This is a genomic window from uncultured Dechloromonas sp. (assembly GCF_945957265.1).
In the GTDB taxonomy this organism is placed as follows: domain Bacteria; phylum Pseudomonadota; class Gammaproteobacteria; order Burkholderiales; family Rhodocyclaceae; genus Azonexus.
Genome location: NZ_CAMFKO010000004.1, coordinates 111,155 through 155,223 on the forward strand (window position 1 = coordinate 111,155; position 44,069 = coordinate 155,223).

Below are 44,069 nucleotides of genomic sequence, written 5' to 3' on the forward strand. Positions count from 1 at the left end.
CTGAAGTACCGCTGTTTATTGTCTGGCCTGTACGGTATTGATGACGCAGCGAAGGGTTGGGGAGTTGTATGTGTAAGCTGGCACATACTCGTCATTTAGATCTTGCGTTAAAGGGATCGGGACTTTTGTTTTTCGCCAAATACTCGTCCCGAGAATTTGACCATTCCAAATAGACCAGCTTCGTATCACCTTTTCCTTGCCCGACACTGAGCCTAAGGGATCAATCTTGCTGGCCGTTTCATAGGCATCTTCGGCATACCAGTCGTTCGTCCACTCCCATGTCATATACGCCATATCGTAAAGACCCAATGGATTGGGAGGGTACAAAGCGATTGGATAACGTCTATCCGCTGTTTGGGCATAGCTTTCAGAAATTGCCTTTGATTGAATGTCATGCGGTGAATTGCGCCCGTAGTCCAGATTCCCATCATCCGTCGCTGTCGCAAAGAACTGCCCGCGACTCCGCGCCGCGTATTCCCACTGCGCTTCGGTCGGTAGATCAAAGGGGTAGCCGGTAACCTGCCCCAGCCACAGACAATAGTCCTTGGCTTCCTGCCAGTAGGCACCGGCGGGAATCAACAGATGGCGGCCTTTTCCTTTACGTTCTGTACCTGTTCGCTGCCTCCCCGTCGCATCCGTAAACACATCGAACTCGGCATAGGTGATCTTGTATTTGCCCATCCAGAAATTGCTCAGCGTGATTTCCTTGACCACCTTGTCATCCATGCTGGCGGTCAGCGCCGCACCAATGCCGGCGATCTTGGCGAAATCGCCGCGCATGAAGGAACCGCCACGCACATAAACCAGATCGGCAATGGCCTTTTTCTTCAGCTTGGCAACCCGTTCCTCGATGCTGCCCTTTTCCAGATCGAGCAAGGCGGCGGTCAGTTTCTCCGGCTGTTTGGGAATCGGCAATTTCTCGACCTGTGCATCTGGCATGTGTTCATTGAACACCTTGGGATTGGCCGGCGGCTTGACCAGCTTCAGGTTCGGCGACTCGGTACGCGGCAGGGCCGAGAAATCGGGTGTTGCGCCGGCTGGCATGGCAGTGGCCACCAGTGCCGTCAAGATCAAGAGGCGGAACGAAATATGTGAAGTAAGCATGGGTTTCCGAATAACCAAACTGAATAACCGGGGATTGTACGCTTGCACGATTACGCCATCGACGAATAGAACCCGCCCTCCGCCGAGGCAAATAACGGATGATCTCGATCCCTATCCCGTTGCAGTGCGTATTCCATCGAGTTGTTCGCCACCGCCACATAACCCCGCGTCGACTCTTCCTTGAGCGTACCGGTCACCGTGTCGTACCAGCCCGCGAAATCGCCATTCATCGCGATCTGGTCGACCTCGCCGCCCGCCGATTGTCGTGCCGCCGAAAGTTGCCGGCCGGCTAAACCCGCACGTTTCAAGATGTCCTGAAGTTCGCCCTCCTGCGTCGTCTTGCCAGGGAAATCCAATCCGCCCGGACCTTCCACGCTGAAGAACTCTTTCAGTTTCTCCAGATTGGCGCTGAAACTCCCCTTGGCACCCTTTGGCCCAATATGCTGGATCACGTTCTCGATGTCGGCCTTCAACTGCGTCTGACGCAGGATGGCAAGCACGGCGCCCTTTTGCGTGCGCAGATAGCCGCTGCCCAGGCCCGGCTCGACGGCGAAACTCTCCTTACCGTGGCGAGTGAGCTGATAGATCAGGATGCCCTTGCTTTCCGGCGGGCTGAAACGGGTTTGATTCGGGTTGGTGAGAATGCGTTTGCCGAGATCGTGGGAGGCTTGGGCGTGTTCATAGCGTTCTTCGGCCTTGTCGAACAGATCCTTCAAACGCTCTGTTGTCTTCAGGAAATACTCCTCCACCTTCTTCCCCTGGCAAACCAGCAAATAAGTGAGGTGCTGAAACGCCTCAAACCCACGCCTGGAAATGATCACCAAATTCCTGAACCCCACATTGAGCAGGTTGTAGTACAGCCAGTAGATGAAGCTCGCCAGTTGTTTGACGTTGACCGCGAAGCTGACCGTGCCTTCGGCCCCGACGCCAAAGCAGATGCCGGCATGGGCTGTGACCCGGAAGACGCCGTCCACGTAGTCGACCATCAGTTTGGCTGAGGCGCCGATGCCAGCCTGACCTTGTATTTCCGGGGCGATGCTGGCCATCGCCTCGAACGCCTTCTTTTCGTTGTGCGGGTTGCGCCATTGCAGGCTGCCCTTGAGTTCGAGCCCGCCCTTGGCGCCAGCAAAGAGATTCACTTCGGCGGCGACGCCTGCCGTGTTCTTCCAGTCATCGCCCTGCCCGCCGACATCGATCTTGCGGGCGCGTTTGGCCTTGTTGCGCTTGCCGGTCAGGCGGGCTGCTTCCGGGACACTCTTGTCGTGCATTGCCAACTCACGGGCGATCGCTTCGAGGCGGGCGTCGCAAACAGCGAGGACTTCGTTGGCGAGTAGCTGTTCGTGGATCAGCCGGTTCCATCTGTCGAACTCGTTGTTGAGCGCCGTCGCGTCGCTGGACGGAACGCCGATCACTTCGCCGGTGTCGAGGCGAAGGTAGGCGTTGGGTTCGGGCGCTATGCAAGCCTGTTCCTGGCTACCTTGGCAGGTATTGGCAGTTCCGCTTTTGAGTTCCGGTGCGCTAGCTCCGTAGGACATGATTTTTTCTCGGTCGATGTTTGATTGGCGGTGTACGGCTTATTTGCCCCACAGCAATTTGAGCTTTTCTGCCTTGCCGAAAGTCAGGCGGGCAGTTTGGCCTTTCTCGTCGGCCACACCCTGGAATAGCACCTTGCCCGCACCATCAACGATCCGGTAGGGAGCCCCGGCAATGGATTCCTGGGTTTTTTCATCGCGGATGACGAACTGTTCGTCGTAGAGGTCTTTCGATTTCGGGAAACTAACTCCCTCCGCCGAGGCGCTGGCCGGCCCCGCCCAATCCTTCTTGCTCGCCTTGAACTCCACCTTCCCCGGCGCATGCAGTTCGATATTCCCGCCCTCGATCTTTAGGTAAGCCCCTTGCGCAGTAGCGAGGATTTTCTGCTTGGCGCTGGCTGTGAGTTTGCCGGTGGTACTGGCTATGGTCACTTTCCTGTCCGCCGCTGCCATCGTCTTGCCGCCCTGGCTTTGCACGCTGACCGCGCCGCTGGCGGCGTGCAGATGGATGCCGGTTTCCTGGTTGGGTTTTTGTGGGTCGCTGGCCTTGCCGACGGTGAAGAGTGCCAGACCGTCCTTGACGGCAAGGCTGTGGTGGCCCTGGGCGATGAGGTTGGTGTCGTGCCCGGTGGCGATGGTGAGATGCTTGCCGGCGGCGAGAATCTGGTGTTCGGGGGTGACCAGGGCGATGCCGGCAGGGGCGGCGAACTGGAGCCGGGGTTGGGACCAGGCGGGGACGCTGCCCGTGCCGCCCAGGGTGGCCTTGATGCCGTCGCCCTGCCCTGCGTTGTTGGCACCATGGGTGGCGATGGCGCTCATCGTCGCTTCGGCCTGTTTCTGGCTGTCGATGGCGGGAAGCTTGTCGGCCTGCGGGTCGGCCTTCAGGCCGGCGTTCTGCTTGTGAGCGACATCGGCCAGGCTGCGGCTGAGGCTGTGTGCAGCCTGGATCTGGGCGATGGGTTCGCGGCTGTCGAGGTGGGCGCCTGAGGCGTTGGCTCTTGCATCGGCGCTGAGCAGGAGGCCGTGGCCGGCGCGTAGCGCCAGGCTGGCCTGTGTGTTGAGTTCACCACCGTGACCGCGGTTGGCTAGTCTGGCGTTGTCGGTTTGCTGCTTGAGGTGACCCAGTTGCAGGCTGCTTTTGTATTGGGTGGTGCCGAGTTCGATACGGGATTCGCCCGGGGTGTCGTCGAAGACGAGCTGGTTGTAACCGCCCTGCCCGGTTTTGCTGGTCGAGAGTTGCTGGCTCTTGATGCCCGATAGGCTGGCCTGATGGGTGTGGGCGCTGTCTTCCTTGCCGGCGAAGAAGGCCGGGGCGTTGGCGCTGGTTTGCTGGGCGCCGCCGGCGATCCGGTTGCCCGGGGCGTCGGGATTGCCGCTGCCGTTGTAGGCGGTGCCGACGATGATGGGGCGGTCAATGTTGCCGTTCTGGAAAGCGACGAGGACTTCCTGCCCGGGCCGGGGGACGAGATGGCCGCCCCAGTTGGCACCGGCGACCGGGGTCATGACGCGCAGCCAGACGCCGAGGCTGGCATTGGCCGGAGCATTGTTGCTCCCAGTCGGGTGGTCGTGCCGGCTACTGGCGTCGGCACCACGTTGCCAGGAAAACTGGACGCGGACGCGACCGTCGCGGTCGGTGTGGGTGGGGTTGCCCCCCCCGACGACAATGGCGGTGAGGGTCCCGCTGGCGGTGGGGCGGGGATGGATGGCGCGACCGTGGCTGTCGTTCATCAGCGGCTTCCAGGGGATGCCGGCGCGGATGGCGGTGAGGGCGTTGCGGTAGTAGTCGACCTTGGGGCTGCCCTGCTCTGCCGCGCCCTGGGCGTTCCCGATCGTCTTGAGCGCGGCACGGGCTTCATGGGTGACGGCGGTGATCAGGAAGTGGCGTTGTTCCGGATCGTCCCGGTCGTGTTCGGGGTGGTCGGCGAGCGTGAAGGTGGTACCGGGTGCCGCGCTGCGCACGGTGCCCTGGCCGTCGAATTGTTTCAGCCGGGCATCGATGGCCTGACGCTGGTTGAGCAACATGCGTTCGCCGTGGGCGTTGTTTTGCCAGGCGTATTGGCCGGGGTCGTGCCAGGCGGCGGTCTTGAGGGTCGGGCCGCTGTCGATTGCGCTGAGGGCGCTTTGCGGTCGGGCGGAGAGGCTGCGGTAATCCCAACTGGCGGCGTGGGTTTCCGTGGTATCGAGTTGGCGCAGGCCGTGCCAGCGATCCAGGGAGTCTTCGGCGAGCGCGGCGCCGGCCTGGGTGAAACGGATGCGAGGTTGCGGGTTCGAGGTAAAGGCGCTGTTGGCATCGGCGATGACCAGGGTGTGGCTGCCCAGGGTTTCGCCCATGTCGGCGCGATGTTCGAACCAGCAGAACAGGCCTTCTTCGGCGAGCAGGCGCTTGAGGAAGGCGAGATCGCTTTCGCGATACTGCACGGTCATGCCGCGCTTGGGGTAGGCAGCCGGGTCGGCGAGTTGCCAGCGCCAGGCGGGAACGAGCTTGCCCTGCTCTTTCCAGTCGGAAAAGAGCTCGTCGACGATGTCGATGACGCTCTTGTCCTGGAAGAGGTAGTTGTCCCGGGTGTGGCCGAGGAAGGCAAGCCAGGGTTCGATGACCAGGCGGTAGCGGGCGAAGCCACCGTCCGAGCCGTCGCGGGTGATGCGCGTGATGTGGCCGTGGAAAGGTCGGGGCAGCGTGCGCGAGGCGGCGGTTTGCAGGTCGAGGCGGGCGGCTTGGCCGAGCAAGGCGGTCAGCGAGAGGTGGGCGTTGGACGAAAGGGCCGTCAGTTCGATGCGGTAGCCGGCGTGTTCGCTCACCGGGCCGAGGGCTTCGTCGATGCGAATGTTTTCGGCCAGCAGCGCATCGGGACCGGCCGGGGTGCTCAGGGTCAGCAGCCGGTCGGTCTGCTGCCAGCCGGCGCCGCCAGAGAGGAAAGCGAGAGGCGTATTCATGGTCTTGTCTGCCTTTGGCGGGAGACGCGGTGGGTGAAACCGGTATGGCTCATCTTGAACATGTGACCTCCCTGCCCTGTTTATTTGATGCTGTACTTGAATTCGCCACCCTTGCCGGCGCTGACCCTGATGCGTTCGACCGCTGCGCCTTCGGCCATGCGGGCAAGCACGGTTTCGGCTATCTCCGGCAGCAGGGTTCCGTTGAGGATGTGGTCGACGTTGCGGGCACCGGAATCGACTTCGGTGCACCGGCCAAGCACGGCGTCGACCAGCTTGTCGTCCCAAGCGAAATCGGCCTTGTGATTGGCGGCAATGCGCGCACGGATGCGACCGAGCTTGAGCTCGATGATGCTGACCAGCACGTCATCGGAAATCGGGTAGTAGGGCACGACCTTCATGCGGCCGAGGAAGGCCGGCTTGAAGGACTTGAACAGAACCGGGCGCAGGGCGTCGGCGAGATCGTCCGCGGCCGGCATTTCCCCGTCCGGCCGGTTGAGGCAGGCTTGCATGATCTGACTCGAGCCGACATTGCTGGTGAGAATGATGAGGGTGTTGCGGAAATCGATTTCTCGCCCTTCGGCATCGTCGAGGACGCCCTTGTCGAAGACCTGGAAGAACAGTTCGAGAACGTCGGGATGCGCCTTTTCGACTTCGTCGAGCAGCACCACGCTGTAGGGATTGCGGCGTACGGCTTCGGTCAGCACGCCGCCCTCGCCGTAGCCGACGTAGCCCGGCGGCGAGCCCTTGAGGCCGGAAACGCTGTGCGCTTCCTGGTACTCGCTCATGTTGATGGTGACGAGCTTGCGTTCGCCGCCGTAGAGGATGTCGGCCAGCGCCAGCGCGGTCTCGGTCTTGCCGACACCGGAGGGACCGACGAAGAGGAAGACGCCCTTGGGCTTGTTCGGGTCCTCGAGATTGGCACGGGCGGTGCGCACCCGTTGGGCGACGGCTTCCAGCGCATGATCCTGGCCGATCACCCGCTCCTGAAGCAGCGGCTTGAGGTTGAGGACGGTGGCGATTTCGTTCTTGACCATCTTGCCGAGCGGAATGCCGGTCCATGCCGCAATGATCTCGGCGACAACCAGGCCGTCGACCTGCAGCGGCACCATCGGGGATTCGCCCTGCAGCTCGCGCAGTTGCGTCAGGGCCTTGTCGAGTTCCGGATTGCCGGTGCCGTTGCCGGCCGGCTTTTTGGCGGCCCTGGCCTTTGCTTTCGGGGCCGCCTCGGCCGCTTCGCCGCCTTCGAGCTGGCTGCGCAGTTCAAGAATGCGGCTGACCAGGGATTTTTCCTGATCGAAACGGCCCCTGAAAAGCGCAAGATCGGATTCGATGGCAGCAATCTGCGATTTCAGTTCCTTGATCCGCACGTCGTGCCAGGCGCCGCTGGCAGCCTCGCGTTCCAGTGCGGCGAGCTCGGCTGTTTCGCGCAGCAGGCGCTTGTCGGCCTCGTCGATCAGGGCGGGCGTTGCGCTTTGTCCGAGCGCGACCTTGGCGCAGGCGGTGTCGAGCACGCTGATCGCCTTGTCAGGCAGCTGGCGGCCGCTGATGTAGCGGTGCGACAGGCGGACGGCTTCGGTGATGGCTTCGTCGAGCACGCGGATGCCGAAGTGCTTTTCCATCAGCGGCACCATGCCGCGCAGCATGGCCGAGGCCAGGGTTTCGCTCGGCTCCTCGACCTTGACGACCTGGAAGCGGCGGGCCAGCGCGGCATCCTTCTCGAAATATTTCTTGTATTCGGCCCAGGTCGTCGCCGCGACGGTGCGCAGCTCGCCCCGGGCCAGGGCCGGCTTGAGCAGGTTGGCGGCATCGTTCTGGCCGGATTGCCCCCCTGCCCCGATCATGGTGTGCGCTTCGTCGATGAACAGGATGATCGGTTTCGGGCTTTTCTTGACCTCGTCGATGACGTTTTTCAGGCGGTTCTCGAACTCGCCCTTGACGCTCGCGCTGGCCTGCAGCAGCCCCATGTCCAGCGTGTGCAGCTCGACGCCGAGCAAGGGTGGTGGTACGTCATCCTGGGCGATGCGCAGGGCCAGCCCTTCGACCACGGCGGTCTTGCCGACGCCCGCTTCGCCGGTGAGGATGGGGTTGTTCTGGCGCCGCCGCATCAGGATGTCGATGACCTGGCGGATTTCGGCATCGCGGCCGATGACCGGATCGACCTTGCCGTCACGGGCACGCTGCGTCAGGTTGGTGGTGAATTGGTCGAGGGCCGGCGTCTTGCCGCCTTGAGGAGAAGCGGCGAGCAAGGGGTCGTCGCCCTCCCCGCCTTCCTGCGCGGCGCTCAGGCCGGCTACTTCGGCGGCCTCGGCGGAGCCTTCGGTGAGCTTGTCGAAATTGTGCTTGAGTTCGTCGAGTCGTACCTTGGCCAACAGCTTGGCGCCGCGGAAGGCCAGCTGCGACAGCTCCGGTTCGGTGAGCAGGGCCAGCAGCAGGTGGCCGGAACGGATGCGCGGCAGGCGTGCATCCAGCGAGGCGATCAGCCAGGCTTGTTCGAGCAGCTTGAGGATGTGCGTCGAAAACACCGGGGTCCGCGTGTTGCCGTTCTTGAAGCGAGCGATTTCCTGATCCAGCTCACGCTCCAGGCCGGTCGGGCTGATGCCGTTGCGTTGGGCGATGAGCAGCAGATCCGTACCCTGGTTTTCGAGTATCGCCAGCAGCAAATGTTCAAGATCGACCTCGTAGTTGCCCCGCGCCATGCACAGGCTGGCCGCACGCTCGGCAGCCTGGCGGCAGGTGGTGTTGAGTTTGCTGATCAGGGTCTTCAGGGAGGTGCTCATCGCGATGGTCTGTCTATTGAATGAAATGGGTGAGATAGGCGGTGTCGGCGCGGTCCTGTCCGGCCGGTCGGCTCAGCATGAAACTGTCGTAGCCCAGGCGGCAGCCGCCGCTGCCGCCCAGGGTCGCGGGTTTGACGTCTTCGGCGCGCAGGATGGGCCTGATTTCGTATTCGAACTGGCCGCCGGTCGCCAGCGAGAGAATCTTTTCGAGAGCCGCCGCCAGTTCGCCCTTGGGGAGAAAGTCCATGTAGCGGGCATGGCGCAGCGGTCCGATGTGGATGCGGACGCGCAAATTGCGCTGCCAGACGCGTTCGCCGACCAAGGCATTGCCGCCCAGCGTGGCGTTTCGGCTGCCCAGGCAACTACGCTGCTCGCCCGGCACGACATACCAGTGGCCGACGAACTGTTCGATCCGCACGGCTTCGCGGAAATACGCGCCGAGTACCCGCTGCAGGGCCTCGGCTGAAAGCGGCCGCTGGCGGAGCAAGCCGGTCAGCCAGGCAATCGACTCATCGTCGATGGCGCCCGGGGCTGCGCTCAGGCGTTCGCGCAGTGCGTCGAAGCCCAGGCCGCCGAGCGCCAGTACCAGCGGCAGAAAACGGTTCTGGCGATTGGTCTCGTACAGGATGGGCAGGCGGTATTTTTTCCAGGCACGGTAGAAATGACCGACCGCGCGGTTGGTGAACAGGTCGAGGAAGGCGCGGCCCGATTCATCCTTCTTGAAACGGGTGTGGCTGATGACCTGCTCGGTGTAGTGGATCGGCAAGGTGCCGTTGATCCCCAGCATGCCCATGAAACTGGGGGTGAGCTCGATCCGTTCGAGTTCGCCGGTGTTCAGCCCCTCGTCGTCGAGGCGATAGGTTGGCGCGATGGCATCGACCTGGCTGGGGGCGAAACCCAGGCGCAGCGAATTGCGGAAGCGGATGCGTTCGTTGACCACATCGCCGCCCTGCCCGCGCGCATCCCGGGCAAAGACGATTTCGTAGAGGCGAACGAGCTGGAAGAACTCGTAGCGCTCGGGTTCCTGCAGGCTGTGGTCGACTAGAGGAGGATCGAGTCGCCGTTGCGGGGTGCGCATCGGATCAATTCCTCTCCGGTTCGCTGGGAGACGACCACCAGCTGGATAAAACTGTTCATGCCGACATAGAGACCGAGAAAGTGGTCGATGCAGCGGACGAAGACATCGAGGCCGCTACCGGCGAAGCTCGTTTCGTCGATGGCGAGCCGGACTTCGACGCCGCGCACGAAGCAGGCGAAGGGTTGGCCGGACATCCACACCGTTTTTTCCGACTGGGCAATGGCCAGTACGCCTTCGATCTGGCGGCGGCTGGCTGCGCTTCTCGGCAAATCGTAGAGCGCCAGCATTTCCTGAAACGCAGCCAGCCCACTCGCGGTGAGCGACAGGTGATTCAGCGCCAGGTGCGAAACGATGCGCCATTGGCCATCGCCGCGATGGTCGAAGCGGCAGGGCTGGCTCGGTTTGCGCAGCAGCTTGATCGAGCGAACGCTGGAGCCGCCTTCGAGAAACAGGTCGCCGGATGGCAGGCCGACCGACATCAGCGTGGGCAGGTCGCGATTGGTGCAGGTGAGCTGCAGGCTCAATACGTCGGTTTTCGGCTGCACCGGATCGAAATCGGCATCGACGACGGACAGCGAGGTCTCGTAGCCCGGGCTCGTTTCAGCCACCAGGTGGTCGCGCTGGGCATACCAGTAGTAGCCGTTGCGCTCGGGCGTTTCGCCGTGGCGCAAGGAAAAGAAGGGGCGGAACTCGGTGATCGATTCGCCTTGCGGCGTCTGCCGCACGCGGCGAACCGAGTCGATGGCATACACGTCGTAGGCGAATGCCCGTCGGCTGTCGGCCACCACCGGATAGCCGGTCTGGCGATGATTGACGCGTATCGGATCGCCGCGTTGGGGAAAGAGGTTGACCACGGGCACGCAACCCAGACGCAGGTTGTGCGAGGTCAGCGTCTGCAGCAGCCGGGAGGCATCGCTGTCGGCGCGCAGGTCGCCCAGCGCGACATGCAGCTCGAGTTTTTCCTCGTGATGCAGGCTGGAGGGGATTGCTTCGAGATGAATGTCGAAGAAATTGAATTTTTCCGGGAAGCAGAAGTACTCGGTCAGGTAGCGATAGGCGCCATGCGTCGTGGCCGGCATGTCGATGAGCGCCTCATCCTCGCCGAAGCCGACCGCGCCGATCAGGTTCTCGCGGGCTACCCGCCAACGCCGGTCGGAGCCGGCGGCGTAAACCTTCAGCCGACGCAGGAACAGCGCATCGCGTAGCGCCGATGCAACCGAAGGCTCGGCATCGATATAGACCCGCAATTTGTCGAGCTTGCCTATCCCGCCCTCCTGGCCCGAGCCGCGCAAGGTCAGCGCAAACGACAGCAAGGCATTGCAGCCCACCGGCAGGCGAACCTCGCTGGGCGCATGGGCGATCGGATCGAAGTGCAAATCCCCCAGCGAGACCGGCGCCAGCCGGACATCCCAGGCCGTCCGGAATTTGCAGATGGCGCCCTTGATCGGCCGCGAGTGCAATTCGGTGCCGCGCGGAATCGTGGTCACCGAGGTCAGCTCCGCGCCGCCATGGTCGACATGGGCGATCGAACAGCTGGGGAAAGGGCGCAGGTAATGCGGATAGAGGACATTCAGCAAGGCCTCGGTGAACTGCGGGTAGCTGTCCTCGAGCTTCTTGGAGACGCGTGCCGTCAGCAAGGCAAAGGACTGGATCATCCGTTCGACATGGGGATCGTCGCAACCCTCGCCGGAGAGCAGCAACTGGGCGGCGAGCTTGGGATAGCGCTCGGCGAACTGGCGGGAATGCTGGCGCAGGAAGGCCAGTTCGCGTTCGTAGTACGGCAGCAGATCTTCCATCAGGCTCCCGGGCGCCGCTGGCGGCTGACCGAATATTGCAGGCTGGTCGGGGTCAGCAGGGCGTCGAAACTGACGGGCTCCTGGGCCGGGCGGACGACCAGAACGGCATTGATCGAGAAATAGAGGGCGTTCACCGTCTTGCGCTGCAATTCCAGGTCGACGCGAACATCGCGCAAACGCGGTTCGTGCGCGGCGATGGCCGATTCGATGGAGGTGCAGATCTGCCGCCGATGATGAACATTGGCCAGGCTGAGCGCGGCAAAATCGGCCAGGCCGAAGCTGGCGACGGAACGGCTGACCAGCGGCAGCGACTCGGCCGCCGCCTCGTCGAGCGCCATGCGGGTATTGAGCAGCGCTTCGAGGTCGCGGGCCACCGAATCCTTGAGTTGTTCAAGCGACAGGCGGCGTCGCACAGCGCCCACGGGCTGGTCGTCGAATAGCTTGTCGAAAAGGGATGGTTCGAAGCCCTTGTTCATGAAAAACGGCGGAACGCCGGTTCCGCCGTGTTCTCCACGTAGGTGGTATCAGGTGAGGTTCGGCGTGTTGTTGGCCAGGTTCCAGGCACCCTGGATGTTGACCTTGGTGCCCTTCTTGCCATCGACCCCGAGTTCATCGTAAGTCCACTTCACCGCCGAATATTTCAGCGCGAAGCTTTCCTTGGGAATCCCCTCCTCGACCACCGACGGCGAAACCGAGGAAACAATGGCGTTCTTCAGTTCGATCTTCAGGTACTGGTGGCGGTTCTGCGAGGAAGACGGACCGCCGGCGTTGTTCTGACCACCCAGGGCGCGATAGAAGTAAATGATGACATCGTTGACCACCAGGCCGGACGAGCATGCCTGGTACAGCTTGGGGCTGGAGGCATCGATGTCCTTGGTGAAGATCATTTCGCCATGCTCGACGCGTTCGGCGGTATGCCCCCCCGCGGAAGAGGCGGTAGCCGATTTCGGCTGGCGCATGGTGTGCGCCCAGCTGTAAACCTCGACGGTGTCCTTGTGCTTGGCATCGCGGGAATCGCCCTTGATGTCGCTGCTTTTGAACTCGACGTAAATATCCTTCATTTCTGTATTCTCCGGAACGGTTGTGGGAAACGATTAGCCCTTGCTGGATTGCGGCAATTCGGCCACCAGACGGAGCGAGACGGACAGTTCGTCCAGCTGGAAATGCGGACGAATGAACGACACGGCGCGATAGACGCCGGGGCGCCCAGGCACTTCGCTGACTTCGACCGAGGCTTCGCGCAACGGGAATTGCGCCTTGGTTTCCTGCGATGCCGAGTCGTCCGCCGTCACGTACTGGTCGATCCAGCGCTGCAGGTAGTTCTGGACATTGGATGCCGAGGCGAAGCTGCCGATCTTGTCGCGCATCATCGCCTTCATGTAGTGAGCGATGCGCGACACGGCGAACATGTACTGCAACTGGGCCGACAGCGACGCGTTGGCGTTGGCCGAATCGGTGTCGTACTTCTTTGCCTTCTGCGCCGACTGGGCGCCGAAGAAGGCGGCGTAATCGGTATTCTTGCAATGCACCAGCGGAATGAAGCCGAGGTCGCTCAGCTCCTTTTCACGACGGTCGGTGATGGCCACCTCGGTCGGGCACTTGAGCGCCACCTCGCCGTCGTCGGTGCGGAAGGTATGCGTCGGCAGGTCCTCGACCAGGCCTCCGCCCTCGACGCCGCGAATGGCGGCGCACCAGCCGTAGTTCTCGAAGGCAGCCGTCAGTCGGGCGGCAAAGGCGAAGGCCGCGTTGCACCACAGGTACTTGTCGTGATCGGTGCCGTCGACGTCTTCGACGAAATTGAAACCCTCGGTCACTTCGCCGTCGATCGGGTTGTACGGCAGGCGCCCCAGGAAGCGCGGCAGCGCCAGGCCGACGTAGCGCGAGTCCTCGGATTCGCGGAAGGACTTCCACTTGGCGTATTCGACGGTGTCGAACACCTTGCCCATGTCGCGCGGCCGGCCCAGCTCGGTATAGCTGTCGAGCCCGAACAGCTGCGGTGCCGCCGAGGCGATGAAGGGGGCGTGCGCCGCCGCGGCGATGTGCGACATCTGGTCGATGAAGTACATGTCTTCCGGCTGGCGGGAGATTTCGTACTGGCCGATCAGCGTTCCGAACGGCGCGCCGCCGAAGGTGCCGAATTCCTCTTCGTACACCTTCTTGAACAGGGCGCTCTGGTCGAAATCGATGGCTGTCTTGAAATCCTTGACCAGGTCGCGCTTGGCGGCATTGAACAGCTTGATCTTGAGCTGCTGGCCGGTCGACGTCTGCTTGCACAGGTAGTGCAGCCCCGTCCAGGCGCTTTCGAGCGCCTGGAACTCGGGCGCATGCATGACCTCGCTGAGCTGCTCCGAGATCAGGCGATCCAGCTCGGCCACCCGCGCATCGAGCGATGCGGCGAGGTTTTCCGAAACAAGCACTTCGCCGTCGAGAACCTGGCTGACCAGTTCGCTGATGATGTCGCGGGCACGGTTCTTTTCCTGCTCGGACTGGGCGACCCGGCTTTCCTCGATGATCTTGTCGAGCAGGCCGGATTCCTGAACGCCGGCAGCGTTTCCGGCGATGGCGGTTTGCAGGCTCACTGGCGTTCTCCTTCGCTTTTCTTGCCGCCCAGGCTTTGCAACTGTTCGGTGCTGTTCAGCACGTCATTGAGCAGGTCCTCGAGCTTTTCGTTGCCGGCCAGCTTGTTGCGCAGGTCGGCCAGTTTGGCGCGGGCTTCCTGCAGCTTGCGCAGCGGCTCCACTTGCTGAACCACGGACTCGGGGCGGAAATCCTCGAATTTGCTGAACTCGATATCGACGCCCAGCTCGCCCCCCTCGGGGGTCAGGCGGTTCTTGACACGGTAGGCAGCGCGCGGCGCCATGCCCGCCATGACGTCGTCGAAGTTGTCCATGTCCACATTGACGAATTTGCGATCGCGAACCTTGCCCTGATCCTGCTTCGACTGAGCCGCGAAATCGCCCAGTACGCCAACGACGAACGGAAGCTCCTTGACCTCGATCGCGTCGCCGATTTCGACGTCGTACGTCAATTGAACGCGCGGCGGACGAACCTTCTGCAAGCGCTTCTGAACACTTTCCTTTTTTGCCACTTGAACCTCCAGAACAAATACTGAAATCGACGAGCAGTTGTCTATGCAATCAAAAATACGCGTTTTGCATTGATGCGATTACTTCAGGGCACCGAACGGATTGCCGGACGATGCTTGCGGTTTCGCCGCCGAAGGCTGGGCCGCGGAAGGCTGGCCGCCAACCGCCGCAGGCCTGGGGCGAATGACCGAGGGCGCGGGCTTTTTCTTCTTGTCGTCCAGCGGAACAAGAACATCCTCACCCAGCGTTTCGCGCATCACCTTGGCCAAGCCGACCGCATCGGAACGGGCGTCGCCCTTCAGTTCCACATCGCCGCGCAGGTCGGCCAGCGATTGCGCCGCGACGCGCAGGCCGCCGACGGCGCGAATGCTCTTGGCGGTGCGATCCGCGCTGTCGCGCTGCAGCGCCTCTTCGGCGGCCACGATGGCTTGCGCGTAGTTTTCACCGTCAAAATGGATTTTGGCCATGCGGACCCAGGGGTCCTTCCGTCCGGGATTTTTCTTTGCCAAATCACTCAATATTTTTACAGCTTCTTCGCGATTTCCTTTTTCAAGCAATGTATCCGCCGTCGCGCTCGACTGCGCCATGGCTGTCGAGAACTCTTCCTGAGACATTGTGGCGTTCTTCGATGCGCATCCGGAAAGCACAATTGCCGTAGCAATCAAGATGATGGAAGTAGATTTCCTGAGCGGCTGCATTCCTGTCCTTGCTATGCCTAAGCGCATAATTGATGCCATATGGTTTGCCTGTTGAAAGACGAAATAGTACATTAATGCCTTTGGAATGTTCAACCCAAATGCATTTTTTGTTCCTCGGGAAACTCCGCTCGATATCGTTCGCAGGCTGCACCCATCTCATGGACATGAGGGGGCGGCTGGCTGTTTCACTCCTGGTCGTGGCTGCGATGGGCGGATGCGCCCAGATGTCCGCGGTGCAGCTGGCCGGATCGGCGGTGGGTATGGTTCTCGAGGCAACTGGCGTGGTCAAGAAGGACGGCGATCCGAGCAAGATGAGCCGGGACATGAACGTTCGTATCTACGCCGGCGAGCAGCTGAATCTCTCCGCTTCCGGCAAGCCGTTGTCGCTGGTTGCCAAGATTTACGTGCTGCGTGCGAACGAGAAATTCAAGGGAATGACCTATCCGCAGATCACCTCGGTGGAACAGGAGAAAGAGGCGCTTGGCGAAGAATTGGTGTCGGTCCGCGAGATCGTGCTGTTGCCAGGAAAATCTTATGACATCACGCTCAAGGTGCCCGGCGATGCGACCGCGATCGGGGTGGCAGGCATGTTCCGCGTGCCTTACCAGGCTCGCTGGAAATTGGCGTTCGACAACAAGCTATCTTTTGACAACGGCATCACCATCGGCGCCCATGCTTGCGCCTTCAGTGCCAGCAAGGGCGCGCTGGTAGCCGACATCAGCCCGGAAACCGTGCGCTCGCTGGTCGGCGTGCAATGCAATGCGTAAGCAGGAAACTGAATGAACACGACAAAGATGCTGTGGGGGGAAGGATTGTTCCTGCGCCCTCAACATTTCCAGCACCAGGATGCTTATGTCGAGAACCTTGCCAGGAATTCGCTGCTTGCCGCAAACCCCTACGCATGGGGGGTTCGGGAGCTCGAGCTCGATATCGCGTCGCTCAAGAACGGAATCCTGCAGTTCAACCGGATTTCCGCGATTTTTCCCAATGGCGATTTTTTCGCCGCACCGGACGTCGATCAGCTTCCGCCGCCGCTCGCCTTGAGCGATGCGGTGGGCGATGACGGGGTCGGCGATTTCTTTCTGGCGCTCCATCGCATCAATGCCCACGGCGGTAATTGCGCGGAAAATGCATCCGCTTCGGGGCAGGCGCGCTATCTTGTCGTTCCCCGCGCTACCGCCGATTTGTATACCGACGCGGCCGAGGCCGACGTCTCGACCCTCAGCCAGATCGCGCACCTGAAAACGGGGCGCGAAAACCGGGATCAGTTCCTGACGCTGCCGATTGCCCGGATCCGCCGGACGTCAAGCAACGGCTTCGAGCCGGATCCGGCTTTCATGCCACCGTCGCTCAGCCTGCGCAGCGCTCCCCCGCTGTTCATGATGCTGCGCCGGCAAATCGATGCCTTGCTGGCCAAGGTCGATGCACTCTATGGCTTTCATCGGGAGCCGACCAAGAACGTGATCGAGTTCCGTTCTGGCGATATCGCTTCGTTCTGGTTGCTGCATACGGCCAGCAGCGCCTGCGCGACCCTGACCCATCTGTTCCGCCAGCCCGACTCTTCCCCCGAGCGCCTGTTCCAGGAGTTGCTGCGCCTCGCCGGCGGCCTGATGACCTTCTCCAAGGGCCACTCGCTCAACGACCTGCCCGCTTACGACCACCTGCAGCCGGGCCCCTGTTTTTCGCGGATCGACCAGATTCTTCGCGAGCTGCTCGATACGGTGATCTCGACGCGCTACTTTGCCATCGCCCTGAGCCAGCCAAAACCCGCCTTCTATTCCGGCCACCTGGACTCCGACAAGATCGACAGCGAAACCGCTTTCTATCTGTCGGTCACGGCGGCGCATCCGCAATCGGAAATCATCGAGTCGATTCCCTTGCGCATCAAGCTGGGTGCGCCGGACGACGTCGAGAAACTCGTTCTTTCGGCCATGTCCGGGGTTCGCCTGAGCCACGCCCAGCAAGTGCCGGGTGCCATTCCGGTACGTCCCGGCGCCATCTATTTCGCGCTGGACGCACACGGCCCGCTCTACGAGCGCATGCTCAAGGCCCAGTCCGTCATGATTTATGCCCCGGAAAGCTACCGGGATCTCGCCATCGAACTGATTGCCGTCACGCCATGACCACAGCCCCCAGCCTGTTCTCCGTTGCTCCAAGCCTGCGTGCCGAAGAGCCAACTGCCGACCGTCCGGCGAAAAGCCTTGTCGACCTGCTCTACGACGGCTTCCACATGCTCATCCTGTTGAACCATCGGAGCGTCCCCAAGGATCCGGACGAGTTTTCCGGAAACATCCAGAAGTTTCTCGAACAGTTCGAGCGCGCCGCCAGGAAGAACAATTTTTCGGCCACCGACATCTTCGACGCGAAATACGCCTTTTGCGCGGCGATCGACGAAGCGGTGCTGTCGTCGCAGATGAACATTCGCGACACCTGGGAACGCCGGCCGCTGCAACTGCTGCTGTTCGGCGACCAATTGGCCGGCGAGCATTTCTTCGACAAACTCGAAGCCGCGCGCAATGAAGGAGCCGGCCGCATCAACGCGCTCGAGGTGTTCCACATGTGCCTGCTGATCGGCTTCAAGGGCCGTTACCTGCTCGAAGGCCCGGAAAAGCTCAAATACCTGACCCAGCAGCTGGGCGAACAAATTGCCCACATCAAGGGCAAGGCTCCCGCTTTCTCCCCTCACTGGGCCGCTCCGGACAGCATCGCCAATGCCATCAGGCGCGACATTCCGATCTGGGTGATCGTGTCCGTGCTCGCCCTTTTCGGCCTGATCGCCTATGTCGGACTGGACTGGCATGCCGGTCGCACGGTGCAGCAAACCCTGTCGCCATTCAAGAACGTCGTCCAGTTGGCTCCGCGCCCTCCGACGCTGACCATCACCCTGCCCTGACTGCCCTGCCATGCTTGAATCCCTGCTTGACACGCTGTTCACCCAGAACGCCCGCCTGCTGGAGCTCAAGACGCCCTTACCCGACGCGGCGCTGATCGTCGAGCGTTTCTCCGGTCGCGAAGCGGTGTCGGAGCCCTTCCGCTTCGAGATCGACTGCGTATCGACCCAGGCCCATGTCGACCTCAAGCCGCTGCTCGGCGAAGAGCTTACCCTGCGCCTGCTGCAGGCCGATGGCAGCAAGCGATCCTGGCATGGCTACGTCACCCAGGCCATGCAACTGGGCGCCGATGGCGGCTTTGCACGTTACCGGCTGGTCATGGAGCCTTTTCTCGCCTTTCTCGCCCAGCGCCGCGATTGCTATCTATTCCAGGATAAAACGGTCATCGACATCGTCGGCCAGATTCTTGCCGACTATCCCGAAGCCGACTGGGCCAACCAGGTCACCCAGCCCCTGCGCCCCTACAGCATCGCGACGCAGTATCGCGAAACCGATCTCGACTTCATCCGCCGCCTCCTCGCCGAAGAAGGCCTGTCCTGGCGTTTCGAGCACGACCAGTCGGCGGTGGCCGGCGACGATGCCACGCATGCCCGCCACCGGCTGGTGTTCTTCGACCGGGAGGCCGAACTGCCAGCAGGAGCCCAAGCCATCGCTCGCTTTCACCGCAACGATGCCACCGAAGCGACCGACACCGTGCAAACCTGGCAGGAAACCCGTGTCGTCGCACCCAATGCCGTCACCCTCGCCGGCTGGGACTACAAGCAACTCATCGCCACCGGCGCCCAAGCGACGACTATTGCCGACAACGGCCAATTACCCCGCCTGGAAATCCACGATGCCTCCCGCCCCTATCGCTTCGAGGACAGCGCCGCCGCCCGTCTGCGCACCGATCTGGCCCTTGCCGCTTTCGAATCCGGCTATCGCCGTTGTGCGGGTGAAAGCACCATCCGCCGCCTGGCCGAAGGAACGGTCGTCACGCTGAGTCAGCACGACGCGTATGTCGGCGATGCAGCCCGCTTCACGGTCCTTGCCGTCGAGCATCGCGGCGCCAACAACCTGGGTGCTCAGGCGGCCGAGTTGCTGGGCCATGCCGAGGTTGAGGCGGGCACCTACCGCAACGTGCTCACCGCGCAGCCTGCGGCGCTGCCGGTGGTGGCGTCGCTCTTTTCTCCCTCCCTGACCCGGCCGCTCGCCCGGCCGCAGGTCGCCCACGTGGTCGGCCTGCCCGATCAGGTGGTCAGCACCGAGCGGGATCACCGCATCAAGATCCAGTTCCCCTGGCAACGCGGCGAGGCGCCCGTGAGCGGCGGGCTGAGCGAAACCGGTCCGGCTGGCAGAGCCGCCGGCAAGACCGGCAACGCGCCGGGCAACGATCGCTCCGGCACCTGGGTCCGCGTCGCCGAATGGCTCTCCGGCGCCAATTGGGGAAGCCACTTCCTGCCGCGCATCGGCACCGAGGTGGTGGTCGATTTCCTCGATGGCGATATCGACCGCCCCATCGTCGTCGGGCAAAACTACAACGGCGCCGACCTGCCGCCCTTCTCGGCCGGCCACGAAGCCGGCGCCAATCACCCGGGCGTGCTCTCCGGCTGGATGAGCCACAACCATGAAGCCGGCTTCAACCAGTGGGTCACCGACGATGCCCCTGGGCAACTGCGCACCCGTCTCGCCACCAGCGAGAACGCCACTCAGCTTTCCTTGGGTCATCTCATTCACCAGGCGCCGGAGAGCGCCACCCGCGGGGCCTGGCGCGGCAGCGGCTTCGAACTGCGCACCGACGGCTGGCTGGCCGTGCGGGCCGGCGAAGGCATCCTGATATCGGCTACCGCCCGCCCGAACGGGCAAAGCACCCAGATGGACGTGGCGGAAACGGTTGGCCAACTCCAGGCCGCCGCCGAAACGGCCAAGGCGCTGTCCGATGCCGCCCAGGGGCAGACGGCACTACCGCTCAAGGCCAATGCCGCGCAAACCGATTTCATCCGGAGCATCGACCCCGCGCAGGCGGGTAAATACGACGGCAGCGTCGGCGGCCAGGAAGCCAGGAAAGCCATCCCGGGTAGCCGCGACCTGGGGGAGCCGACGGAACGCTTCGCCCACCCCTTCATCGTCAACGAGGCGCCATCCGATATCGGCCTCTCCTCCCCGGCCAGCACCCTGCTCTTCGCCGGCGGCCACCTGCATGCCACGGTACAGCAGGACCTGCATGTCGCCAGCGCCCATACCGTGTCTGCCGCTGTCGGCACCGGGGCGAGCTGGTTCAGTCATGAGGGGGGTATCCGGAGCATCGCCCAGGCCGGCAGCCTGACGCTTCAGGCTCATACCGATCAACTGGACATCCTCGCCGACCAGTCGATCACCGTGACCAGCAGCAACGATGAGATTCATCTGCTGGCCAAGGAGAAGATCGTTCTTCAGGCCGGGCAGTCGTCGGTCACCCTTGAAGGCAGCAACATTATCTTTGCTTGTCCGGGGAAGTTCTCGGTCAAGGGCGGGGGGATTGCGTTTTTAGGGGCGGGTCGAGGAGCTGCAAATCTCGCAACTCTGCCGACAGGGAATACCGAAATCAAGGATTGGATCGGACTGGATTATCGCGATCCGGAAACGGGTGAAGCCATCGCCAACGCCGGCTATGAAATCCATTTTGCAGGCGGTCCGGTGCTGACCGGAAAACTCGATGGACAAGGACTGGCACAACACGACAACGTCGAACGCAAGGCGGTGACCAAGGTGGTTTACAAGCCGCGCCAGCCCGACAAAGACAAACCCTACATGCCCTTGAGCGAATTGCTGACTTAATCCCGAGAATAAACCATGGCCTCCGAAACCGATATCCGTGCTGCCCTGGAATGGGAAACAGACAGCAAGCCTCCTGACGAAAAAAACACTTGGATATGGCTCTGGGAGGCGATCCAGGGCGATTTCAACGATAACCGCTCAACGGGACAAATTGCCTTTGATACCGGTATTTCGATGATTCCAGTGGTCGATCAAATCTGCGATGTGCGCGACATTATCGCCAACTGCAAAAACATTGCCCAAAGCGATGAGCGCGAAGACAACACTTGGAAATGGGTCGCGCTTGCGCTCACCCTGATCGGGTTGTTTCCGAGCCTCGGTAGCCTCGTCAAGGGCGTACTGAAAATCTTCTTTACCTTCGTCCGGCGCTACGGCCTGAATCATCTGGTCAAGGCGGTAGACGAAGCCATGACCTGGGTCATTACCTTGCTACGCAAGCGCGATGTTCAGAAATACCTGCGCAAGCTAAAGGTCGACGAAGTCTTCAAATGGCTGGCTAATTCGATTCGAGAAATTCGGGGCAAGGTCAGTGTCGGCGCTTTGCTCAAGGCCTTCGATAAGGCCATCGGCATTTTGAAAAAATTACTGGAAAAGGTTACCTGGATACCTAAAGTCGGCGACCGGGCGAAACAAACCATTGCACTCGTCGAAAAAGTCCGCAAGCAGGCCGATGCGCAGCTCGCCAAGGCCATCGCGCCCATCCAGAAAATCCTTGATCGCATTATCCATCGCCTGGACATGGAACATATGGCCCAGCGTTCCGGCATACTCAACGCAAGCAATGTGCATTTCCGAGGCACATTGCCGGAAGCCCAGGCGGTAACACTGATGTGCAAGACAGAACCGTTACCGCCTTGGTTGAGCAAGGGGCGTGAAGGGAAGTGGGCAGAGCAAAAGGTTCGCGTCGGTGAGAAATTGCTCAAAAAGCACCCCGACTGGCCCAAGCTCGACGACACCAACATCCGCTCCTTCCACACTATGAAGGCTATCGAAATCAAGGGACCGGCCAAGCTCTTCCGAATTACCTCGCCGAGCAACGGTGCGATGGGCGACTGCTGGGTACCTGAGGATGTCTGGAAGAAAATTCTCGCTTCGCCCGACCCCAAGGCCGCCTGGCGAAAATACAGCGCCGTGTGGCCGGACTGGAACCCGAACGGACAATTCGTTGTGCTGGAAATCAAGGAAGGCGAAACCCTTAAGGTCTGGCGCGGACCGGCTGCGAGCCAGAAGAAGCTTGAGCATCCAGATTTGAATGCCCACCTTGAAGGCGGATGGGATCAGGTCATCGTCAAGGTCGAGAAATCACAGCGGGACAGCACGCGTTACTACATGCGCGGTGGCGGGCATGGCGAAAAACTGCACCCGCCCGGTTTGAGCCGTGCCGAGTGGGAAACCCTCTCCAAGGAGAAAAAGAAGGCCTACACACCGATTCGCGAGAAAATCAACCACCCCAACATCAAAGGCCCCCTCGATACCGGTTGGGGTTCGACGGATTTCGATCCGCAACTGCGCGATGCCAAGATCGGCCTGCCGGCCTTGCCCGGCCAGGTCACCAACTAAAGACCGCCATGACGACCGACCTGTTCAACAATCCTCTCTCCAGCCAACCTACCTTTCCGCTCTCGCTCTGGCAAAAGCGCCAGGCCACCTTGCTCTATTACTGGATGTCGTTCGATTACCTGAAGGGTCTCAAGGGCATGATCGACAAGCTGATGGCGGGGTCTGACGTGTTGCTCGACCTTGCCAAAAGCCAGGGACGCGACGCGTTGATCGCCGATGAGCGCTGGGGCGTACGCGACACTTCGGCCAATTGGTCGACCTACGGCCATTCGGCGCTGGCAGATTTCAGGAAGTCGACCATCAGATTATTGGCATGGCGAACCAATGAAAGCTATTGCGGAACCGGTGCCCACCAATGTGGCTACCTGCTCGGCGAAACCTCGTCGCGCTGGATGACTGAAGAAGAGGAAGAGCGCTTCAACCAGCAATTCGAAGCGATCTACGCCTATGCAACACGGATCGACGAAGTGTCAGGTGCAGGGGGGCAAAAATATCTGGATGATAGGGATATGATCGCCTACTGGCAGGAATACGGTAGCCGTTTCCCCCGCCTGCCACGCTTCCGGGTACGTGCCGACGTGGTCGGCGAAACGGGAAAACTGCCGCCGCGTACCGGTGTCTATGTGCCGCAGGACGACCCTTACGGCACCCTGCAATTCGCCTGGACGGGCAACAGCGACGGCATTCTGGGCAAGGCCCAGACCTATAACGATGCAGGGCTGGCCGCCGTCAAGGTTATGGGCCGAAACGCCATCTGGCAGGATGAGCAAAAGATGATGGCCTACGTAATCGAGGCGTTGAAACAGAAGCGTCTGCAACCAGCAAATGGTTTTGACTGGAAAGAGGTGGATGATCTGGATGCGGCGTGGCTGGTTCTCTCCCCTCAAGCTTTCACCGAACACCCCTGCAAATGGTATTTCGTCGAAATGATTGATGGTGAATTCGACGATGCGACAGAAGATGAAACGGCCATCGAACCCGTATACCGCCCCAACGTCCCCGCCGGTTCCCCCTGTCCCGAATCCGGCTGGTGGTTCACCCCTGCTCAGCCCGCTTCCCGCCGCTACTTCAAGCAAGGTGCCGTGATGCCTGCGCTCGGCAGCGACTACGGCGACACCTACTGGCAATGGTCACCTGATCAGTCGGCGCCGACGCTGTAGGGCCGTAAATGCGCTCGTGATCGAACGCATGGAAGCGAACAACCAACCCGTTTCACGGCTTGCCCTCCTCAGATTGATTGCTGTCCCCTAGCCGACGAAGAGAAGTCCAGCCGTTTCGCGGATGACCAATCGTCCATTACCGACGATGCCTCATATCTTGGCCACGTATCCAGATACGAAAATGCCCCGGAATATTTACGGGGCATTTTCCAGCTACAACAAGGACGAACCAGCAGAGTTGCCGTCTGCTTCAGGAGGCTTCGTCGATCCAGGCCTGTTGAATCGCTTCGAGAATCTTCTCTCCGCAATGCTTGGGGTCGTCGTTGAAGCCGGGCAAGGCCATAACCCAATCGCGAAGGTCCACAAAGTTGACCTTGAGCGGATCCTTGTCGGGGTAGGCTTCGGTCAGCTCGATGGCGATGTCGTTGATGTCGGTCCATTTCATTTGCGGTGCCCCTCCTTCGCCATGTTGATACTGTATTTCGGGATTTCAACCGTCAGCGGCGTCTTGCCGACGACAGCCTGGCAGCCGAGACGGGAGTTGGGTTCCAGGCCCCATGCCTTGTCCAGGAGATCTTCCTCGACGTCTTCGGCTGGCTCCAGCGAATTGAAGCCTTCGCGCACGACAACATGGCAGGTCGTGCAGGCGCAGGACATTTCGCAGGCGTGATCGAGTTCGATGTCGTTGGCGAGCAGGTTTTCACAGATGGACTTGCCCTCCTCCGCCTCGATTACTGCGCCATCCGGGCACAGTTCGACGTGGGGCAACACGATGAGTTGGGTCATGCCTTTTCTCCGTCTTCTCCAACCTGAATGTCGTCGACATTACGGCCGGAGAGTACTTTCTTGATGCTTTGATCCATGCGGCGATGGGCAAAGGTTTGCGTTTCGTAGCCGAGGTCGTCCATGGCGATGTTGATCAGGCGGCGGTTGTCGCCGGCCATGGTTTCCGCGAGCTTGGCGATGGTGGCCATGATCTTGGCGATCTCGGCCTCGTTGAGCAAATGGGCGTCTTCGGCCAGTGCCGCTTCGGTCGCCTCGATCATGCGTTGGGCTTCGACCTGCGCTTCCTTCAGGGCGCGCGCCACGGCGTCGTCCTTGGCGTGCGCCATCGAGTCCTTGAGCATGCCGGCGATTTCGTCGTCCGACAGGCCGTAGGATGGCTTGACCGTAATGCTCGATTCGACGCCAGTCGTTTGTTCGCGGGCGGTAACCGACAAAAGACCATCGGCATCGACCTGGAAGGTGACGCGGATACGTGCCGCCCCGGCCACCATGGGCGGGATGCCGCGCAGCTCGAAACGGGCCAGGGAACGGCAATCCGAGACCATTTCGCGCTCACCTTGCACGACATGAATGGCCATCGCGGTCTGGCCGTCCTTGAAGGTGGTGAATTCCTGGGCACGTGCGGTCGGGATAGTCGAATTGCGCGGAATGACCTTCTCGGTCAGGCCGCCCATGGTTTCAAGACCCAGCGACAGCGGAATCACGTCGAGCAGCAACCAGTCGTCCTTGCCGGTCTTATTGCCGGCCAGCAAATTGGCTTGCGTCGCGGCGCCGAGCGCGACGACCTTGTCCGGATCGAGGTTGGTCAGCGGTTCCTGGCGGAAGAAATCGCCGATCGCCTTCTGGATCTGCGGCATGCGCGTGGCACCGCCGACCATGACGACGCCCTTGATGTCTTCGGCCCTAAGACCCGCATCGCGCAAGGCCTTCTTGACCGGCTGCAGGGTCTTGGAAATCAGGGTTTGCGTGATGCTGGCGAAGGTTGCCACATCGAGCTTGACGTCGATCATCTCGCCGCTGGCAAGGCGCAGCGAGATCGGCGCTTCCGGATTGTTGGTCAGGAATTCCTTGGCCTCGCGGCAGCGCATCATCAGGCGGCGCGAGTCCTCCGGCGACAGCGGTTGCGGCTTGGTCTGCTCGATGACCCAGCAATAGATGCGATGGTCGAAATCGTCGCCGCCGAGAGCGGAGTCGCCGCCGGTGGACATGACTTCGAACACGCCCTTGGTCAGCTTGAGGATGGAGATGTCGAAGGTGCCGCCGCCGAGGTCATAAACCGCGTAGACCCCTTCCGCAGCGTTATCCAGGCCGTAGGCAATCGCCGCCGCCGTGGGCTCGTTGAGCAGGCGCAAGACGTTGAGCCCGGCCAGCCGGGCCGCATCCTTGGTGGCCTGGCGCTGTGCATCGTCGAAATAGGCGGGCACGGTAATGACGGCCCCGACGAGGTCTCCGCCCAGCCCTGCTTCGGCGCGTGCCTTCAGGACCTTCAGTATCTCCGCCGAGGTTTCCACCGGGCTTTTGATGCCGGCATGGGTCTTGACCCTGACCATGCCCGGGGCTTCGATGAAGTCGTAGGGCATCGATTCGATATGGGCGATGTCCTTGGTGCCGCGCCCCATGAAGCGCTTGACCGAAACGATCGTGTTCTTGGGGTCGACCGCCTGGTTTTTCTGTGCATCGTAGCCGACCTCGGTGGTGCCGTCGGCATGGTAGCGAACCACCGATGGCAGCAAGGGGCGGCCCTGGTCGTCGTTGAGGCAAACGGCGATGCCGCTGCGTACGGTGGCAACCAGCGAATTGGTGGTGCCGAGGTCGATACCGATGGCAAGCTTGTGCTCGTGCGGAGCCGCCGATTCGCCGGGTTCGGCGATTTGAAACAAAGCCATTGTTTATTCTTCCAGCGACGCCAGCGCGTCGTCGATTTCGTGCAAAAGTTTTTCCAGGAACATCAGCCGGCGAACCCGATCCGTTGCCAGGGCAAAATCCCCTGTCTCATCCAGCAACTGCCCGAGTTCTTCGTAACGGGACTTGATGTCGCTGTACAGGCGGTTATGCAGGCGTTCCAGCTCATGATGATCGCCGCCGCCACGCGCTTCCATCACGGCTTCGCGCCATTCCATCTGCTCCATCAGGAAGTCGGCCGGCATGGCGGTATTGTTTTCGGCCTGGATGTCGTGCCCGGCCAGGTGGAGCATGTACTTGGCCCGCTCAAGCGGCTTTTTCAGCGTCTGGTAGGCTTCGTTGGCATGCGTTGCCCATTGCATGGAGAGGCGCTTTTCGGCCTCTCCGGCATGGGCAAACCGGTCCGGATGGACCTGGGCCTGGATGTCGCGATAGCGCGAATCGAGGTCCGACAGGTCGAGCCTGAATAGCGGCTTGATTCCAAACAGGACGAAGTGATCTGCCTTGAAATCCATCAGACGTTGAACGATTCGCCGCAGCCGCACTGATCCTTGACGTTGGGGTTGTTGAACTTAAACCCTTCGTTGAGGCCTTCGCGGGTGTAGTCCAGTTCCATGCCGTCGAGGTAAGGCAGGCTCTTGGCATCGACAATCACCTTGACGCCTGCGCTCTCAAAGACCAGATCGTCTTCGTTCACCTCGTCGACAAACTCCAGCTTGTACGCCATGCCGGAACAGCCGCTGGTACGCACACCGAGGCGCAAGCCGATGCCCTTGCCCCGCTTGATCAGGAAGTTGGCGACGTGTTTTGCCGCCTTGTCGCTCAAGGTGACGCCCATGCTTATTCTCCGTGCTTTTTCTTGTAATCCGCCACGGCTGCCTTGATGGCATCCTCGGCCAGGATCGAACAATGGATTTTAACCGGCGGCAGGGCCAGTTCCTCAGCAATTTCGGTGTTTTTGATGGACAGTGCCTGATCCACGGTCTTGCCCTTGACCCACTCGGTGACCAGCGACGACGAGGCGATGGCCGAACCGCAACCATAGGTCTTGAACTTGGCATCCTCGATGACGCCAGCCTTGTTCACCTTGATCTGCAGCTTCATGACATCGCCGCAGGCCGGTGCGCCGACCATGCCGGTACCGACGCCGTCATCTTCCTTGCCGAAGGAGCCGACGTTACGCGGATTCTCATAGTGATCAATGACTTTTACGCTATAGCTCATGTTGTTTCTCCTAAATTCGGTTATTAGTTGGTAGTCGTTGGTTACTAGCCAACCCGCCAACGACTGATAACTAGTGTGCTGCCCATTGAACGGTGCTCAGATCGATGCCGTCCTTGTACATTTCCCACAGCGGCGAAAGCTCACGCAGTTTGCCAACTTTGGCATGCAACAATTTGATTGCATAGTCAATTTCATCTTCAGTCGTGAAGCGGCCAATGCTGAAGCGGATCGAGCTGTGCGCCAATTCGTCATCGCGCCCCAGGGCGCGCAGGACATAGGACGGCTCAAGGCTGGCCGAGGTGCAGGCAGAACCCGAAGAAACAGCCAGGTCCTTGATGGCCATGATCATCGATTCGCCTTCGACATAGGCAAAGCTGATGTTCAGGTTGTGCGCCACGCGTTGCTCCAGGTCACCGTTGACGTAGGTTGCCTCGATATCCTGCAGCCCCTTGAGCAGTTTGTCGCGCAAGGCGCCGATGCGCTTGTTCTCGTCGGCCATTTCTTCCCTGGCCAGACGGAAGCACTCGCCCATGCCGACGATCTGGTGCGTCGCCAGCGTGCCGGAACGGAAGCCGCGCTCGTGACCGCCGCCGTGCATCTGGGCCTCGAGGCGGATGCGCGGCTTGCGGCGAACGTACAGAGCGCCGATGCCTTTCGGGCCATAGGTCTTGTGTGCGGAGAAACTCATCAGGTCGACCTTGAGTTTCTGCAGGTCGATTTCCACCTTGCCGGTCGCCTGGGCGGCATCGACGTGGAAAATAACGCCCTTCTCGCGGCAGATTTCGCCCAGTTCGGCGATCGGCTGGACGACGCCGACTTCGTTATTGACGAACATCACCGATGCCAGCACGGTATCGGGGCGAATCGCGGCCTTGAAAACCTCAAGGTCGAGCAGGCCATTTTCCTGGACATCCAGGTAAGTCGCCTCGAAGCCCTGGCGCTCCATTTCGCGCACCGTGTCGAGGACGGCCTTGTGCTCGGTCTTCACGGTGATGATGTGCTTGCCCTTGGTGCCGGCATAGAAGTTGGCCGCACCCTTGATGGCGAGATTGTTGGACTCGGTTGCGCCCGAGGTCCAGACGATCTCCTTCGGATCGGCATTGATCAGCGCAGCCACCTGCTCGCGCGCTTCCTCCACCGCCGCATCGGCCACCCAGCCGAAACTGTGCGAACGCGAGGCCGGATTGCCGAAGTCCTCGCACAAGTAAGGAATCATTTTTTCCGCAACGCGCGGGTCAACCGGGGTAGTTGCCGAATAATCCAGGTAGATCGGGAGTTTCATCGTTATTCTCGCTAAGTCGGGTTGTTCAGACAGCCATGGCTGTCAGTCCTTGCAAGCGTCCGACTGTAGCCTGCAAGGCGTTGATGAATTGTTCAATATCGGCCTCGGTATTGCCAGCCCCCAGGCTGACGCGTACCGCAGCTCGCGCACTCTCCGCATCCACGCCCATCGCCCGCAACACATGCGAAGGCTCCGGATTGGCGCTGGAGCAGGCTGCGCCGCTGGCCACCGCAAAACCTTCGCGATCCAGCTTGCCGACCAGGGTTTCCCCATCAATGCCGGGGAATGCGAAATAGCTGGTATTGGGCAAGCGGGCTGCGCCTTGGGCGAATATTCTAGCGCCCAATCCCTGCAGTCCCGCCTCCAGCCTTTCCTGCATGACGCGCAAACGAGCCGGCAGTTCGGCAACGCGTCGCGCTGCAAGTTCCGCAGCAACGCCAAATCCGACGATGGCCGCCACGTTTTCCGTACCTGAGCGCAGGCCGCGCTCATGGCCGCCGCCGGCAATCTGCGGTTGAATTTCAATGCGCTTGTCCAGGATCAGCGCGGCCGCCCCCTTGGGGCCGTAGGCCTTGTGCGCCGACAGCGTCATCGCATGAAGCCCGGCGGCATTCAGCCCCCGGAAGTCGATTGCTTGTTTGCCCAGCATCTGGACGGCATCGGTATGAAACCAGCCGCAGCCCCTGGCGTCGCCGGCCAGGCGCTCGATGTTCTGAAGAACGCCGGTCTCATTGTTGGCCGCCATGACGGACAGCAGCTTCGGCTTGAGTTGCAGTGCTGCGGCAAAGTCAGCCGTGTCGATACGGGCGTCTGCATCGACCGTCAGGGTACGCACCTGCCAGCCTTGCGCCTGGAGTTGCAGCGCGGGCTTCAGGATGCAGGGATGTTCGATGGCACTCACGGCAATCACGCCCGCCTTCAGGCATCCCGCCGCGCCCTTGATGAAAAGATTGTTGGCCTCGCTCCCGCCGCTGGTGAAAATCACTTCGGTGGGATGCGCACTCACCGCCGCCGCGACACGCTGCCGTGCCTCGTCGACGGCCTGCCGCGCCTGTCGGCCATATTCGTGGCGACTCGACGCATTGCCGTGCTGGCTTTCCAGCCAGGGCAGCATGGCGGCCAGCACAGCCGAATCTATCGGCGTTGTGGCGTTATGGTCGAGATAAACAGGGCGAAACATGGTTCGAGATCAGAGGATGGCGGAAACCTTGTCGCGCGAATTCTTGGTTCGCGGCTGCGGGCCAAGGCGGCGCTGGTCTTCAATGACCGCCATGCCGGGCGAGCGCTTCTGCCTTTCGCGCTGAACCAGGTGCTCGAGCGTTACCGAAGCGAGGTATTCGTACATCTTCGTATTCAGCGTCGTCCACAGGTCGTGGGTCATGCAGCGATGCTCGTCATGGCAATTCTCCCGGCCGCCGCATTGCGTGGCATCGAGCTGTTCGTCTACGGCGCGAATGATCTCCGATACCGGCACCTGATCGAGCGGACGGGCGATGCAGTAGCCGCCGCCGGGACCGCGAACGCTATCCACCAGCTTGTGACGACGCAGCTTGCCGAACAATTGCTCGAGATAAGACAGGGAAATCTTCTGGCGCTCGCTGATGCTGGCCAGTGCCACAGGCCCTTCTTCGCCGCGCAAGGCCAGATCCATCATGGCCGTCACGGCAAAACGCCCTTTGGTCGTCAAACGCATTTTCGAACTCCTGAAAATAACCTAGTGATTAAGTCAACTATAAGCAAGCTGCAGCCGATTAGTCAACTATTTTACTCAGGTATTGCGGATCGAAAGAATCAGCTGCCTGAACCTCGCTGTCGCACTTCACGCCTTGCGCCTCCAGCTCCCGAACCAGGGAAGCAAGGCGACGATCGGTCTCGGCCGCATGATCCAGCAAGCCATGGATGGCCTTGGCCAGCGGATCGTCCTGGTCCCGCCCGACCGCGTAGGCAGAGAATCCCATCTTCTCGGCCTGCGCCTGCCGCTGGCGGCCCTGCTCCGAGTTGTCCAGAATCCGGGCCGGATTGCCAACCGCCGTTGCGCCAGCCGGCACTTCCTTGGTCACCACGGCATTGGAGCCTACCTTGGCGCCGGCGGCGATGGTAATCGGCCCCAGCACCTTGGCGCCCGCACCAATGACTACGCCATTCTCCAGCGTCGGGTGGCGCTTGCCCTTGTTCCACGACGTGCCGCCAAGCGTGACGCCGTGGTAAAGCGTGACGTCGTCGCCGATGACGGCGGTTTCACCGATCACCACGCCCATGCCGTGGTCGATGAAGAATCGGCGGCCGATGGTGGCGCCGGGGTGAATCTCGATACCGGTCAGCATGCGCGACAGATGGGCCGTGAACCGGCCCAGCCAGCGAAAACGATGCCCCCACAACCAATGGGCGACACGGTGCAGGATCAGGGCGTGAATCCCCGGGTAACAGGTCAGGACCTCCCAGAACGAGCGCGCCGCCGGATCTCGGTCGAAGACCGCACGGATATCCTCACGCAAATTCCGGAACATGAAACCCGATCTCCCCAATTTAAAGAGGGATAATTCTAGAATACTCGAGTGAATTTGTCAGCTATTTCGCCCGTGGGGGCTGCAACTTCTCCGCTTATAATCCACGCTTCATTACGCTGCCGCCATCGATGCTCGCACGTCTTCTTCCGGTTGTTTTTGGCACCTTCGTCCTGCTCGCTGGTTGCGCCACCGCGCCCCCTGCCGCTGTCGGCGTTTCGCCAGGAGATTACGACCCCGCGCGCGCCTATCTGGCCTGGATGATCAAGCGCGAAATGGACAAGAACGATATCACCGGCATCAGCATTGCCCTGGTGGATGACCAGAGGATCGTTTGGCAAAAGGGATTCGGTTACGCCGACCTCGAGAACGGGACGCCCGCCACCCCGGAAACCGTCTATCGTGCCGGCTCGATTGCCAAGGTATTTACCGCGGCCGCCACCATGCAACTGGCGGAGCAAGGCAAGCTGGACATCGACCGCCCGCTGGGCGCGGCCCTGCCCGAGTTTTCGATCAAGAGCCGGTTTCCGAATTCGGCGCCGATCACGCCACGCAACATCATGTGTCACCACTCGGGCCTGCCGTCCAATTTTCTGGACGGCCTGTTCGTCCGCAACCCCGGCCGCTTCGATACGGTGGTCGAGTCGATCCGCGACGAATACCAGGCCTTCCCGGCCAATTACGTCTTCTCCTACTCCAATCTGGGCATGGCCTTGCTGGGCGCAGCCATCCAGCGGGTCAGCGGAGAGCCGTTCGACGCCTACATGGAGAAACATTTTTTCCAGCCGCTGGGCATGAGCCAGACCCGCTTTTCCCAACGTCCGGTCACCAAGGTCTATGACCGCAACAAGGAAACCGAGGTTTTCTCGATGCGCGACATGCCGGCCGCCAATTTGCTGAGCAACGTGACCGACCTCGCGCAGTTCATGAAAATGCATTTTTCCGACGGAAACGCCGGCGGACAAAGGATTCTCGAAAAATCGTCGCTGAACGAAATGCTGCGCATCCAGAACCGGGATTTCCCGCTGACTTTCGGGCAATACGTCGGGCTGGGCTGGATGATGAGCGGCATCGACGTTCCGGGTGGCGGCCCGGTCGCCAGCCATGGTGGTTCGCTCCCGGACTCGCACAGCATGATGGCGATCCTGCCCGAGCACAAGCTGGGGGTCGTGGTACTGACCAACTCGGCCACTTCGCATGTGGCCGTGAGCAAAATTGCCGTCGCGGCGCTGCGCCTGATGCTGGAGGCCAAAACCGGCATCCGCCAGGAGGCGACGTCGCCGGTTCATGCCGCCGAGCGGAAACCGACGGATGAAGAGCTGGCATTCTTCAATGGCTACTTCGACTCGATGGTCGGATTGGCGAAGCTCAGCACGAAATCCGGCGCGATCGACGTCGAAGCGGTCGGCCACCAGTTCCGCCTCGTGCCGCACGAGGATGGCTTGCTGACGATCAAGTACAAGGTGCTGGGCATGCTGCCGGTGCGCGTCGGGGCATTCGAGGACATCCGCTTGTCGATGGTCAATGTCGATGGACGGCAGATCATCGTCGGGAAAATGGGAAACGAGTCGATGATCTTTGGCGAACGACTCAAGCCCGGCAAGGTGCCCGAACGTTTCATGAACAGCCTCGGCAACTACGAAGTCGCCAGCACCCTCGACGGCCCGAAGCCCGATCGGCTACTGCTCCGCGAGGACAACGGGCTGCTCATCGGCGAAGCGCACTTTCCCGAAGTCCCTGACCTGCTGCTGCGCATCGCCTTCAACCCCGTATCGGACCACGAGGTCGTTACGGCCGGACTGGGAACCAGCCGCGGCGACACCTTGCGGGTGATCGAATCGGGCGACAAAGCCATCCTGAACTTCTCGGGCCTGCAACTACGCAAAAAGTTGAATTGAAACGACCATGAACGAACTGCACCAGGAACTCAAAGCCTTCATCATCGAGACCATGAATCTCGAAGACGTGACGCCGGCCGATATCGGCGACGACACCCCACTCTTTGCCGACGATGGACTGGGCCTGGACTCGATCGATGCCCTGGAACTGGTCCTGGCGCTCAAGAAGAAGTACGGGATCGTGATCGAGGCGAACGACGAAGGGTCGCGTCAGCATTTGCGCTCGGTGAACTCGCTGGCGATGCTTGTCTCGGCGCAGCGCGAGGCCTGAGTATCGATTGATCGCGCGCATTCGAAAAGCACGCAAAAGAAATGGCACCCGAAGGTGCCATTTTCATAACCAGGGGACGCCAGCCTCAGGCTTTGCGAGCCTTGCGCATCCGCAGCAGCCCCAGCAGGCCAACCCCCATTAGTGCAAGCGACCCGGGTTCCGGCACTTTGCTCGGCGGATTGCAGCCTGTCGAGCCCTGGGTGCAGCCCGTAACCGAGGACAGCTTCACGTAGTCATTTCCGTCGGTGAGCAACGAACCGCTGGTCGATCCGCTGACGAGCGGATTGTATGCACCGATCAGCCAGAATGACGAAAAGGTGTCGCCGACACTCGGCGTGCTGGATTGGATGGTTCTGCTTTTGTTGGCACTTCCGGTCGTGTTGTCCCCATTCCCGGCGTAGTTGCCAACGACAGACCAACCCAGCGCGGTAAGCTGGCTATACGTCTTGCCAATCAGCATCGTATTTTTATCAAATGCCGTCGAACCCGTGTACGCCAGAACCGTGAGATCGGAGTCGCCGTTCACCCAGCTAAGCGTCGCTTTCGTCAGCTTTACCAGGCTGCCGAAACTCAGCAGGGCCATGTCATAGCGCTGATTGTTGTCGATCGAATGCTCCGGACTGCCGCCGATGGCATCCAGGTTGTCGCAGTATGCGAGATTGCTGCCGCTCGGGCATCCACTACCCCTGGTCGTAACGCCGGTTGTTGGATTGGTGTAATAGCCGTCATTGTTGGCGATGCCACCATAACCCTGCGACTGGCCAAGCCAGGCAGCCGCCTCAATGGTCTGGGTGGCAGCATTGTTGGCTGTGCTGGCGGAGGTGTTTGCCCCTCCGGTATTGGAGTAAGCCGTCGTCGTGACACCAGCGCTGGGGCTGCTGCCCGTGAGATACCAGTCCTGCGCGGCGAAAGCCTGGCTTGCGAAGGCAAGTGCAACGATACCGGTCAGTGCTTTTGCTTGGATTTTCATTTTTTTCCCCATGGAAAATCTTTGTGAACAATAAAGCAACAAGCAGGCCAGAACAAAAAAACTTTATCTTTCATGATGATAAAGCTCTAACTTCAGAGTTCTCCAAAGTTGTGTAAAAAAAATCGACAGTCCTCAAGAGCATTACAACCCCAAGTCTTTCCGCAGTTGCACGACAGGATTGCTATTCGCAAGTCGTCCGGATGCCGTTAGCGCTGCCTTCAACTCTTCTTTTGCTTCTTCCTTGCGGCCAGTCTTGGACAATGCATAAGCAAGATGAAAGCGAATTTCACCGTTGTCCGGATTGCGTAGACGCGCTTCGCGCAGATAACGCAGACCCGCCTCGACTTGCCCTTTGTTAACCAGAATCCAGCCCAGGGTGTCGGCGTAGGATGCGTTATTCGGAGAAAGCTTCAATGCCCGTTCCGCAATTTCCTGCGCAGCCTGATCATTCAACTGCAGCAACAGGTTCGCGTAGTTGTTAAGTGCCGGGGCGTCGTCCGGAGCTTCTTTTATTACTCCTTGATATGTTTGCCTCGCCGCAGCGAGTTGTCCCGCTCTGAAATGTGCTTCAGCCAGGGCTTTGGATGCAATCCTGTCCTTGGGATGCCCCTTGACCCAAGCTTCAAGAAAACCGGCAGCCTTGGCGGAGTCATCTGCCGCCATGTAAGCCTGGACAAGAGCCAGCGCGTTCCCGGTGCTTTCCTCCTTGACCAGCAACTTGCGGTATCCGGCGATGGCGGCAGCGTACTGCCTTCGGGACATCGCGAGATCGGCGCTGACACGCAAGGTTTCAACGGCATCGGGATACTTGGCAAGCAAGGTCTTGAGTGCGGTATCGGCCTTGGCGGCCTCGCCACGCCGGGCTTCAGCCTGAACAGCCAGGGCCAGGGCCGAAATGTCTTCCGGATTCCCCTGCAGGGCTTTGTAAATACTGTAGGAAGCTCCGTCGGGGTTGTTTGCCGCCAATTGCATCCGGGCAATGGCAACCAGGGATTTTGCGTCGAACTCTGCAAGGCGCGTCGCACCATTCAGCGTCGCCCGGGTGTTGGCGATATCGCCGCTCATCAGGAAGGCACGCGCCAAGGCCATCTGCACCGGGAAGCTGGTAGGAAACTTGCTGGAAAGTTGTTTGGCTACAGTCAAGGCCTGGTCGTTCTGGCGCAGCCCCAGATGAAGGTCGATCAGCACCAACGTAGGTGCGGCATCGCTTCGTTGAACGCTCCCGGCTTTGGACAAATATCTGATCGCCTCCTCGGAGCGACCGGCACGTTGCTCGAGTTGACCGTACTCGAACAGAACCAGCGCATCATCATTGCGCTTCTTGAGTACGGCATCAAGACGTCGACGAGCATCATCAAAGCGCTTGTCCGCCATGTCCAGTCGCGCCAGGTTCAGAACGGCCGGGGTGAAATCGGGATCCTTGGCAAGCACCTCGTTATACGCCGCTCTCGCGCCACTCTTGTCGCCATTGGCACCTTTGAGCGCCCCAAGAAAATTGAGTGCCGTCAAATTGTTCGGATCTTGCCTGACCATGCTCATGGCCGTTTTCAGCGCTTGTTCCGGCTTGCCGGAGCGGGCATAGAGCGTGGCCAGTGTCATCCCGGCCTGTATGTCCCCAGGGTTGGCGGCAAAGGCTTTTTCCAGGCTGGCCTGACCTTGTTCCATCTTGCCCAGGCTGAGTTGGCTGAAGCCGAGCGAACGATTGATTTCCGATGAGCCGGTACGGGTTGCAGCTTTTTCGAGTTGTTCGCTGGCTTGGGCGTATCGCCTTTGTGCCAGGTTGACAGACCCCAGCAGGTACATCACCTGAGGATCATCCGGCAAGGCTCTTTGCAGGGACTCAAGGAGGGATTGGGCCCTGGCGTAATCCTTCGCGTCGACAAAAATCGAAGCAAGCAGCTTCTTCGCGCCATTGTTTCCCGGGTTGCGCGCCACGATCACATCCAGATATTCGCGGGCCTTCTGGTGGTTTCCCAATCCGTAATGGGCCAATGCGCCGGCCATTAGCAACTGCTCCCGACGCGCCAGCCATGCCGCCGGTACGGCATCGATGGTGCGCGTTACCTCCTTGAGGGCATCGCCGACGGCGCTTGCATCCCCTTTCTGCCCCGCCAGAACGGCACGCAGGTAGGCGGCACGCGGCTCGTCCGGGGCCTGGGTGAAAAGGTAGTCCAGATCCTTCCGTGCTTCCGTCTCGCGCTTGAGATCGATGAGCAGGGCTGCCCGGGCGATGCGTGCGTCGAGATGCCTGGGCGTCAGGGCAAGCGCCTTGTCGTAAGCGCCAATGGCCCCGGCCGCATCGAGGGAGGCATGGAGAACGGATGCCTTGGCACTCCAGGCGAAAGCGCTGTTCGGTGCCAGTTCGACTGCCTTGTTGGCTTTTTCGCGCGCCTGCTCGATTCGCCCCATTCCTAAAAGCATGGTGACTTCAGCGATCAACGGCGAGGCCGATCTGGGGTCGATGGAGCGAGCCTGCTCGAAACTCTGGCTGGCCAGGCTGTTTTTTCCTGATTCCAGGTAGGCGTTACCGCGCATGGTCAGGATTTCAACTTGCAGTGCCGGCGACAGACCCGATGGCTGGACACGGTCGATAACCGCTTCCGGACGCCCCAGGGCGAGATAGACCTGACCGAGCGGAATGGCAACCTCGCCCCGATTGACCCCCTGTTTCAAGGCTTCTTCGAAGGCGGCTTCGGCCCCTTTGAGATCGCCGTCCTTGAGCAGCGCCTTGCCGAGCAACAGGTGCGCGGCCAACATTTTCTGATCTTGCTGGATGGCATTTTTTAACTGGATGACCGCTGCCGGCATGTCGTCCTTTTCGTAGCGGCGCAGCGCATCCTCGTAGTAGCTTGCGGCTTTTTCCGGAGTGGCGATGGCCGGTGCGGCAAAACAGCTGGCGATGGCTAGCGTCAGGGTAACGCGGGCGGCCCAATACGGGTTTCGTGAATCGTTGGTGGGCACTGTGCGGAACAATCTGGCGAGACTCATCGTGGTCGGAATATTCGTAGGATAGGGAGCGGGCTGTCGCGATGGTAATGACAACTGCGCACATCAAGCGTGCGTTTTGTCACGATCCAGGGGCTTTTCAAGAATACCATCGAGATAATCGATGGCTGAAATCCGACACGCCCGGGAAGGCTTTTCAATGAAAGTCCCGGCTGAACGTTTCCAGCCGGCCCAGCCAGGCGGACAGGTCGACCAGCCGCTTGGCGACGAGGTGGACGACTTCGCCTTCCATCTGCAATTGCCCGAAGACACCGAGCAGGCTGGCGCCGAGGAGCTCACGGCGCTGTTTTTCGACCAGCTGCGGATGAATCACGACATTGGTCAGGCCGCTTTCGTCTTCCAGGGTCACGAAGACGATGCCGGTGGCAGTGCCCGGTCGCTGGCGTCCGACGACGATGCCGGCGGCGCGGACCAGCGCCCGGTGTCCGGCGTGGCGGAGTTCGGCGGCCGGAATGAAACGGCGTCCGGCCAGCTGCGGGCGCAGCAGGGTCAGGGGATGCTCGCGCAGCGTGAGGCCGAGATGCCGGTAATCGGCGACCAGATTCTCGCCTTCATTCGGCGGCGCCAGCGCGATTGCCGTTTCCGAAAGAGCGACGCCGTCGAAAAGATCGCCCTGCGCCACCGCGGCCGTGGCGGCCCAGGCGGCCTGCCGGCGGTGCCCGGCCAGGCTGCGCAGGGCATCGGCGGCGGCCAGCAGGTCGAGGTCGCGGCGTTGCAGTCCGGCACGCGCCGCCAGGTCGGCGACATCGTGAAAAGGGCGACTTCTGCGCGCTGCCGCGATGCGCTCGGCGGCGGCCTGCGCCAGGCCGCCGATTTGGCGCAAGCCGAGTCGCACTGCCCCGGCCGGCTCCAGCGTGCAGTCCCAGTCGCTGGCGGCGGCATCCGGAGGCAGGACGGCGACGCCATGGCGGCGGGCGTCCTGGATCAGCATCGACGGCGAATAGAAGCCCATCGGCTGGCTGTTGAGCAGCCCGCACAGGAAGATGGCCGGGTGGTGGCGCTTGAGCCAGGCCGAGGCATAGACCAGCAGGGCGAAACTGGCGGCGTGCGATTCGGGAAAGCCGTATTCGCCGAAGCCCTGGATCTGCAGGGCGATGCGCTCGGCGAATTCGGCGGGCAGGCCATTGGCCGCCATGCCGGCGCGCAGCTTGTCCTGGTAGCGCAGCAGGTTGCCCTTGCGCCGCCAGGCGGCCATGGCGCGGCGCAGTTCATCGGCCTCGCCGGGGGTGAAGCCGGCGGCGACGATGGCCAGTTGCATGACCTGCTCCTGGAAGATGGGCACGCCATAGGTCCGTTCGAGGACCTTGTCGACGGCCGGCGAAATTTTCTCGATGCGCTCCCTGCCCTGTCGCCGCTTCAGGTAAGGATGGACCATGTCGCCCTGGATCGGCCCCGGGCGGACGAGCGCCACCTCGACGACGAGGTCGTAATAACAGCGCGGCCTGAGGCGCGGCAGCATGGACATCTGGGCGCGCGACTCGACCTGGAAGACGCCCATGCTGTCGGCGTGGCCGAGCATGGCGTAGGTGGCAGGGTCTTCGGCCGGGATGTCGCCCAGGCGCCAGCGCCGGCCTGTGGTCTCGCCCAGCATGCCGAGCATGCGGCGCAGCGCCGACAGCATGCCGAGCGCCAGCACATCGACTTTCATCAGGCCGACGGCATCGAGGTCGTCCTTGTCCCACTGGATCACCGTGCGCTCCGGCATGGCCGTGTTTTCGACCGGCACCAGGCGGGCCAGGGGGCCGCGCGACATGACGAAACCGCCGACATGCTGGGTCAGGTGGCGGGGAAAGCCGCGCAGTTGGCCGGCGATCCACAGCCATTTCTCGACGCGCGGCGATGCGGGGTCGAGCCCCTGCTCGGCAAAGCGCTCGGGCAGCTGCTCCCGTTTGTCCCACCAGGCCAGCGAGGCGGTCAGGGCATCGATGCGCGCCGCCTCGAACCCGAGAACCCGCCCCGCATCGCGCAGCGCGCCCTTGGTCCGGTAGGTGATCAGCGCCGCGGTCAGCGCCGTGCGTTCGCGGGTGTATTTGCCGTAGATGTAGGCGATGACCTCGTCGCGTCTTTCGTGCTCGAAATCGACATCGATGTCCGGCGGCTCGCCGCGCTCCCGCGAAATGAAGCGCTCGAACAGCATGGCGGAACGCGCCGGATCGACCTCGGTGATGCCCAGCGCGAAGCAGACGGTCGAATTGGCCGCCGCGCCGCGCCCCTGGCAGAGAATTCCCAGGCTGCGCGCATGGCAGACGATGTCGTAAACCGTCAGGAAATAGGCTTCGTACTTCAGTTCGGCGATCAGGGCCAGCTCGTGTTCGACGCGCTGCCGCACGGCATCTGGAATGCCCTGCGGATAGCGGGACTGCAGGCCGTGTTCCGTTTCGTGGCGTAGCCAGGAAGTCGCAGAGTGATCCGGCGGGACGATCTCCTCGGGGTATTCGTAACGCAGTTCGTCGAGCGAAAACCGGCACTGCTCGGCGATCTTGATCGTTTCGGCCAGGGCGTCGGCCGGATAGAGGCGCGACAGGCGCAGCCGCGTCCGCAGATGCCGTTCGGCGTTGGGGAACAGCGCATGGCCGGCCTCGAAAAGGGTCGTTTTCAGACGCAAGGCGGTCAGCACATCCTGCACCGGCCGCCGGTTGCGGGCGTGCATATGGACGTCGCCGGCCGCCACCAGCGGCAAGCGGCAGGCCTTGCCGAGGGCGAGCAGATCGGCCAGCCTTGCCGCATCGTCCACTCCGGCATGCAACTCGGCGGCGATCCACAGCCGACCGGGGAAGCGTTCGGCCAGCCAGCGCCCATCCTCGACGGAGGGGTTTTCGTCGGGAATCCAGAGCGCCAGGCAATCGGGCACGGCACCGCTCGGCGACACGGCGGTCAGGTCGTGGCGCTGCAGCGTGTAATCCCCCTTCCCTGCCCGCCGGCGCGCCAGGGTGATGAGTGCCGAGAGATTGCCGTAGCCTTCGCGGTTCCTGGCCAGGAAAACCAGCTTGAGGCCGTCGGCCAGCGTCATTTCACTGCCGACGATCAATTTCAGGCCGGTCCGTTTGGCGGCCTGATGCGCCCGGACGATGCCGGCCAGCGAGCATTCGTCGGTCAGCGCCAGTGCCGTGTAGCCCTGCTCCGCCGCGCGTTCGATCAGTTCGTCCGGATGCGAGGCGCCGCGCAGGAAGCTGAAGTTCGACAGGCAATGCAACTCGGCGTAGGCCGGCAGCGACATGGCCACCCCGCCTCAGGCAAACAGGCCGTGCAGGAACCAGCCCTCGGCATTGCGGAAAACCCAGGCCCACTGTCCCTGCGGGTTGCGGGCCACGAAATAATCGCGCCGGACATCGCCGGCGGCCCCTTGCTCGCCGCTGTCCCACCAGCCGCTTTCCAGCCGTTCGGGGCTGGACAGGAGCTTGAGCGGCCCATGCCAGTCCGGGCTGCCAGCCCGTTCGGGGAGCGCGCACGGTGTCGGCAACAACCACAGCGGCCGCGCCGAAGCGGGGAGCCTTGCCTGCCGCTGGGTCGCCTGGCCTGCCGGCGAGCGCGAGGCGACCGTGGCATCCCGCTCGCGGCTTGCACACTCCGGCCGATAATCGAAAACGGCATCCAGCGCCTGTACGGCACGCTCGCCGAGCCGGGCACGCAAACGTTCCAGGCAGGCCAGATGCCCCTCGCCGTGCGCAGCTTCAGCAAACAGCGGCACGCTCTCTCCCGATCTTTCAGCCAGCTCGTCGGCCTGCAGGCGAACCGCCTCGACCGGCGCCGGCAATTGCCAGCGCCCCAGATGCTCGCGCAGCAGGCGCACGAAGCGCGCTTCGTCGGCGGCCGGCTCGGCAAACCGCAGGGCGAGATCGCTCGGTTCGGCGTCATCGTGCCGGAAGCGCAAGGTACAGCGCCGCAGCAGCAGTTGCCGCGCGCTCAGCCAGCCGGCCAATGCCGAGAACAGGCGTTGCCCGGAAAACACCAGGGCTTCGGCATGCTCGACGCGGGACGGCAATTCAATGTCGATGGCAAAACTTTCCGGAAAGGCGAAAGCCGTTTGCGGGTCCGGGACATCTCCCCAGGCACGGGCCATGTCGTCCAACGGGCGGTTGCCGATGCGCCGCCGCAAGCCGCTCCCCGGCGTCGCGCGCAAGGCGCCGAGCCGCCGCAAGCCGAAGGATTCCAGGCGGGCCACCGCGTCGGCCGGCCAGTCGGCGATGTGGCACGGTAACTCGGCGAGGGCCGCATGCAGGCTGGCCGCTTCGCGATGGATCGTTCCGCTGCCGGAACGGGCCAGCCAGCGCGCGCCGAGCGGCGTCGGGGCCACCGCCCAGCCGGGGGTGTGGCCTTGCTCGGCGCAACCGCTCGTCACGGCGTCGACAATCGGCTCGATGCCGCCGAAGAGACGGATGCAGGCGCCGATTTCGAGCAGGAGTTCGTTGGGTTGCGCCAGGCTGACCGTGGGCGTGAATCGCCCCGCCCAGCAGGCCAGGTTTTCGAGGGTTTGTCGTTCGCGCGCCGCAGCGCGCTCGAAAACCGACAAGCCCGGCAGCAGGCCGAGCGCGGTCGCCAGCTTCTGGCCGGGGCGAATGCCGGCCGCGACGGCCTCCGCATCGCCCAGCATGATCCGGCCGCGCACGACCACCGCGCTAGGCGGCTGGCGCAGCGGCAAGGCCTCGATCGGCAACCAGGGAAAGGACAGGGCCAGCCACAGCACGCGAGCGTCTCCCGGGACGGGGAATGGAGGATGAATACGGCAAATCCAGCGGCCGGGATGCCGGCCTGCCGCGCCGCTTCAGGATGCGGACCGTCAGCGCGTCGCTGCCGCTTGCCAGCGCCACTCGCAAGGGCGCGGGCGACGGCGTCCCTGCCGCAGCCGTGGAGCGCCACAGGCAGGCCAATACCGAACGCCCTTCAGCCGCGACCTGCAGGCGGCGCAGCGCCTTGGCATCGATGCCCTCGCCCGGCCAGGCCAGCACGCCGGCGAAACCGTCGCAGGCGAGCAGTTGTTCGATGCTCCAGGCCGTATCCTTGCCGGCACGCACGATGACCAGTCGCTCCAGGGCGATGCCCGCCGCCGCCCAGGCCGGTGCGTGCGGCAGCCAGGGCGGCGCGACCAGGGCCAGCCAGCCCCCGGCCTGCGACAGCCTGGACAGGGCGGGCAGCAGCAGGCTCATTTCGCCGACGCCGTTGCAGTCGACGAGCAGTTCCGTCAGCACGCCGCGCGGCCAGCCGCCGCCGGGCAATTCGGCGTCGAGTTCGGGATGGCCGCTGGGGATGGCGGCCTCCGCCAGGGAGGCCAGCGTGTCGCCGCGCCAGACATCGCCTCTGGCCAGCACATCCGCCAAAGCGACCGGCAACGGCAAGGCGTTCATGACAGCTTCGAGCCTGCCCCGCGTATCAGGCCGACGGCAACGCCCTCGATGGCGAATTCGACTTCGCCGGGACGCACGATGATCGGCGCGAAGTCCGGATTTTCGGCGATCAGCTCGATATGGCCGCTCTTGCGCTGCAGGCGCTTGACGGTCACTTCCTCGTCGAGGCGGGCGACGACGATCTCGCCGTCGCGGGCCTGGTTGGTCTTGTGTACGGCCAGCAGGTCGCCGTCGTAGATGCCGACGTCGATCATCGACAGGCCGCGCACCTTGAGCAGGAAGTCGGCGCGCGGATTGAACATGCCGGCGTCGAAGGCATAACGCGCCTGCACGTTTTCGACGGCGAGAATGGGCGAACCGGCGGCCACGCTGCCGATCAGCGGCAGGCCCAGTTGCTCGACGAGGCGGATGCCGCGCGCCGAGCCCGGCTCGAGATTGATGGCGCCCTTCTTGGCCAGGGCCTTGAGGTGATCTTCCGCCGCGTTGGGCGAGGCGAAGCCGAAGGCGGAGGCGATTTCGGCCCGCGTCGGCGGCGCACCGAGCACCTCGACGGTGTTCTTGATGAAGTCGAGAATTTCCTGCTGGCGTGGCGTGAGCTTCATGGTCTGCTCCCTGCAAAATTCGTTAGCTGTATTTTTGTACAGTAATTGATTTTTGGCAAGCGGAGAATGGGCTACACTCTGCCTCCCGCACCATCCGGAAACCCCAGCATGAAGCTGCAACACCTGGCGATCGGCGATCGCTTCGAATACGACGGCAAGATCTTTGTGAAGACCGGCCCGGTCACGGCCTCTTCGGAAAACGGCGGGCAGCAGATGATTCCCCGCTATGCGGTCCTCAGGCCGCTCGACGTGCCGGCCCGCGACGACGACAAGCCGGGCCCGCGCCGCAAGGTCGAAGAAAAGAAGGTGCGTGCGGCCTTCGACGACTTTTACCGGACCTGCAGCGAACTGCTCGACGAATCCGCACTGCCCGCGCTGGCCGAGGCGCGCGAACGCTTCCTCGGCTGCCTCAGGTAATCAGGCGGCGGCTGTCGCCGGGCGTGCCACCGGCGCCTCGCGGATCGGCAGGTTGAGCACGGCGGCGATGGCGGCCAGGGCCATGTCGGCGTACCACATCCAGCCGAAGTCGCCGAATTGCGTGATGGCCAGCCCACCCAGCCAGGCACCGAGGAAACCGCCGATCTGGTGCGACAGCAAGGTCATGCCGAACAGCGTTGCCAGGTAGCGGATGCCGAACAGCTTGCCGACGATGGCGGCGGTCGGCGGCACGGTGGCCAGCCAGGTAAAGCCGAGGCCGGCGGCAAAAACGTAGAACGTCCATTCGGTGCGCGGCATCATCAGGTACCAGGCGATGAGCAGCGCCCGCGAACCGTACATCGCGGCCAGCACGTACTTGCTGCGGAACTTGTTGACACAGGAGCCGGCGTACAGGCTGCCGAAAATGTTGGTCAGGCCGATGATCGCCAGCGA

At 62.0% G+C, this 44,069-nt stretch carries 37 protein-coding genes; 9 read left to right on the top strand and 28 right to left on the bottom strand.

Features of this window, described 5'->3' with window-relative positions; translation table 11 throughout:
* Positions 1 to 15 precede the first annotated feature (15 nt).
* The 11 genes from Q0P59_RS03995 to Q0P59_RS04045 form a co-directional block, all read right to left on the bottom strand.
* Positions 16 to 1,104, bottom strand: a complete 1,089-nt coding sequence (locus tag Q0P59_RS03995) for an SUMF1/EgtB/PvdO family nonheme iron enzyme (protein ID WP_295003808.1) — start codon at positions 1,102 to 1,104, stop codon at positions 16 to 18.
* A gap of 50 nt (positions 1,105 to 1,154) precedes the next feature.
* Positions 1,155 to 2,639, bottom strand: a complete 1,485-nt coding sequence (locus Q0P59_RS04000; protein WP_295003810.1) for a hypothetical protein — start codon at positions 2,637 to 2,639, stop codon at positions 1,155 to 1,157.
* 39 nt (positions 2,640 to 2,678) lie between these two features.
* Positions 2,679 to 5,570, bottom strand: coding sequence for a type VI secretion system Vgr family protein (locus Q0P59_RS04005; protein ID WP_295003812.1), 2,892 nt, complete (start codon positions 5,568 to 5,570; stop codon positions 2,679 to 2,681).
* Between the two features lie 80 nt (positions 5,571 to 5,650).
* Positions 5,651 to 8,347, bottom strand: a complete 2,697-nt coding sequence (gene tssH / locus Q0P59_RS04010; protein WP_295003814.1) for a type VI secretion system ATPase TssH — start codon at positions 8,345 to 8,347, stop codon at positions 5,651 to 5,653.
* A gap of 13 nt (positions 8,348 to 8,360) precedes the next feature.
* The gene (gene tssG / locus Q0P59_RS04015; protein WP_295003816.1) at positions 8,361 to 9,425 is read right to left on the bottom strand and encodes a type VI secretion system baseplate subunit TssG; all 1,065 of its coding nucleotides are present in this window, start codon (positions 9,423 to 9,425) and stop codon (positions 8,361 to 8,363) included.
* Positions 9,389 to 11,221 (bottom strand): type VI secretion system baseplate subunit TssF, encoded by a 1,833-nt coding sequence (gene tssF / locus Q0P59_RS04020; protein ID WP_295003818.1) that lies wholly within the window; start codon positions 11,219 to 11,221, stop codon positions 9,389 to 9,391. Before tssF ends, tssG begins: the two co-directional genes overlap by 37 nt.
* Positions 11,221 to 11,697, bottom strand: a complete 477-nt coding sequence (gene tssE / locus Q0P59_RS04025; protein ID WP_295003820.1) for a type VI secretion system baseplate subunit TssE — start codon at positions 11,695 to 11,697, stop codon at positions 11,221 to 11,223. Before tssE ends, tssF begins: the two co-directional genes overlap by 1 nt.
* 48 nt (positions 11,698 to 11,745) lie before the next feature.
* Entirely contained in the window at positions 11,746 to 12,282 is a 537-nt protein-coding gene (locus tag Q0P59_RS04030) for a type VI secretion system tube protein Hcp (protein ID WP_295003822.1), read from the bottom strand.
* A gap of 33 nt (positions 12,283 to 12,315) precedes the next feature.
* Positions 12,316 to 13,800: a type VI secretion system contractile sheath large subunit gene (gene tssC, locus Q0P59_RS04035; protein WP_295003824.1), complete on the bottom strand. Its 1,485-nt coding sequence runs from the start codon at positions 13,798 to 13,800 to the stop codon at positions 12,316 to 12,318.
* Positions 13,797 to 14,309 carry a type VI secretion system contractile sheath small subunit gene (gene tssB, locus Q0P59_RS04040; RefSeq protein WP_295003826.1) on the bottom strand — a complete coding sequence of 171 codons (513 nt, stop codon included), beginning with the start codon at positions 14,307 to 14,309 and terminating at the stop codon, positions 13,797 to 13,799. The genes tssC and tssB overlap by 4 nt, the downstream gene beginning before the upstream one ends.
* A gap of 78 nt (positions 14,310 to 14,387) precedes the next feature.
* Positions 14,388 to 15,077 (bottom strand): tetratricopeptide repeat protein, encoded by a 690-nt coding sequence (locus Q0P59_RS04045; protein ID WP_295003828.1) that lies wholly within the window; start codon positions 15,075 to 15,077, stop codon positions 14,388 to 14,390.
* Between the two features lie 26 nt (positions 15,078 to 15,103).
* Between Q0P59_RS04045 and tssJ the strand changes: the two genes are divergently transcribed.
* The 6 genes from tssJ to Q0P59_RS04075 are packed head-to-tail and all read left to right on the top strand — an operon-like array spanning position 15,104 to position 23,412.
* Positions 15,104 to 15,772 (top strand): type VI secretion system lipoprotein TssJ, encoded by a 669-nt coding sequence (tssJ, locus tag Q0P59_RS04050; protein ID WP_295003830.1) that lies wholly within the window; start codon positions 15,104 to 15,106, stop codon positions 15,770 to 15,772.
* 12 nt (positions 15,773 to 15,784) lie between these two features.
* Entirely contained in the window at positions 15,785 to 17,128 is a 1,344-nt protein-coding gene (tssK, locus tag Q0P59_RS04055; protein WP_295003832.1) for a type VI secretion system baseplate subunit TssK, read from the top strand.
* On the top strand, positions 17,125 to 17,898 hold the full coding sequence (icmH, locus tag Q0P59_RS04060; RefSeq protein WP_295003834.1) for a type IVB secretion system protein IcmH/DotU: 774 nt from the start codon (positions 17,125 to 17,127) through the stop codon (positions 17,896 to 17,898). The genes tssK and icmH overlap by 4 nt, the downstream gene beginning before the upstream one ends.
* 10 nt (positions 17,899 to 17,908) lie before the next feature.
* The gene (locus Q0P59_RS04065) at positions 17,909 to 20,692 is read left to right on the top strand and encodes a type VI secretion system Vgr family protein (RefSeq protein WP_295003836.1); all 2,784 of its coding nucleotides are present in this window, start codon (positions 17,909 to 17,911) and stop codon (positions 20,690 to 20,692) included.
* Between the two features lie 15 nt (positions 20,693 to 20,707).
* On the top strand, positions 20,708 to 22,252 hold the full coding sequence (locus tag Q0P59_RS04070; protein WP_295003838.1) for a hypothetical protein: 1,545 nt from the start codon (positions 20,708 to 20,710) through the stop codon (positions 22,250 to 22,252).
* A gap of 8 nt (positions 22,253 to 22,260) precedes the next feature.
* Positions 22,261 to 23,412 (top strand): hypothetical protein, encoded by a 1,152-nt coding sequence (locus tag Q0P59_RS04075; protein WP_295003840.1) that lies wholly within the window; start codon positions 22,261 to 22,263, stop codon positions 23,410 to 23,412.
* A 250-nt stretch (positions 23,413 to 23,662) separates the two neighbouring features.
* On the opposite strand, the gene iscX is transcribed toward Q0P59_RS04075, so the two are convergent.
* The 10 genes from iscX to cysE form a co-directional block, all read right to left on the bottom strand.
* Positions 23,663 to 23,857 carry a Fe-S cluster assembly protein IscX gene (gene iscX, locus Q0P59_RS04080; RefSeq protein ID WP_295003841.1) on the bottom strand — a complete coding sequence of 65 codons (195 nt, stop codon included), beginning with the start codon at positions 23,855 to 23,857 and terminating at the stop codon, positions 23,663 to 23,665.
* Positions 23,854 to 24,198 (bottom strand): ISC system 2Fe-2S type ferredoxin, encoded by a 345-nt coding sequence (gene fdx, locus Q0P59_RS04085; RefSeq protein ID WP_295003843.1) that lies wholly within the window; start codon positions 24,196 to 24,198, stop codon positions 23,854 to 23,856. The genes iscX and fdx overlap by 4 nt, the downstream gene beginning before the upstream one ends.
* Positions 24,195 to 26,084: a Fe-S protein assembly chaperone HscA gene (gene hscA / locus Q0P59_RS04090; RefSeq protein ID WP_295003845.1), complete on the bottom strand. Its 1,890-nt coding sequence runs from the start codon at positions 26,082 to 26,084 to the stop codon at positions 24,195 to 24,197. The genes fdx and hscA overlap by 4 nt, the downstream gene beginning before the upstream one ends.
* Before the next feature lie 3 nt (positions 26,085 to 26,087).
* Entirely contained in the window at positions 26,088 to 26,615 is a 528-nt protein-coding gene (gene hscB / locus Q0P59_RS04095; RefSeq protein ID WP_295003846.1) for a Fe-S protein assembly co-chaperone HscB, read from the bottom strand.
* Positions 26,615 to 26,938, bottom strand: coding sequence for an iron-sulfur cluster assembly protein IscA (gene iscA / locus Q0P59_RS04100; RefSeq protein WP_295003848.1), 324 nt, complete (start codon positions 26,936 to 26,938; stop codon positions 26,615 to 26,617). The genes hscB and iscA overlap by 1 nt, the downstream gene beginning before the upstream one ends.
* Before the next feature lie 2 nt (positions 26,939 to 26,940).
* Positions 26,941 to 27,324: a Fe-S cluster assembly scaffold IscU gene (iscU, locus tag Q0P59_RS04105; protein ID WP_066879609.1), complete on the bottom strand. Its 384-nt coding sequence runs from the start codon at positions 27,322 to 27,324 to the stop codon at positions 26,941 to 26,943.
* Between the two features lie 70 nt (positions 27,325 to 27,394).
* A complete protein-coding gene (locus tag Q0P59_RS04110) occupies positions 27,395 to 28,606 on the bottom strand; it encodes an IscS subfamily cysteine desulfurase (protein WP_295003852.1) in 1,212 nt (403 codons plus the stop codon).
* Positions 28,607 to 28,631: 25 nt separating this feature from the next.
* A complete protein-coding gene (locus tag Q0P59_RS04115; protein WP_295003854.1) occupies positions 28,632 to 29,786 on the bottom strand; it encodes a cysteine desulfurase family protein in 1,155 nt (384 codons plus the stop codon).
* A gap of 9 nt (positions 29,787 to 29,795) precedes the next feature.
* Positions 29,796 to 30,299, bottom strand: a complete 504-nt coding sequence (gene iscR, locus Q0P59_RS04120; RefSeq protein ID WP_295003856.1) for a Fe-S cluster assembly transcriptional regulator IscR — start codon at positions 30,297 to 30,299, stop codon at positions 29,796 to 29,798.
* 58 nt (positions 30,300 to 30,357) lie between these two features.
* Positions 30,358 to 31,113, bottom strand: coding sequence for a serine O-acetyltransferase (cysE, locus tag Q0P59_RS04125; RefSeq protein ID WP_295003858.1), 756 nt, complete (start codon positions 31,111 to 31,113; stop codon positions 30,358 to 30,360).
* 128 nt (positions 31,114 to 31,241) lie between these two features.
* On the opposite strand from cysE, the gene Q0P59_RS04130 reads away from it, so the two are divergent.
* Positions 31,242 to 33,008, top strand: a complete 1,767-nt coding sequence (locus Q0P59_RS04130) for a serine hydrolase domain-containing protein (protein WP_295003860.1) — start codon at positions 31,242 to 31,244, stop codon at positions 33,006 to 33,008.
* Between the two features lie 7 nt (positions 33,009 to 33,015).
* Entirely contained in the window at positions 33,016 to 33,279 is a 264-nt protein-coding gene (locus Q0P59_RS04135; RefSeq protein ID WP_295003861.1) for a phosphopantetheine-binding protein, read from the top strand.
* An 85-nt stretch (positions 33,280 to 33,364) separates the two neighbouring features.
* Here Q0P59_RS04135 and xdp1 read toward each other — a convergent pair whose 3' ends face one another.
* From xdp1 to lexA, 6 genes are all read right to left on the bottom strand, one after another.
* The gene (gene xdp1 / locus Q0P59_RS04140) at positions 33,365 to 34,249 is read right to left on the bottom strand and encodes an exosortase-dependent surface protein XDP1 (RefSeq protein WP_295003863.1); all 885 of its coding nucleotides are present in this window, start codon (positions 34,247 to 34,249) and stop codon (positions 33,365 to 33,367) included.
* A 141-nt stretch (positions 34,250 to 34,390) separates the two neighbouring features.
* Positions 34,391 to 37,237 carry an XrtA/PEP-CTERM system TPR-repeat protein PrsT gene (gene prsT, locus Q0P59_RS04145; protein ID WP_295003865.1) on the bottom strand — a complete coding sequence of 949 codons (2,847 nt, stop codon included), beginning with the start codon at positions 37,235 to 37,237 and terminating at the stop codon, positions 34,391 to 34,393.
* 154 nt (positions 37,238 to 37,391) lie between these two features.
* Entirely contained in the window at positions 37,392 to 40,472 is a 3,081-nt protein-coding gene (locus tag Q0P59_RS04150; protein ID WP_295003867.1) for an error-prone DNA polymerase, read from the bottom strand.
* 12 nt (positions 40,473 to 40,484) lie between these two features.
* Positions 40,485 to 41,939, bottom strand: coding sequence for a DNA polymerase Y family protein (locus Q0P59_RS04155; protein WP_295003869.1), 1,455 nt, complete (start codon positions 41,937 to 41,939; stop codon positions 40,485 to 40,487).
* Positions 41,872 to 42,597 carry a translesion DNA synthesis-associated protein ImuA gene (imuA, locus tag Q0P59_RS04160; RefSeq protein WP_295003871.1) on the bottom strand — a complete coding sequence of 242 codons (726 nt, stop codon included), beginning with the start codon at positions 42,595 to 42,597 and terminating at the stop codon, positions 41,872 to 41,874. The genes Q0P59_RS04155 and imuA overlap by 68 nt, the downstream gene beginning before the upstream one ends.
* The gene (gene lexA, locus Q0P59_RS04165; RefSeq protein WP_295003873.1) at positions 42,594 to 43,199 is read right to left on the bottom strand and encodes a transcriptional repressor LexA; all 606 of its coding nucleotides are present in this window, start codon (positions 43,197 to 43,199) and stop codon (positions 42,594 to 42,596) included. The genes imuA and lexA overlap by 4 nt, the downstream gene beginning before the upstream one ends.
* Positions 43,200 to 43,307: 108 nt before the next feature.
* On the opposite strand from lexA, the gene Q0P59_RS04170 reads away from it, so the two are divergent.
* A complete protein-coding gene (locus Q0P59_RS04170) occupies positions 43,308 to 43,616 on the top strand; it encodes a hypothetical protein (RefSeq protein WP_295003875.1) in 309 nt (102 codons plus the stop codon).
* Here the strand turns inward: Q0P59_RS04170 and Q0P59_RS04175 are convergent.
* Positions 43,617 to 44,069: MFS transporter (locus Q0P59_RS04175; protein WP_366090235.1), on the bottom strand; the 453-nt coding region annotated here is incomplete at its 5' end. It lies immediately after the preceding gene.

Excerpts from the sequence above, each read along its gene's own strand:
- Q0P59_RS03995 (WP_295003808.1), bottom strand. The coding sequence starts at position 1,104 with ATGCTTACTTCACATATTTCGTTCCGCCTCTTGATCTTGACGGCACTG.
- Q0P59_RS04000 (WP_295003810.1), bottom strand. The coding sequence starts at position 2,639 with ATGTCCTACGGAGCTAGCGCACCGGAACTCAAAAGCGGAACTGCCAAT.
- Q0P59_RS04005 (WP_295003812.1), bottom strand. The coding sequence starts at position 5,570 with ATGAATACGCCTCTCGCTTTCCTCTCTGGCGGCGCCGGCTGGCAGCAG.
- tssH (WP_295003814.1), bottom strand. The coding sequence starts at position 8,347 with ATGAGCACCTCCCTGAAGACCCTGATCAGCAAACTCAACACCACCTGC.
- tssG (WP_295003816.1), bottom strand. The coding sequence starts at position 9,425 with ATGCGCACCCCGCAACGGCGACTCGATCCTCCTCTAGTCGACCACAGC.
- tssF (WP_295003818.1), bottom strand. The coding sequence starts at position 11,221 with ATGGAAGATCTGCTGCCGTACTACGAACGCGAACTGGCCTTCCTGCGC.
- tssE (WP_295003820.1), bottom strand. The coding sequence starts at position 11,697 with ATGAACAAGGGCTTCGAACCATCCCTTTTCGACAAGCTATTCGACGAC.
- Q0P59_RS04030 (WP_295003822.1), bottom strand. The coding sequence starts at position 12,282 with ATGAAGGATATTTACGTCGAGTTCAAAAGCAGCGACATCAAGGGCGAT.
- Q0P59_RS04045 (WP_295003828.1), bottom strand. The coding sequence starts at position 15,077 with ATGTACTATTTCGTCTTTCAACAGGCAAACCATATGGCATCAATTATG.
- tssJ (WP_295003830.1), top strand. The coding sequence starts at position 15,104 with ATGCATTTTTTGTTCCTCGGGAAACTCCGCTCGATATCGTTCGCAGGC.
- tssK (WP_295003832.1), top strand. The coding sequence starts at position 15,785 with ATGAACACGACAAAGATGCTGTGGGGGGAAGGATTGTTCCTGCGCCCT.
- icmH (WP_295003834.1), top strand. The coding sequence starts at position 17,125 with ATGACCACAGCCCCCAGCCTGTTCTCCGTTGCTCCAAGCCTGCGTGCC.
- Q0P59_RS04065 (WP_295003836.1), top strand. The coding sequence starts at position 17,909 with ATGCTTGAATCCCTGCTTGACACGCTGTTCACCCAGAACGCCCGCCTG.
- Q0P59_RS04070 (WP_295003838.1), top strand. The coding sequence starts at position 20,708 with ATGGCCTCCGAAACCGATATCCGTGCTGCCCTGGAATGGGAAACAGAC.
- Q0P59_RS04075 (WP_295003840.1), top strand. The coding sequence starts at position 22,261 with ATGACGACCGACCTGTTCAACAATCCTCTCTCCAGCCAACCTACCTTT.
- iscX (WP_295003841.1), bottom strand. The coding sequence starts at position 23,857 with ATGAAATGGACCGACATCAACGACATCGCCATCGAGCTGACCGAAGCC.
- fdx (WP_295003843.1), bottom strand. The coding sequence starts at position 24,198 with ATGACCCAACTCATCGTGTTGCCCCACGTCGAACTGTGCCCGGATGGC.
- hscA (WP_295003845.1), bottom strand. The coding sequence starts at position 26,084 with ATGGCTTTGTTTCAAATCGCCGAACCCGGCGAATCGGCGGCTCCGCAC.
- hscB (WP_295003846.1), bottom strand. The coding sequence starts at position 26,615 with ATGGATTTCAAGGCAGATCACTTCGTCCTGTTTGGAATCAAGCCGCTA.
- iscA (WP_295003848.1), bottom strand. The coding sequence starts at position 26,938 with ATGGGCGTCACCTTGAGCGACAAGGCGGCAAAACACGTCGCCAACTTC.
- iscU (WP_066879609.1), bottom strand. The coding sequence starts at position 27,324 with ATGAGCTATAGCGTAAAAGTCATTGATCACTATGAGAATCCGCGTAAC.
- Q0P59_RS04110 (WP_295003852.1), bottom strand. The coding sequence starts at position 28,606 with ATGAAACTCCCGATCTACCTGGATTATTCGGCAACTACCCCGGTTGAC.
- Q0P59_RS04115 (WP_295003854.1), bottom strand. The coding sequence starts at position 29,786 with ATGTTTCGCCCTGTTTATCTCGACCATAACGCCACAACGCCGATAGAT.
- iscR (WP_295003856.1), bottom strand. The coding sequence starts at position 30,299 with ATGCGTTTGACGACCAAAGGGCGTTTTGCCGTGACGGCCATGATGGAT.
- cysE (WP_295003858.1), bottom strand. The coding sequence starts at position 31,113 with ATGTTCCGGAATTTGCGTGAGGATATCCGTGCGGTCTTCGACCGAGAT.
- Q0P59_RS04130 (WP_295003860.1), top strand. The coding sequence starts at position 31,242 with ATGCTCGCACGTCTTCTTCCGGTTGTTTTTGGCACCTTCGTCCTGCTC.
- Q0P59_RS04135 (WP_295003861.1), top strand. The coding sequence starts at position 33,016 with ATGAACGAACTGCACCAGGAACTCAAAGCCTTCATCATCGAGACCATG.
- xdp1 (WP_295003863.1), bottom strand. The coding sequence starts at position 34,249 with ATGAAAATCCAAGCAAAAGCACTGACCGGTATCGTTGCACTTGCCTTC.
- prsT (WP_295003865.1), bottom strand. The coding sequence starts at position 37,237 with ATGAGTCTCGCCAGATTGTTCCGCACAGTGCCCACCAACGATTCACGA.
- Q0P59_RS04150 (WP_295003867.1), bottom strand. The coding sequence starts at position 40,472 with ATGTCGCTGCCGGCCTACGCCGAGTTGCATTGCCTGTCGAACTTCAGC.
- imuA (WP_295003871.1), bottom strand. The coding sequence starts at position 42,597 with ATGAACGCCTTGCCGTTGCCGGTCGCTTTGGCGGATGTGCTGGCCAGA.
- lexA (WP_295003873.1), bottom strand. The coding sequence starts at position 43,199 with ATGAAGCTCACGCCACGCCAGCAGGAAATTCTCGACTTCATCAAGAAC.
- Q0P59_RS04170 (WP_295003875.1), top strand. The coding sequence starts at position 43,308 with ATGAAGCTGCAACACCTGGCGATCGGCGATCGCTTCGAATACGACGGC.